This is a genomic window from Polynucleobacter sp. MWH-Jannik1A5 (assembly GCF_018881795.1).
In the GTDB taxonomy this organism is placed as follows: domain Bacteria; phylum Pseudomonadota; class Gammaproteobacteria; order Burkholderiales; family Burkholderiaceae; genus Polynucleobacter.
On record NZ_JACVPQ010000001.1, the window covers coordinates 396,180 to 448,576 of the forward strand.

Annotated in this window: 56 protein-coding genes, 1 other RNA gene and 1 pseudogene (1 of these 58 only partly in view); 22 read left to right on the forward strand and 36 right to left on the reverse strand. The window is 45.8% G+C overall.

The window, feature by feature from the left end; genetic code table 11:
- From cysM to gyrA, 15 genes and pseudogenes are all read right to left on the reverse strand, one after another.
- On the reverse strand, nt 1-109 hold the 5' end (the start) of the coding sequence (cysM, locus tag ICN23_RS01925) for a cysteine synthase CysM (protein ID WP_216186269.1). 803 nt of this gene lie to the left of the window's left edge; the window shows 109 of its 912 coding nt (coding positions 1-109); it begins with the start codon at nt 107-109; its stop codon lies beyond the left edge, outside the window.
- Between the two features lie 41 nt (nt 110-150).
- Nucleotides 151-576, reverse strand: a complete 426-nt coding sequence (locus tag ICN23_RS01930) for a helix-hairpin-helix domain-containing protein (protein WP_255532677.1) — start codon at nt 574-576, stop codon at nt 151-153.
- An 88-nt stretch (nt 577-664) separates the two neighbouring features.
- Nucleotides 665-1,684 (reverse strand): ADP-glyceromanno-heptose 6-epimerase, encoded by a 1,020-nt coding sequence (gene rfaD / locus ICN23_RS01935; RefSeq protein WP_216230675.1) that lies wholly within the window; start codon nt 1,682-1,684, stop codon nt 665-667.
- The gene (gene rfaE1 / locus ICN23_RS01940) at nt 1,681-2,610 is read right to left on the reverse strand and encodes a D-glycero-beta-D-manno-heptose-7-phosphate kinase (protein ID WP_216230676.1); all 930 of its coding nucleotides are present in this window, start codon (nt 2,608-2,610) and stop codon (nt 1,681-1,683) included. The genes rfaD and rfaE1 overlap by 4 nt, the downstream gene beginning before the upstream one ends.
- 40 nt (nt 2,611-2,650) lie before the next feature.
- Nucleotides 2,651-4,015 carry a UDP-glucose/GDP-mannose dehydrogenase family protein gene (locus tag ICN23_RS01945; RefSeq protein ID WP_216230677.1) on the reverse strand — a complete coding sequence of 455 codons (1,365 nt, stop codon included), beginning with the start codon at nt 4,013-4,015 and terminating at the stop codon, nt 2,651-2,653.
- Nucleotides 4,016-4,034: 19 nt separating this feature from the next.
- Nucleotides 4,035-5,246 (reverse strand): lipopolysaccharide assembly protein LapB, encoded by a 1,212-nt coding sequence (gene lapB / locus ICN23_RS01950; RefSeq protein WP_216230678.1) that lies wholly within the window; start codon nt 5,244-5,246, stop codon nt 4,035-4,037.
- Between the two features lie 66 nt (nt 5,247-5,312).
- Nucleotides 5,313-5,651: pseudogene (locus ICN23_RS01955) on the reverse strand (integration host factor subunit beta); the annotation flags it as partial.
- Nucleotides 5,652-5,703: 52 nt separating this feature from the next.
- Nucleotides 5,704-7,377: a 30S ribosomal protein S1 gene (rpsA, locus tag ICN23_RS01960; protein WP_068324328.1), complete on the reverse strand. Its 1,674-nt coding sequence runs from the start codon at nt 7,375-7,377 to the stop codon at nt 5,704-5,706.
- A 145-nt stretch (nt 7,378-7,522) separates the two neighbouring features.
- Nucleotides 7,523-8,185, reverse strand: a complete 663-nt coding sequence (gene cmk / locus ICN23_RS01965) for a (d)CMP kinase (protein WP_216230679.1) — start codon at nt 8,183-8,185, stop codon at nt 7,523-7,525.
- A gap of 4 nt (nt 8,186-8,189) precedes the next feature.
- Nucleotides 8,190-9,509 (reverse strand): 3-phosphoshikimate 1-carboxyvinyltransferase, encoded by a 1,320-nt coding sequence (gene aroA, locus ICN23_RS01970; RefSeq protein ID WP_216231877.1) that lies wholly within the window; start codon nt 9,507-9,509, stop codon nt 8,190-8,192.
- An 8-nt stretch (nt 9,510-9,517) separates the two neighbouring features.
- Complete coding sequence (locus ICN23_RS01975; RefSeq protein ID WP_216230680.1) at nt 9,518-10,399, reverse strand: prephenate dehydrogenase/arogenate dehydrogenase family protein; 882 nt, start codon at nt 10,397-10,399, stop codon at nt 9,518-9,520.
- The gene (gene hisC / locus ICN23_RS01980; protein WP_216230681.1) at nt 10,399-11,517 is read right to left on the reverse strand and encodes a histidinol-phosphate transaminase; all 1,119 of its coding nucleotides are present in this window, start codon (nt 11,515-11,517) and stop codon (nt 10,399-10,401) included. The genes ICN23_RS01975 and hisC overlap by 1 nt, the downstream gene beginning before the upstream one ends.
- Nucleotides 11,518-11,583: 66 nt before the next feature.
- Entirely contained in the window at nt 11,584-12,663 is a 1,080-nt protein-coding gene (gene pheA / locus ICN23_RS01985) for a prephenate dehydratase (protein ID WP_216230682.1), read from the reverse strand.
- Nucleotides 12,663-13,760 (reverse strand): 3-phosphoserine/phosphohydroxythreonine transaminase, encoded by a 1,098-nt coding sequence (serC, locus tag ICN23_RS01990; protein WP_216230683.1) that lies wholly within the window; start codon nt 13,758-13,760, stop codon nt 12,663-12,665. The genes pheA and serC overlap by 1 nt, the downstream gene beginning before the upstream one ends.
- A gap of 26 nt (nt 13,761-13,786) precedes the next feature.
- On the reverse strand, nt 13,787-16,495 hold the full coding sequence (gene gyrA, locus ICN23_RS01995; RefSeq protein ID WP_216230684.1) for a DNA gyrase subunit A: 2,709 nt from the start codon (nt 16,493-16,495) through the stop codon (nt 13,787-13,789).
- A gap of 159 nt (nt 16,496-16,654) precedes the next feature.
- On the opposite strand from gyrA, the gene ompA reads away from it, so the two are divergent.
- From ompA to ssrA, 4 genes are all read left to right on the forward strand, one after another.
- Nucleotides 16,655-17,224, forward strand: a complete 570-nt coding sequence (ompA, locus tag ICN23_RS02000; RefSeq protein ID WP_216230685.1) for an outer membrane protein OmpA — start codon at nt 16,655-16,657, stop codon at nt 17,222-17,224.
- 96 nt (nt 17,225-17,320) lie between these two features.
- A complete protein-coding gene (gene ubiG, locus ICN23_RS02005; protein WP_216230686.1) occupies nt 17,321-18,010 on the forward strand; it encodes a bifunctional 2-polyprenyl-6-hydroxyphenol methylase/3-demethylubiquinol 3-O-methyltransferase UbiG in 690 nt (229 codons plus the stop codon).
- 8 nt (nt 18,011-18,018) lie between these two features.
- Nucleotides 18,019-18,699 carry an HAD-IA family hydrolase gene (locus ICN23_RS02010; protein ID WP_216230687.1) on the forward strand — a complete coding sequence of 227 codons (681 nt, stop codon included), beginning with the start codon at nt 18,019-18,021 and terminating at the stop codon, nt 18,697-18,699.
- 65 nt (nt 18,700-18,764) lie between these two features.
- Nucleotides 18,765-19,123, forward strand: a transfer-messenger RNA (tmRNA) gene (gene ssrA / locus ICN23_RS02015).
- A gap of 67 nt (nt 19,124-19,190) precedes the next feature.
- On the opposite strand, the gene ICN23_RS02020 is transcribed toward ssrA, so the two are convergent.
- From ICN23_RS02020 to ICN23_RS02040, 5 genes are read right to left on the reverse strand one after another with little or no spacing between them, the layout of a single operon-like run.
- Nucleotides 19,191-21,053 carry a tetratricopeptide repeat protein gene (locus ICN23_RS02020; protein ID WP_216230688.1) on the reverse strand — a complete coding sequence of 621 codons (1,863 nt, stop codon included), beginning with the start codon at nt 21,051-21,053 and terminating at the stop codon, nt 19,191-19,193.
- Between the two features lie 31 nt (nt 21,054-21,084).
- Nucleotides 21,085-22,266, reverse strand: coding sequence for a 50S ribosomal protein L11 methyltransferase (locus ICN23_RS02025; RefSeq protein ID WP_370624745.1), 1,182 nt, complete (start codon nt 22,264-22,266; stop codon nt 21,085-21,087).
- A complete protein-coding gene (locus ICN23_RS02030) occupies nt 22,267-23,121 on the reverse strand; it encodes a pirin family protein (protein ID WP_216230689.1) in 855 nt (284 codons plus the stop codon).
- A gap of 20 nt (nt 23,122-23,141) precedes the next feature.
- The gene (locus tag ICN23_RS02035) at nt 23,142-23,693 is read right to left on the reverse strand and encodes a carboxymuconolactone decarboxylase family protein (RefSeq protein ID WP_216230690.1); all 552 of its coding nucleotides are present in this window, start codon (nt 23,691-23,693) and stop codon (nt 23,142-23,144) included.
- A gap of 22 nt (nt 23,694-23,715) precedes the next feature.
- Nucleotides 23,716-24,729, reverse strand: a complete 1,014-nt coding sequence (locus ICN23_RS02040) for a tripartite tricarboxylate transporter substrate binding protein (protein ID WP_216230691.1) — start codon at nt 24,727-24,729, stop codon at nt 23,716-23,718.
- Between the two features lie 89 nt (nt 24,730-24,818).
- On the opposite strand from ICN23_RS02040, the gene ICN23_RS02045 reads away from it, so the two are divergent.
- From ICN23_RS02045 to ICN23_RS02065, 5 genes are read left to right on the forward strand one after another with little or no spacing between them, the layout of a single operon-like run.
- Complete coding sequence (locus ICN23_RS02045) at nt 24,819-25,601, forward strand: sulfurtransferase (protein WP_216230692.1); 783 nt, start codon at nt 24,819-24,821, stop codon at nt 25,599-25,601.
- A gap of 23 nt (nt 25,602-25,624) precedes the next feature.
- The gene (locus tag ICN23_RS02050) at nt 25,625-26,602 is read left to right on the forward strand and encodes a D-2-hydroxyacid dehydrogenase family protein (protein WP_216230693.1); all 978 of its coding nucleotides are present in this window, start codon (nt 25,625-25,627) and stop codon (nt 26,600-26,602) included.
- A gap of 14 nt (nt 26,603-26,616) precedes the next feature.
- Nucleotides 26,617-27,162: a chromate transporter gene (locus tag ICN23_RS02055; protein WP_216230694.1), complete on the forward strand. Its 546-nt coding sequence runs from the start codon at nt 26,617-26,619 to the stop codon at nt 27,160-27,162.
- Nucleotides 27,159-27,680 (forward strand): chromate transporter, encoded by a 522-nt coding sequence (locus ICN23_RS02060; RefSeq protein ID WP_216230695.1) that lies wholly within the window; start codon nt 27,159-27,161, stop codon nt 27,678-27,680. Before ICN23_RS02055 ends, ICN23_RS02060 begins: the two co-directional genes overlap by 4 nt.
- A gap of 15 nt (nt 27,681-27,695) precedes the next feature.
- Nucleotides 27,696-28,673 carry a tripartite tricarboxylate transporter substrate binding protein gene (locus ICN23_RS02065; protein WP_216230696.1) on the forward strand — a complete coding sequence of 326 codons (978 nt, stop codon included), beginning with the start codon at nt 27,696-27,698 and terminating at the stop codon, nt 28,671-28,673.
- Between the two features lie 41 nt (nt 28,674-28,714).
- On the opposite strand, the gene crcB is transcribed toward ICN23_RS02065, so the two are convergent.
- Genes crcB through ICN23_RS02085 form a run of 4 tightly spaced genes read right to left on the reverse strand, consistent with a single transcriptional unit; the run spans nt 28,715 to nt 30,241 of the window.
- Nucleotides 28,715-29,092, reverse strand: a complete 378-nt coding sequence (gene crcB / locus ICN23_RS02070) for a fluoride efflux transporter CrcB (RefSeq protein WP_216230697.1) — start codon at nt 29,090-29,092, stop codon at nt 28,715-28,717.
- A gap of 10 nt (nt 29,093-29,102) precedes the next feature.
- Nucleotides 29,103-29,882: a 4,5-DOPA dioxygenase extradiol gene (gene ygiD, locus ICN23_RS02075; protein WP_216230698.1), complete on the reverse strand. Its 780-nt coding sequence runs from the start codon at nt 29,880-29,882 to the stop codon at nt 29,103-29,105.
- Nucleotides 29,883-29,891: 9 nt separating this feature from the next.
- The gene (locus ICN23_RS02080; protein ID WP_012358215.1) at nt 29,892-30,029 is read right to left on the reverse strand and encodes a hypothetical protein; all 138 of its coding nucleotides are present in this window, start codon (nt 30,027-30,029) and stop codon (nt 29,892-29,894) included.
- A 44-nt stretch (nt 30,030-30,073) separates the two neighbouring features.
- Nucleotides 30,074-30,241: a hypothetical protein gene (locus ICN23_RS02085; RefSeq protein WP_216230699.1), complete on the reverse strand. Its 168-nt coding sequence runs from the start codon at nt 30,239-30,241 to the stop codon at nt 30,074-30,076.
- 28 nt (nt 30,242-30,269) lie between these two features.
- Between ICN23_RS02085 and ICN23_RS02090 the strand changes: the two genes are divergently transcribed.
- Together ICN23_RS02090 and ICN23_RS02095 are read left to right on the forward strand one after the other, a co-directional pair.
- A complete protein-coding gene (locus ICN23_RS02090; RefSeq protein WP_216230700.1) occupies nt 30,270-30,932 on the forward strand; it encodes a site-2 protease family protein in 663 nt (220 codons plus the stop codon).
- A 69-nt stretch (nt 30,933-31,001) separates the two neighbouring features.
- Nucleotides 31,002-31,454 (forward strand): cytochrome c, encoded by a 453-nt coding sequence (locus ICN23_RS02095; RefSeq protein WP_216230701.1) that lies wholly within the window; start codon nt 31,002-31,004, stop codon nt 31,452-31,454.
- Between the two features lie 17 nt (nt 31,455-31,471).
- Here the strand turns inward: ICN23_RS02095 and ICN23_RS02100 are convergent, their stop codons facing one another.
- Nucleotides 31,472-32,152 carry a cytochrome b/b6 domain-containing protein gene (locus ICN23_RS02100; protein WP_216230702.1) on the reverse strand — a complete coding sequence of 227 codons (681 nt, stop codon included), beginning with the start codon at nt 32,150-32,152 and terminating at the stop codon, nt 31,472-31,474.
- A 43-nt stretch (nt 32,153-32,195) separates the two neighbouring features.
- Between ICN23_RS02100 and ICN23_RS02105 the strand changes: the two genes are divergently transcribed.
- A complete protein-coding gene (locus tag ICN23_RS02105) occupies nt 32,196-33,401 on the forward strand; it encodes an MFS transporter (RefSeq protein ID WP_216230703.1) in 1,206 nt (401 codons plus the stop codon).
- Between the two features lie 28 nt (nt 33,402-33,429).
- On the opposite strand, the gene ICN23_RS02110 is transcribed toward ICN23_RS02105, so the two are convergent.
- Nucleotides 33,430-34,371 carry a 3-hydroxyacyl-CoA dehydrogenase family protein gene (locus ICN23_RS02110; RefSeq protein WP_216230704.1) on the reverse strand — a complete coding sequence of 314 codons (942 nt, stop codon included), beginning with the start codon at nt 34,369-34,371 and terminating at the stop codon, nt 33,430-33,432.
- Between the two features lie 84 nt (nt 34,372-34,455).
- On the opposite strand from ICN23_RS02110, the gene ICN23_RS02115 reads away from it, so the two are divergent.
- From ICN23_RS02115 to ICN23_RS02130, 4 genes are all read left to right on the forward strand, one after another.
- A complete protein-coding gene (locus tag ICN23_RS02115) occupies nt 34,456-35,385 on the forward strand; it encodes a 2-hydroxyacid dehydrogenase (RefSeq protein WP_216230705.1) in 930 nt (309 codons plus the stop codon).
- 15 nt (nt 35,386-35,400) lie between these two features.
- On the forward strand, nt 35,401-36,327 hold the full coding sequence (locus tag ICN23_RS02120; protein WP_216230706.1) for a dihydrodipicolinate synthase family protein: 927 nt from the start codon (nt 35,401-35,403) through the stop codon (nt 36,325-36,327).
- Nucleotides 36,328-36,359: 32 nt separating this feature from the next.
- Nucleotides 36,360-37,310 carry a TAXI family TRAP transporter solute-binding subunit gene (locus tag ICN23_RS02125; protein ID WP_216230707.1) on the forward strand — a complete coding sequence of 317 codons (951 nt, stop codon included), beginning with the start codon at nt 36,360-36,362 and terminating at the stop codon, nt 37,308-37,310.
- A gap of 84 nt (nt 37,311-37,394) precedes the next feature.
- Nucleotides 37,395-39,407 (forward strand): TRAP transporter fused permease subunit, encoded by a 2,013-nt coding sequence (locus tag ICN23_RS02130; RefSeq protein ID WP_216230708.1) that lies wholly within the window; start codon nt 37,395-37,397, stop codon nt 39,405-39,407.
- A 90-nt stretch (nt 39,408-39,497) separates the two neighbouring features.
- On the opposite strand, the gene ICN23_RS02135 is transcribed toward ICN23_RS02130, so the two are convergent.
- Nucleotides 39,498-40,631, reverse strand: a complete 1,134-nt coding sequence (locus ICN23_RS02135) for a mandelate racemase/muconate lactonizing enzyme family protein (protein WP_216230709.1) — start codon at nt 40,629-40,631, stop codon at nt 39,498-39,500.
- A gap of 105 nt (nt 40,632-40,736) precedes the next feature.
- Here ICN23_RS02135 and ICN23_RS02140 point away from each other — a divergent pair, with 105 nt between their 5' ends.
- Both ICN23_RS02140 and ICN23_RS02145 read left to right on the forward strand, forming a co-directional pair.
- Complete coding sequence (locus ICN23_RS02140) at nt 40,737-41,663, forward strand: 3-hydroxyacyl-CoA dehydrogenase NAD-binding domain-containing protein (protein ID WP_216230710.1); 927 nt, start codon at nt 40,737-40,739, stop codon at nt 41,661-41,663.
- Nucleotides 41,664-41,727: 64 nt separating this feature from the next.
- On the forward strand, nt 41,728-43,182 hold the full coding sequence (locus tag ICN23_RS02145) for a M23 family metallopeptidase (protein ID WP_370624746.1): 1,455 nt from the start codon (nt 41,728-41,730) through the stop codon (nt 43,180-43,182).
- An 89-nt stretch (nt 43,183-43,271) separates the two neighbouring features.
- On the opposite strand, the gene ICN23_RS02150 is transcribed toward ICN23_RS02145, so the two are convergent.
- The gene (locus ICN23_RS02150) at nt 43,272-43,712 is read right to left on the reverse strand and encodes a universal stress protein (protein WP_216230711.1); all 441 of its coding nucleotides are present in this window, start codon (nt 43,710-43,712) and stop codon (nt 43,272-43,274) included.
- Between the two features lie 86 nt (nt 43,713-43,798).
- Between ICN23_RS02150 and ICN23_RS02155 the strand changes: the two genes are divergently transcribed.
- Nucleotides 43,799-44,200, forward strand: coding sequence for a DUF2177 family protein (locus ICN23_RS02155; RefSeq protein WP_216230712.1), 402 nt, complete (start codon nt 43,799-43,801; stop codon nt 44,198-44,200).
- A gap of 18 nt (nt 44,201-44,218) precedes the next feature.
- Complete coding sequence (locus ICN23_RS02160; RefSeq protein WP_216230713.1) at nt 44,219-45,844, forward strand: SulP family inorganic anion transporter; 1,626 nt, start codon at nt 44,219-44,221, stop codon at nt 45,842-45,844.
- A 7-nt stretch (nt 45,845-45,851) separates the two neighbouring features.
- Here ICN23_RS02160 and ICN23_RS02165 read toward each other — a convergent pair whose 3' ends face one another.
- Nucleotides 45,852-46,502 carry a sulfite exporter TauE/SafE family protein gene (locus ICN23_RS02165; RefSeq protein ID WP_255532763.1) on the reverse strand — a complete coding sequence of 217 codons (651 nt, stop codon included), beginning with the start codon at nt 46,500-46,502 and terminating at the stop codon, nt 45,852-45,854.
- Here ICN23_RS02165 and ICN23_RS09985 point away from each other — a divergent pair.
- Entirely contained in the window at nt 46,459-46,593 is a 135-nt protein-coding gene (locus ICN23_RS09985; protein WP_255532789.1) for a hypothetical protein, read from the forward strand. The two genes, ICN23_RS02165 and ICN23_RS09985, sit on opposite strands and share 44 nt — an antisense overlap.
- 54 nt (nt 46,594-46,647) lie before the next feature.
- Nucleotides 46,648-47,418 (forward strand): fumarate/nitrate reduction transcriptional regulator Fnr, encoded by a 771-nt coding sequence (gene fnr, locus ICN23_RS02170; RefSeq protein WP_216230715.1) that lies wholly within the window; start codon nt 46,648-46,650, stop codon nt 47,416-47,418.
- Here the strand turns inward: fnr and ICN23_RS02175 are convergent.
- The 7 genes from ICN23_RS02175 to ccoN all read right to left on the reverse strand — a co-directional run.
- Entirely contained in the window at nt 47,415-47,675 is a 261-nt protein-coding gene (locus tag ICN23_RS02175) for a hypothetical protein (RefSeq protein WP_216230716.1), read from the reverse strand. The two genes, fnr and ICN23_RS02175, sit on opposite strands and share 4 nt — an antisense overlap.
- On the reverse strand, nt 47,672-47,878 hold the full coding sequence (locus ICN23_RS02180; RefSeq protein WP_216230717.1) for a FixH family protein: 207 nt from the start codon (nt 47,876-47,878) through the stop codon (nt 47,672-47,674). The genes ICN23_RS02175 and ICN23_RS02180 overlap by 4 nt, the downstream gene beginning before the upstream one ends.
- A 25-nt stretch (nt 47,879-47,903) precedes the next feature.
- The gene (gene ccoG, locus ICN23_RS02185; RefSeq protein ID WP_216230718.1) at nt 47,904-49,361 is read right to left on the reverse strand and encodes a cytochrome c oxidase accessory protein CcoG; all 1,458 of its coding nucleotides are present in this window, start codon (nt 49,359-49,361) and stop codon (nt 47,904-47,906) included.
- Between the two features lie 12 nt (nt 49,362-49,373).
- On the reverse strand, nt 49,374-50,300 hold the full coding sequence (gene ccoP / locus ICN23_RS02190; protein WP_216230719.1) for a cytochrome-c oxidase, cbb3-type subunit III: 927 nt from the start codon (nt 50,298-50,300) through the stop codon (nt 49,374-49,376).
- On the reverse strand, nt 50,297-50,464 hold the full coding sequence (locus ICN23_RS02195) for a CcoQ/FixQ family Cbb3-type cytochrome c oxidase assembly chaperone (protein ID WP_068324448.1): 168 nt from the start codon (nt 50,462-50,464) through the stop codon (nt 50,297-50,299). Before ICN23_RS02195 ends, ccoP begins: the two co-directional genes overlap by 4 nt.
- Nucleotides 50,465-50,498: 34 nt before the next feature.
- Nucleotides 50,499-51,149, reverse strand: coding sequence for a cytochrome-c oxidase, cbb3-type subunit II (gene ccoO, locus ICN23_RS02200; RefSeq protein ID WP_216230720.1), 651 nt, complete (start codon nt 51,147-51,149; stop codon nt 50,499-50,501).
- 12 nt (nt 51,150-51,161) lie between these two features.
- The coding region (ccoN, locus tag ICN23_RS02205) for a cytochrome-c oxidase, cbb3-type subunit I (RefSeq protein ID WP_216230721.1) at nt 51,162-52,397 on the reverse strand (1,236 nt) is incomplete at its 5' end.

The window sequence follows — 52,397 nt, forward strand, 5'->3', positions numbered from 1 at the left end:
GAATGACATTGTTACGATTCTCGTTTTCCAGACCAGGAATACGCTGTAAACGAACCAAAGGCGTATTGCCCACTGTCTGTGAAATAGTTAGGTAGGAAGGTTTGCTCATAAGGCCATTTTAGCCATAAGCCGCCTTACACGCGATAGGGCTTAATTTCTGCGACCTGCTCCCGCACGCTCCGGCTGATTGCGATGACCAGCTTGATTACGAGAATGACGTCTGCTAGAGGTGCTACCCTCCTTTTTGGTTCGGCCATTCGGCTCCCGAAAAGAGCTTGGGGCTTCGATCGTCAAACCGTTATCCACCATTTTCTCCACGGATTTCATGCCGATACCACGAACACGCTTTTGCAAATCATTAGCATCTTGAAAGTGTCCGCCATCTAAACGTTCAGCAATGATGGTTTTGGCTTTAGAAGGGCCAATTCCCTTAATACTCTCCAATTCTGATTGAGTAGCGGTGTTGACATTAATCGGTGAGGCATAAGCTGATAGAGAACTCGCAGCCAATACTGTGGACACAGCAAGCGCCTTGAATAATCTGTTAAATCTACCTAAGTTCAAATATTGAGTCATTTTTTCTCCTCTAGAAAATAAAAAATCCACGGACACAAAGTGCGCGTGGATCATTTACAACGAAGAGAATTTATTCTAGTTGACTACCTTACAAAGGGTTAGCCAAGAAACCAGAATTGGCTTCCAACCACTCGATATATCTTCCTACACCCTGCTCAACAGTGAGGAAGGGCTCTGCGTAACCGGCGGCTCTGAGCTTAGTGAGATCTGCTTGGGTAAAGCACTGATATTTACCTTTGAGCGCATCCGGAAATGGAATGTACTCAATAGCCTTTTCTTTTACAAGCTCTTGCAAAGATGCTGGTGCTGCTTTATCGAGCTTGCGCATTGCGTTTGCTACTGCATGAGCAACATCATTAAAGGGTTGCGCACGACCACTGCCCAAATTGAAGATGCCACTGATTTCTGGATGATCCAGGAAGAACAGGTTAACCTTTACTACATCTTCAACAGATACAAAGTCACGGCTTTGCTCACCAGCGCCATAGCCACCATATTCACCAAAAAGCTTCACATGGCCATTAGCCTTGTATTGGTGGTACTGATGAAACGCTACGGAAGCCATGCGGCCTTTGTGTGACTCGCGTGGGCCATATACGTTGAAGTAGCGAAAACCAACTACTTGTGCTGTATTGGCTTTTTCAGCAAAGCGTTTGCGCATCACTTGATCAAATAAGAACTTGGAGTAGCCGTAAATATTGAGAGGCTTCTCATGCTCACGACTTTCAACAAAAACATCCGAACCGCCGTAAGTTGCAGCTGAAGAAGCGTAGAGCAACTGTACTTTTTGCTCGGTGCAGATATCCAACAAATCCATCGTATAGCGATAGTTATTCGCCATCATGAAAATACCGTCAGTCTCCATCGTATCGGAGCAGGCTCCCTCATGAAAAACTGCTTTAACCTTGCCAAAGCGACCGCTCCTAAAGGCTTCCAAAAACTCATCTTTATCGAGGTAGTCAACGATATCTAAATCAGCGAGGTTACGGTATTTGTCAGCAGGACGAAGGTCATCGACTGCGATGATATTTTTCTCACCACGAGCATTGAGTGCCTGAACAATATTGGCACCAATAAATCCAGCAGCACCGGTTACGATAATAGTCACTGTAGCTCCTCTGAAGTAACGGTTGCTGTCCCTAACTTACCAACTACAATGCCGCCAGCACGATTTGCAAGAGCCATTGCTCTCTCTAGGGGCCACTTCGCAGCCAATGCTACTGCTAAGGTAGCAATCACGGTATCGCCAGCGCCTGACACATCAAACACTTCACGAGCTTGCGCCTTGACGTGACTCACGCCGGCATCGGTAAATAAACTCATACCCTCTTCTGAACGAGTCAAAAGTAAAGCCTGCAGGTTGAGAGACTTTCTGAGCTCTTGGGCTTTATTCGTCAAGTCTTCTTCGCTTGTCCATTTGCCTACTACCTGACGCAACTCACTGCGATTCGGCGTTAAGACGGTAGCACCACGATACTTTTCGTAATCCTCACCCTTAGGGTCAACCAAAATCATTTTATTTTGCGCTCTGGCTTGCTCAATCATATGCGCCACTTGACCTAATGCACCTTTGCCGTAATCAGACAAAATCACAACATCTGCATCACCAACCAGCTTTTCAAAACGCTCTAGCTTATGAGCGAGCGCTTTTGCACTGGGAGTTTCTTCAAAATCTAATCGAATCAACTGTTGCTGGCGCGCAATCACGCGTAACTTTACGATCGTAGGTACGTCAGCATCAATTTCGAGCTGACTATTAACACCGCCTGCTTTTAATAATTCCACCACGCGCTTACCTGGCTCATCATTACCAACCACACCTAGAATGGTTGCCTTAGCATCGAGCGCAGCTACGTTGCGCGCTACGTTGGCGGCGCCGCCAAGACGCTCATCGATCTTTCCAACCTGAACTACAGGCACAGGTGCTTCTGGAGAAATGCGATTGGTATCACCAAACCAATAGCGGTCCAGCATGACATCGCCTACAACGAGTAAACGGGCTTTAGAAAATTGGTCGCGATTGGCTTTTTCCATTTGAATACTTTATGTATTTTTTCTTTATTTTCAAATCAACTTAATTATGTCGCCCGATGCCATGGTACTCAATACCTAATTCTTGCATAGAAGCTGGCTCATATAGGTTACGGCCATCAAAAATGATTGGGCGCTTAAGCTTTTGCATCACCTGATCAAAATCTGGGCTTCTAAAGGCTTTCCACTCAGTCACGATGACTAGGGCATCAGCGCCATCTAAGGCGCTCATAGGGTCAGAGGTCATCAACACTTGCGCAAGACCGGTTGGGTTATCTTTAAAGTCAAGCTCTAGAGCATGTTTAGCTTCAGGCATAGCAACAGGGTCATGAGCCACCACCTGGGCACCACGCTTAACCAATTCTTGAATGATCACGCGGCTAGGTGCTTCACGCATATCGTCAGTATTGGGTTTAAAAGCTAAACCCCACAGTGCAAACTTCATCCCCTTAAGATCTTTACCAAAACGCTTTTCGATCTTTTGAACTAAGGTGTACTTTTGTAATTCGTTCACGGCTTCTACAGCATCCAGGATCTTGAGATCTCTGCCATGCTCTTTGGCGGTCTTCGATAACGCAGACACGTCCTTTGGAAAGCATGAGCCGCCATAACCAGTGCCTGGGTATAAAAAGCCAAAGCCAATACGTGAATCTGATCCAATGCCCTGACGAACTGCTTCAATATCTGCGCCCACCAAGTCAGCTAAATTCGCCAATTCATTCATAAAGGAGATACGGGTAGCTAGCATAGCGTTGGCTGCGTATTTAGTTAACTCAGCACTTCTCACATCCATGTAGTAGGTGCGCTCATGATGGCGATTAAAGGGCGCATAGAGTTTACGCATTTGCTCTTTAGCGCGCATTCCTGCTGGCGTATTTTCAGTGCCAATCACAATACGATCGGGGCGCATAAAGTCTTCTACGGCAGCGCCCTCTTTAAGAAATTCTGGGTTAGACACTACCGAGCATAGCTCTGGAGATAAACCTCTTTTTTCCAATTCTTCAGTAATAGCAGTTTGCACCTTATCAGCAGTACCTACTGGTACCGTCGATTTATCAACAATGACTTTAGGGGTGGTCATGTGACGACCAATATTGCGGGCAGCAGCTACGACGTATTGCAAATCTGCTGAACCATCTTCATCTGGAGGTGTGCCTACCGCGATGAATTGAATGTCGCCATGAGCTACTGAAGCAGCAATATCAGTAGAGAACTGCAAACGACCTGCAGCACGATTACGCTCAATCATCTCTTTGAGGCCAGGTTCATAAATAGGAACACCACCAGAATTGAGAATCTCAATCTTTTTGGGATCAACGTCTACGCAAAAAATATTATTGCCTTGTTCCGCAAGGCAGGCTCCCGTAACAAGACCAACGTAACCGCTACCGATGATGGTGACTTTCAATCTTTCTCTCCAAATTTCTTTACATTGAAGGACCGCTTGGAGCGGCACCCTCGCTACGTCTTGGGGAGTATGCCTCCCAATGATTACAACCAGGACACTGCCAATAAAATCTTCTCGCTCTAAATCCGCAATTGCCACAAGTGTAGCGAGCCAAGCTTGTTGTGCGCTGACGCAACAAAGTCAGAATGGATTGCAGCTCCAATAATCTCTCAGGATTAGCGCTGCCCTCTTCCAAGGCAAGACGGGTTTCAGCCAACTTCGATAGAGCAATCAAAGTAGGCGAATGTTGCATCACCTCAGACAACATCATGTTTGCAGCTTGAGGACCTCGAATTTTCATGAGGTGCTTATGTACGATATCTAGCAATTCGCCAGTAGCTTGGGTTTTAAGTAATTCACAAAGATGATCTAAACCTTCGCTCTCTTTATCGATAGCAGCATGCGCTAACATCCAGCGGTCTGCCAATAAATGCATATATGCTGGATGAGAGCTAGCTACTAGACTCCAAGCTTCAATAGCTTGAGTAGGACGATCCATTGCCATTAAATAGTCGCCCTGCAATATTAGTGCTCGTGCATGATTGGGAACTGCTTGCAAAGCCCGTTGTATTGATTGCTCAGCTTCTACTAAGTCTTTGCGACGTAATGCCTCTTGGCCTAATTCACAGTGAAACTGAGCGATTTCAGTATGGTGCGACTTACCTTGCAGAGTCTCAAGTTCAGTTGCAGCAATGATGGCTTTTTTCCAATCATGCTCAATTTGATACATCTCCAACAAACTTTCTTTTGCTGGTTCGGCATACTTTCCAGCACCTACACGATTAAGTGATGCCTCAGCCCGATCCAATAAACCAGCGCGCAAAAAGTCACGGCCTAACTCATAGGCAGCATGATCACGATCACGAGGCTTTAGGTCATCACGATTAGCTAAATGCTGATGCACTTTGATAGCGCGCTCAGTCTCACCACGGCGACGAAATAAATTGCCCAATGAAAAATGCAGTTCAATAGTTTCAGGATCAAGTTGTGCAATTTTGACCAGCGTTTCAATCGCTTGATCGGGCTGCTCATTTAACAAAAGACTTAAACCTTTGAATGTTGAACGCTGCTGACGCATACGTTCGCGCTCATCCATACGATTCTCAAGTCGTAGATCCCAACGCGAAGCCAACCAACCAATACCAAACATGACTGGCAGCAACAATAGCCAAGATGTCGCTATCTGAATCATGGCGTGCAGAATTTAAATAAAAAAATGGCCCGAATGGACCACTGAGGTTTAGCCTGAATCTTAGGCACCAGAACCCTCTTTGGGGCCCGCCTGTTTCAAGGGCTTGTAATCTACTCGCTCACGCAACTCTTTGCCAGGCTTAAAGTGCGGAACGCGTTTTTCTGGAATCAATACTTTCTCACCAGACTTCGGATTGCGACCAGTACGTGCAGGACGATGATGAAGCACAAAACTTCCCACGCCACGCAACTCGATACGCTTACCCTCAGCCAAAGCATGAGTCATTGTGTCCAGCAAAGTTTTTACCGCCAACTCCACATCCCTAGGCAGAAGCTGCGGAAACTGTTCCGCAAGACTCTCCACTAGTTCGGAGCGGGTAATTGCTTGTTGCTCTTGATCTGTCATGATCTATCAATAAAAAATCGCCGCTCCCCCAATGGAAAGCGGCGATATTGATTTAGCCTTGATTGTCCAATTTTGCTTTTAACAAAGCACCCAAATTGGTAGTGCCAGACTGCGCATCACCTTGGAGCTTGCTCATTGCATCTTGTTGATCAGAGCTGTCTTTTGCTTTGATTGAAAGATTGATAACACGTGACTTGCGATCAATGTTGATGATCATTGCGGTTACGCTATCGCCTTCTTTCAATACATTACGTGCATCTTCAACGCGATCTGTTGAGATCTCAGAAGCACGCAAGTAAGCTTCAACTTCATCAGCCAAGTGAATTGTTGCACCCTTAGCATCAACCGCTTTCACAGTACCAGTAACGAGGCTACCCTTGTCGCTGACAGATGTGTAGTTATTGAATGGGTCGCCAGACAATTGCTTGATACCGAGAGAGATACGCTCTTTCTCAACATCAATTGCCAATACAGTGGCTTCAACTTCATCACCTTTTTTGTATTTCTTAACAGCTTCTTCACCTGGCTCATTCCATGAGAGGTCTGAGAGGTGAACTAAACCGTCGATACCACCAGGCAAGCCAATGAACACACCAAAGTCAGTGATTGACTTGATTGCGCCAGTGAGCTTATCGCCTTTTTGTTGGGCACGTGAAAACTCTTCCCATGGATTAGCTTTGCACTGCTTGATGCCCAAGCTAATACGACGCTTGTCTTCATCAATATCCAGAACCATGACTTCAACTTCGGTTCCTAATGCAGTAGCTTTGCTTGGAGCAACGTTCTTGTTAGTCCAGTCCATTTCAGAAACGTGTACCAAACCTTCGATACCAGATTCGATTTCCACGAATGCGCCGTAGTCAGTCAGGTTAGTTACCTTACCGAATAAACGGGTGTTTGGTGGGTAACGACGAGCGATACCAACCCATGGATCATCACCAAGTTGTTTCACGCCGAGTGAAACACGGTTCTTCTCTTGATCGAACTTCAAAATCTTAGCGGTAACTTCTTGACCGACAGTCAACATCTCGCTTGGGTGACGCACACGACGCCATGCCAAGTCAGTGATGTGCAAGAGGCCATCGATACCGCCGAGGTCAACGAACGCGCCGTAATCAGTAATGTTCTTAACGAGGCCAGTAACCACTGCGCCTTCTTTAAGGTTAGACATCAACTTAGCACGCTCTTCACCTTGGCTAGCCTCAACAACTGCACGACGTGACAACACTACGTTGTTACGCTTACGGTCGAGCTTGATAACCTTGAACTCCATCGTCTTACCTTCGTAAGGGCTGGTGTCCTTGATTGGGCGTGTATCAACGAGTGATCCAGGCAAGAATGCGCGGATACCGTTAACCATCACAGTCAAGCCGCCTTTAACCTTACCAGTAACAGTACCGGTAACGATCTCAGCTTGCTCGAGAGCTTTCTCTAAGTTCATCCATGAAGCCAAGCGCTTAGCTTTGTCACGGGAAAGGATGGTGTCGCCATAGCCGTTCTCAAGAGCGTCAATAGCAACAGAAACGAAATCGCCAGGAGCTACTTCAATCTCGCCAGCGTCGTTATGGAATTCTTCAACAGGAATAAACGCTTCAGACTTTAAGCCAGCGTTAACAACGACGAAGTTATGGTCGATGCGAAGAACTTCAGCCGAAATAACTTGGCCGGTCTTCATATTCGATCGGGTTAATGATTCTTCAAATAATTCTGCAAATGATTCAGACATGTGTATTCACTTTTTGCCGCCAGAAGGCCTGACGGGTTAGGTTAAAAAAGTCTCAAAGAAACACGCTAATGAAAAGGTCGCGTTGTGGAGTTTCTTCAGACACCAAAAACTTCTACTTACAGCTAACTACTAAAACAACTACAAACTAGGCAATCGCAGATTGATACCAATCCAAAACTGTCTTAACTGCTTGATCTATCGATAAATCTGAGGTTTCAAGCACTTTTGCACCATCTGCAACCAACAAGGGTGCGGTACCTCGACTACTATCTCTGGCATCGCGATCTTGCAAATCTTGCAGTAAGTCGGAAAGTTTAGCAGAAATTCCCTTAGCTATCAATTGCTTATAGCGACGCTCGGCTCTGGCGGCGGCCGTTGCAGTCAAGAAAACCTTCAAAACTGCATCTGGGAATATCACGCTGGCCATATCCCGGCCATCAGCCACCAGGCCAGGGGATTGGCGAAAACTGCGCTGCAGACCCACTAAAGCAGACCTTACCTCTGGATGGACCGCTAAAGCTGAGGCCCTTAAACCAATGTTTTCAGCCCGAATAGCGTCAGTGACATCGTCGCCATTGAGAAATATTTGACTATTTTTGAATGAAATCAATAACTTAGGAACTAAAAGGCCTAGTTCTGGGCCATTTTTAACGTCAATTCCCTGTTTTTCGCTGGCTAAGGCTACTAAGCGATAGAGTGCCCCACTATCCAAATAATGAAATCCCAACTTTTCAGCAACCAGCGAAGCAACTGTTCCCTTGCCTGAGGCAGTTGGACCATCAATCGCGATGACCGGAAATGCGCTCATGAAATTAATCAACTACCTTCGCAAATTCAGCGAAGTAAGTTGGGAATGTTTTCGCTACACAATTCGGGTCGTTGATCTTGAGTGCATTTGGACCAAAGGCGGCAAGCGAGAAACACATCGCCATACGATGGTCATCATAAGTATCGATACCTTCAGCCGGCGATTTCCAATCAGCTTGTGATGCTGGAGCCTGCACAACAATGTAGTCAGCCCCTTCTTCAACAATGGCGCCAACTTTTTTCAATTCTTTTGCCATTGCCGCAATACGATCCGTCTCTTTAACGCGCCAACTAGCAATGCTGTTTAATCGAGTTGGACCCTCAGCAAATAATGCAGCGACTGCAAGCGTCATGGCTGCATCTGGAATTTCTGTGCAATCAATGGTGATGCCATTGAGTTTGCCGTTGGTATTTTTCACGCCAGATACTTCAATCCAATCTTCACCAGCATTAATGTTCGCACCCATTAAAGCGAGCGCATCGGCAAAAGCCACATCACCCTGAATGCTGTCCTTGCCAACACCAAATACCTTCACAGGGCCGCCACCGATAGCCCCGAGCGCTAAGAAATATGAAGCTGAAGAAGCATCACCCTCTACGGATAGCTGGCCTGGGCTTTTGTATACAGTGTTTGATGTTTTTGCCGGAATAACAAAAGATTGTTTGTCAGGACAGGCGACGTTCACACCAAAGCGTGCCATCAACTTCAAAGTGATATCAATATAAGGACGAGAAATGAGTTCGCCAATCACTTCAATGCGTACTGGTTCATTCGCCACTAATGGCAAAGCCATTAGTAAGGCAGTTAAGAATTGGCTCGATACATCACCACGCACTTTAACGACATCTTTAATCTGAATATCTGCCGCAGATATCTGAATCGGTGGATAACCTTCTTGCAATTCGTATTCGATCTTCGCGCCCACTTGGCGCAAGCCATCTACTAAATCGCGAATCGGTCTCTCATGCATACGTGCAACACCTGATAAACGGTAGTTACCGCCTTGCATTGCTAAAGCAGCAGTCAGTGGACGTATCGCAGTACCTGCATTTCCCATAAAGAGGTCGGCTTCGCGCACGGGGAACTGACCACCACAACCCTCAACTACACAAACTTTATTCTCTTTATCGATCACAGAGAGGCCGAGTTGGCGCAAGGCATTACGCATCACCTGCGTGTCATCAGCATCTAATAAATTCTTAAGAGTGGTGGTTCCGGATGAAAGGGCAGCCAACAAGAGAGCCCGATTTGAGATGCTCTTTGAGCCCGGCAACACAATCGAACCTTGCGCTCGCTTAAATGGCCCAATAGTAATGTCTGGCAAACCGCTCATTAAAGTGCGTCCAAGTCTTGACGTGCTTTGCTCGCCTTGTTGAATAATTTTTCTAAACCAGCGCCATCGTTTTCGGCAACGAGTTTGCGCATGTGATTCACGATGAGCAAATACTGATCTAGCTCTTTCAGGATTGCAGTGCGATTGCCAAGGCAGATATCGCGCCACATCTCTGGACTGGAGGCGGCGATGCGCGTGAAATCCTTAAACCCTGCGCCAACATGGCTTAGCTTCTGATCGGCATCCTCAGAGTTCACAACGCTTGCCATTAATGCATAAGATAGAAGATGTGGGAGATGAGAAACAGCAGCATAGATCGCATCATGCTGCACGACACCAATCTTTTTCACTTCGGAACCAACTGACTCCCAAAAGCCTGTAATTAAAGCTATATCCTCTGGAGAGTTTTCTTGAAGCGGGCAAATAATAGTTTGCTTCCCCTGAAATAAATCAGCCTTAGCTGCAGCAGCTCCATGCTGAGCGCCCCCAGCAATGGGATGCGCCGGTACAAATTGACAGGCCTTCTTGCCTAATACTACTTTGGCAGCCACGATCACATCACCTTTGGTGCTACCCGCATCTGTAATCATGGTGCGAGACTCAAGATGTGGCTCAATCACTTCAAAGGCTGCTCGCATTTGAGCCACTGGCACGCAAAGCACAATCACATCGGATTGCTTCGCTGCTTCAACCAAATCCACTACACCATCAATCGCACCCATCTTTTGCGCTTGATCTAAATTTTCTTTGCTGCGACCTACGCCCAATACCTTGGCAGCAACGCCAGCTTGCTTAAGAGCTAAACCCAAAGAGGCGCCAATCAAACCAACACCAACGATGGTGACGGTACCGTAGTTGCTCGCAGGATTAATGATGGTCATTAGGACAGTATTTCTTTCAAAGCGACAATAAAAGCAGCATTCTCTTCTGGCAAGCCAATGGAAATGCGCAACCATTGCGGTAATCCGTAGTTACCTACAGGACGAACAATGATGCCGCGTTTGAGTAATGCCAAGTTAATACGGGCGCCTGCCTGATCATCATCACCCACCTTCACCAAAATAAAATTTCCAGCGGATGGTAAATACTTCAGACCCAACTCATCAAAGGCTTTAGTTAATTGAGCATAGCCGGCACGATTGAGGTCAAATCCTTGTTGCAAAAATTCTTGATCCTGAAATGCGGCAATTGCTGCTGCTTGGGCAAGGCTATTCACGTTAAATGGTTGACGAATGCGGTTCAGCAAATCAGTCAAATGCGGTTGAGAAACTCCATAACCAATTCGCAAGCCAGCCAAGCCGTAGGCCTTAGAGAAGCTCCGCGACAAAATCATATTGGGGAAACGCTTTACCCAAGCAATCGCATCGTAGCGCTGCTCTGGACTGAGGTACTCGTTATAAGCTTCATCAAGCACGACCACAACATGAGATGGTACGGCTGCTAAAAATTCTTCAATTTCTTTAGCTGGCAAATAACTGCCTGTGGGATTATTTGGATTAGCAACAAAAACAAGTTTCGCTTTTTCACCAGATAACTTAATAGCCGCCAACATCGCCGGCAAGTCATGTCCATAAACAGCGGTGGCCGCAACTTCAACGGCCTTTGCGCCAACAGCTTGAGTGGCGAGAGGGTAAACGGCAAAAGCATGTTTAGAGAAAATCACCTCATCACCAGCCTGTGCAACAGCACGAGCAGCTAATTCTAAAATATCGTTACTACCATTACCTAACGTAATCCAGTCAGCTGGCACGCCCAAACGTGCAGCAAGTACATTCTTGAGTTCAAACCCATTGGAATCCGGATAACGACCTAGATCACTAGCTGCTTTAAGCATGGCATCTTGTGCTGATTTAGGCATGCCCAATGGATTTTCATTGGACGCCAATTTCACAATCTTGTTTTCATCCAAGCCGTATTCACGTGCAACTTCACTGATTGGTCGCCCACCTACATAAGGGGCAATCGCATGAATATGTTTTAAGCCAATCTTGGATGTCATTCGATTTTTACTAAAGTGATTTGGTAGTTTTTATTTGCTAGTGAAGTTAACTTTTTTTAATCTCAATCATGCAGAGTGCGGATAAGAACCGAGATTCTTATAGAAAGCAGCAACACCTTTCAGCTCTTCAAGCGCCTTCACTACCTTATCGTCATCGGCATGACCAGCAATATCAATGTAGAAGTGATACTCCCAAGTACCCTTGCGCGCAGGACGTGATTCAAAGCGATTCATAGAGACGCCATGCTTGGCCAAAGGTGCTAACAAGCGATGTACAGCACCAGGTTGGTTATCTACAGAAAGAACTAAAGAAGTTTGATCTTTGCCAGTTGATTGACAGGCATAGTTACCCACCACCACAAAACGAGTGCGATTATGTGGGTCATCCTGAATTTGCGCAGCCACGGCCTGAAGGCCATAAGCTTCTTGCGCAGGATCACCTGCAATAGCAGCTAACGTTGGATCTGCAGCTGCCATACGAGCAGCCTCGGCATTACTACTCACCGCTTGACGCTTGAGTTGCGGAGCATGGACGCTCAACCATTGCTGGCACTGCGCTAATGCCTGAGCATGTGCGCACACGGTTGTTACACCATCCAAATTGCCGCTCTTGGTCAAAAGATGATGACGAATAGGCAACACCACTTCACCGCTGATGCGCATTGAGGAATCAAGCAGCAAATCTAAAGTACGTGAGATAGCACCCTCGCTAGAGTTTTCCACAGGCACCACGCCAAATTGCGCCGCGCCCTTCTCTACCGCTTTAAATACTTCATCCAAACTTGCGCAAGGCAAACCTGCAATTGAGTGACCAAAATAGGTTTGCGCTGCTTGCTCCGAAAACGTTCCAGCTGGACCAAGGTAAGCAATTGTTTGGCGAGCCTCTAAGGCTCTGCAAGCCGACATCACTTCACGCCAAATTGCGGCAATGCCATCTGGAAGTAAAGGGCCCTTATTAATCTCTTGTAAACGAGCAACCACTTGACGCTCACGCTCAGGACGGAAGACTGGTGAAGCGAATCCACCTTTGACATGACCAACTTCTTGCGCAGCTTTTGCACGCTGAGTCAGTAAATCTAAAATTTGCGCATCCAATGCGTCAATTTTTTCACGCAGGGGAGCTAAGCGCTGTTCTTCAGTACTCATTAAGCCCGCCTTTCAAAATCACGCATGAATTCAACCAAGGCTTTTACGCCCTCTATTGGCATAGCGTTATAGATACTTGCACGCATGCCACCTGCAGCTTTATGACCCCGCAAGGCAACTAAACCAGCTGCATTTGATTGGGCTAAAAACTCTGCGTTTAGGTTCTCATCTTTTAAAAAGAAAGTCACGTTCATGCGTGAGCGATATTCTTTTGTGACGCGATTTTCATACAAACTGCTTTGATCCAAGAAGTTATAGAGCAAATCAGCTTTTTCTTGATTCCGCTTCTCAATCGCTTTAACACCGCCCTGCTTGAGCAACCATTTAAAACCTAAGCCAGCCATATAAATCGAAAATGTAGGTGGCGTATTAATCATGGACTGAGTATTGGCTTGCACCGCCCAATCCCAAATCGTTGGGGTGATGCCCATACTGTGACCGATCAAATCTTTGCGAACAATCACAATCGTTACGCCAGATGGGCCAATATTTTTTTGCGCTCCACCAAACCAAACAGCGCACTTGTTCACATCCATCTCTTTAGAGAGAATGTTGCTAGAGATATCAGCTACTAGCGGAATATCGCCAACATCAGGCACATCCGGAAACTCAACGCCGCCTATGGTTTCATTCGCACAATAATGCACATAAGCTGCATCATTAGATAGCTGCCAAGTGGATCTAGCAGGAATCGTATTAAATTTTTCAGTAGCAGAAGATGCTGCCAAATTTGCTGTGCCGTATTTTTGCGCTTCTTTAAATGATTTTTCTGACCAAACGCCGGTTACCAAGAAATCCGCCTTAGGGCCATTCTTAGCCAAAGGCATGAGGTTCATGGGGATCGCAGCATTCTGACCTAGACCACCGCCTTGCAAAAGCAAGACCTCATAAGAATCCGGAATATTCATGAGCGTACGAAGGTCTTGAATGACCTCTTCATACACTTCCATGAACTCTTTACTGCGATGACTGATTTCCATCACGCTCGTGCCGAGCCCACGCCAGTTGAGCATTTCAGCGGCAGCCTGCTTTAGCACCTCTTCAGGCAAGGTAGCAGGCCCCGCAGCGAAATTAAAAATGCGGCGGTCAAAAGTCATGATCTGCTCTAGTCTAGTGGTGACGCTTAAGCATCACCTGCCGTATCGTCATTAGAGTCGGTTGCTGGATCAGCAGATACATCACTTTCTTCCGCATCATCAGCGTCATCATCAGAGTCGCTTTCAGCAATACGTTGCAAGCCAGACAAACGAGTACCTTCATCCACATTGATCAAAGTAACGCCTTGAGTGGCGCGACCCATCTCACGAATTTCAGAAACACGTGTGCGCACTAGAACGCCACCAGTAGTAATCAACATAATCTGATCTTCTGGGGACACCAGTGCGGCAGCTACAACTTTGCCATTACGCTCTGAAGTCTGAATGGCGATCATGCCCTTAGTGCCGCGACCATGACGGGTGTATTCAGCGATTGGCGTACGCTTGCCATAGCCGTTCTCGGTAGCAGTTAATACGCTACTTGGAATTGATACGCCGTTCGCATCCACCACTGCTGCCTCAACACCTTCTGCAGCTTCTGCTGGAGCAACCAACATGGCAATCACTTGATGACCTTCACCCAAATTCATGCCGCGCACACCGCGTGCAGTACGGCCCATTGGACGAACGTCATTCTCATCAAAGCGCACTGCCTTACCGGCATCAGAGAACAACATGACATCGTGCTGACCATCAGTAATCGCAGCGCCAACTAAGAAGTCGTTTTCGTTCAAATCAACAGCAATAATGCCAGCCTTACGTGGGTTAGAGAAGTCAGACAAACGTGTCTTCTTCACAGTGCCCAAGCTAGTGGCCATAAATACATACTGATCGTCTTGGTAGCCTTTAATCGGCAGAATCACCGTAATCTTCTCGCCTTCAATGAGCGGGAACATATTGACGATTGGCTTGCCGCGCGAAGTGCGACTTCCTTGTGGAACTTCCCAGACCTTGAGCCAGTACATGCGACCACGATCCGAGAAGCAAAGAATTGTGTCATGCGTATTCGCTACGAAGAGTGTTTCAATCCAATCTTCATTCTTAGTAGCAGCAGCCTGCTTACCGCGTCCACCACGCTTTTGCGCACGGTATTCACTCAGCGGCTGACTCTTCATATAACCAGTATTTGAGAGTGTCACCACTAAATCTTGTGGCGTAATCAAATCTTCCGTGAAGAGTTCGGTTGCATTCATTTCGATAAATGAACGACGACCTGTGTCACCACCAGCAATACCAAATTCAGATTGCACTTCTTTCAACTCAGACTCAATCACTTGAGTAACACGCTCTGGCTTCGCTAACAAATCAAGTAAGTCAGAAATCTCTGCCATAACTTCTTTGTATTCGTTAACAATTTTGTCTTGCTCAAGGCCAGTCAAGCGTTGCAAACGCATCTGCAAAATTTCTTGTGCTTGGCTATCAGAGAGACGATATAAGCCTGTCGTTTGCATGCCGTACTCAGGCAACAAACCTTCTGGCCGATAAGCGTTGCGGCCGCCTGGCGTATCCGTCTCAGCACGCGCCAACATCTCACGCACCATTGATGAATCCCATGCTTTGCCCATCAGCTCTTGCTTAGCAATCACAGGGTTCGCAGCAGCTTTAATAATTGCAATGAACTCATCGATGTTTGCCAACGCAACTGCTAAACCTTCTAAGACATGACCACGATCGCGTGCTTTACGTAATTCAAAAATCGTACGACGTGTTACTACTTCACGACGATGTTGTAGGAAGTACTCCAGCATTTGCTTGAGGTTCAACAAGCGTGGTTGGTTATCTACCAGTGCCACCATGTTCATACCGAAGTTATCTTGCAGTTGAGTGCTCTTATACAAATTATTTAGCACTACTTCAGGTACTTCACCACGTTTGAGTTCAATCACAACGCGCATACCGGATTTATCTGATTCATCACGCAAATCAGAAATGCCTTCTACTTTTTTCTCGTTGACCAACTCAGCGATGCGCTCAAGCAAATTCTTTTTGTTAACTTGGTACGGCAACTCATCAACGATGATGGCTTGACGCGCGCCCTTATCCAAATCTTCGAAGTGAGTCTTTGCTCGCATAACCACGCGTCCACGACCCGTGCGATAGCCCTCGCGAACCCCTTGAACGCCATAAATGATGCCGGCGGTAGGGAAATCCGGAGCTGGGATGATCTCAATGAGCTCATCAATCGTGCATTCTGGGTTGTGTAAGACGTGCAAACAGGCTGAAACCACCTCATCCAGGTTGTGGGGAGGGATATTGGTCGCCATACCCACAGCAATGCCAGAACTGCCGTTTATCAGCAAATTAGGCACTTTGGCAGGCAGAATCAGGGGTTCTTTCTCGCTACCATCGTAATTTGGCCCAAAATCGACCGTTTCCTTGTCCAAATCGGCCAAAAGCTCATGGGCGATCTTACGGAGGCGGATCTCGGTATATCGCATCGCAGCAGCGTTATCGCCGTCTACGGAGCCAAAGTTACCCTGCCCGTCAACCAGCATATAGCGCAGAGAGAAGTCCTGGGCCATCCGAACAATCGTGTCATACACCGCAGAATCACCGTGCGGGTGGTATTTACCGATTACATCGCCAACTATACGGGCAGATTTTTTGTAAGCTCGGTTCCAATCGTTGTTTAATTCATACATCGCGAATAAGACCCGGCGGTGAACCGGTTTGAGGCCATCACGCACGTCTGGCAGGGCTCTGCCGACGATGACGCTCATTGCGTAGTCCAAATAGGACCGCCGCATTTCGTCTTCGAGGGATATTGGTAGTGTTTCTTTAGCGGCTTGTTCCATCTGGAAATAATATCATTTTGATGACAGGTAGGCCCTATGCTAAGATTCTGTCAGTTTGTACGAAATTGAGATGTGTCGCTTTGCAGTTTTTGCATCAAGGTAGGGCGAATTACATTTAAGTTTGACTTTAATTAAAAAAGAGATTTTTGAGGACTAAAAATGAACAAAACCCTAAAAGTGTTGCTGGCTTCTGTTATCACTGTTTCTGCTACTGCAGCAATTGCATCTGATAACTGGGAAAACAGCTCTGGCTTGAATTGGAAAAACAACGACGGCACATTGTGCTGGCGCGATAACAACTGGACACCTGCTACTGCAGCTAAAGGTTGTGACGGTGCATTGGCTCCTAAAGCAGCAGCTTCTGGTGTAAGCCAAAGCAAGATCACTTTGCAAGCTGACACACTTTATGACTTCAACAAATCTGACTTGAAACCAGAAGGTAAAGCTACTTTGGACAAGATCGCTAAAGATTTGAGCAAGATCAAGTTAGAAGTAATCATCGCTGTTGGTAACACTGACAGCGTTGGTACAGATGCATACAACATGGCCCTCGGTCAGCGTCGTGCGCAATCTGTTAAGACATACTTGGTAAGCAAGGGTGTTGACGGTAGCCGTATCTACACAGAATCTAAAGGCAAGAGCAATCCAGTTGCATCTAACGCAACTGCTGAAGGCCGCGCTAAGAACCGCCGTACTGACATCGAAGTTGTTGGTACAGCAGCTAAGTAATTCACTTTACTTGTAAAAAAGCCCGCTTCTAGCGGGCTTTTTTATTTCCGCTATATTCATAAACTTCTTCAATAGCCTTACAAACAGCCAATCACCATGAACGTCGACCAGTCAGAAATCGCTAAATTTAGCGCCCTAGCCCATCGCTGGTGGGATCCTAATAGCGAATTCAAGCCGCTGCACGCCATCAACCCTCTGCGCTTAAATTGGATTAAATCCTTTGTAAATTTAGATGGCAAAAAAGTAGTGGATATTGGTTGTGGTGGTGGCATCTTGGCTGAATCGATTTCTCAATCAGGTGCAGACACTACTGGTATCGATTTATCTGAAAAAGCACTTAAAGTTGCTGAGTTACACGCACTTGAAGTAGGTGCCAACCTGACTTATCGATCCATCTCAGCAGAAGCGCTTGCTGATGAACAGCCAGAACAATATGACGTAGTGACTTGCATGGAAATGTTGGAGCACGTACCCGATCCCGCATCAGTAGTACGCGCTTGCGCCAAACTCTGCAAACCAGGTGGCACTTTATTTTTTAGCACCCTCAATCGCAGTCCTAAGTCCTACTTATTTGCGATTATCGGTGCTGAGTACATTCTCAAATTACTCCCTAAGGGTACCCATGAATACGCCAAATTCATCAAACCCTCTGAGCTAGTTGCGTTTACGCGTCAAGCCGGTCTAGAGATGATCGGAATCAAGGGCCTGAGTTACAACCCATTTACGCAGGTGTATAGCCTTGGCGATGATGTGGATGTGAACTACATGATTGCCGTCAGAAAGTGATCTGAAACGTGAGCAATCTTTCCAGCCCTTATGCAGGCATCTTTTTTGATTTAGATGGCACTCTAGCCGATACCGCTCCAGATTTAGTGGCAGCGACCAATAAATTGCTCGTGGCGCGCAATCTTGCACCCAAGCCTTATGAATTTCTGCGTCCTTACGCCTCGGCAGGAGCTCGTGGCTTGCTTGAGGGCGCCTTTGGAATCAATCCTGACCACGCAGACTTCAACCTATTGCGCGATGAATTTTTCAGTAATTACGAAAAAGCCTTGCTAGTAGAGAGCAAGCTGTTTGATGGAATTGATCATTTACTTGATCAAATGGATGCTGCAAAACTCCCTTGGGGAATCATTACCAATAAAAGTGAGCGCTTTACCAATCCCTTAACTGATCTCATGGGCCTGCGCCAGCGAGCCGTTTCCACCGTTTCTGGTGACACCACTCCTTATTCAAAGCCGCATCCAGAACCCATCTTGCATGCAGCCAGAACTACCAACATTAACCCCACCAAATCAATCTATGTTGGAGATGACATTAGAGACGTTCTGGCAGGTAAAGCAGCGGGGATGAAGACCGTAGCCGCCGCCTATGGTTACTGTGGCTGTAAAGAGCCTCCTGAAGCCTGGGGAGCAGACTACATCATCAATACACCGCTCGATTTACTGCAAATCATCTTCCCCAACAGGGAATAAGCCAAAAGATATTCAGCAATTTAGGGTCGACGGCCTTAAAATAGGGCTTCCTATGCATGAACTCCGGGGTCGACATGGTTTCGACGTGGATTACAAAGCATCAAGGGCATACCGAGGACCCGTTATCTCGTAAATCAATGGGAATGTTTTAACTGCAAACGACGAACGTTTCGCACTAGCCGCTTAATTGCGGTTGCCCCTGAACTGATTCTCTCTTGGGTCAGCTAGCGCAAGCTAGATCAGGGTCATTTACAAGAGATAAGATCATTTCATGTCACGGGGAATGATTCGAAAACCTAGTGAATCGTCAGCGAAGAACGTGTCAGTCCGTGCTTAACTGATTAAATCAAATGATATGACTAAGTATGTAGAACTTGTTGTGGAGGATTTGCGGACGCGGGTTCGATTCCCGCCGACTCCACCAATCAAAGCCAGCATTAAATGGCTGCACCAAAACCTTTCTTTCATTTTGAGGAAAGGTTTTGTTGTTTTTAAAGCTCAGAAATATGATCAGGCGCCAACCCAGCTTCATGACGTTCGTACATTTTTTTATAGAGGGCTTCTAAATTCTGAGTAAACCGTGGCGTATCAAATAAAGGCTTCACCAAGCGATTCTCAGCAAGATGCTCCTTGATTACCTGTAGGGCCGACTTGTCGCGCGCCAATTCAATTGCACGTTGCTCATACTCTTCAGGTGTTTTAGCAATTAGCCCCTCTATTCCCAACGCACCCAGAAGGCTTGCTGAGACCCTGCCTGGAAAAGTTTGACCAGAGAGAGTTAGTACCGGCACTCCAGCCCATAACGCATCACTAGCAGTAGTGTGGGCATTGTAGGGAAGCGTATCTAAAAACAGATCTGCCATTTTGTGGCGAGCCAAATGTTCTGGAAGGGGTAATCTTTTCGCAAAAATAATGCGGTCGGAAGAAATACCTCTTTTTAGTGCTTCAGCCTGCAGGTTTTTTTCAGCAGCCTCATTGTCCTGAATCAACCACAAGACACTTCCATCGACGGCCTTCAGAATACGCATCCAACGATCAAAAGTTTCGGGGGTAATCTTGTAATTATTGTTAAAGCAGCAGTAGACGAAAGCATTTTCTGGCAAACCTAACTCTGCTCTGGAAAATTGTCTTTCAGAAATGATGCGCTTTGCATCATTGGCCTGATAGCTATGCGGCATATACGCAATTTTCTCCACATAATGCTGGCGGCTATCCGGTGGAATCACTATAGGATCCGCAATCAAATAATCCATATAGTCAGCGCCCAAGGTTCCTGGGAAACCCAAATAATTAACCTGAATAGGTGCTGGATGAGATGCAAAGATATTTTGACGCCCCTCCCCAAAATAGCCATTGAGGTTTACCAAAATATCGATATTCAATTCCTGAATTAATTGAATCACTTGGTGATCCGTTTTCTGGCTGATGTCGATGATTTCCTTAAATGCGTTTTTCATGCGCGGCCTAAGAACGCCGCCATCATCCCAGCCATTATCTAAAGCATAGATTTCAAAATATTCTGGGTCATGGCATTCATAAACACCAGTCATCAATACGGATGTTGCCTGATCCCTAAACTCCCCACACAAATAGGCAATACGTATTTTTTCGTTTTTTTTCTTAAAGGGAGACGCTGCGGAGATATTTTCTTTTGCAGGAAAGCGTTGTTTAGCAAATATCTTTGCTGTCTCCAAAAGATCCTTCTCAGAATCTGAAATTCCCTGAAAACCAAAAGGCTCAGCCACCAACTGATGGGCACGTAAATCCTCCTGAACCTTTAAATACATGCCTTCCAGGTCTGCCCAATCACAAATGAGCATTTTGTAATGCAAAATAATGCCGAGTAAAAATGGTTCGGTAGGTCGCAGGTGATATGCGGCGATATAAGCATGCAAAGCCTCTTCATAGCGCTTGAGTTCACCAAAAATCTTTCCCTTGTTGAACCATCCCTCAGTCATATTGGGCTGTAAGGCAACTGCTTTTTCGTAACAAACCAAAGCCTCTTCTCGCTGCCGAAGATTATCTAAACTTCTACCGTAATTCAGCCAGATATCAGGATTTTCGGGATCTAAACTGATTGCTCTCCGGTGGTACTCAAGTGCTTCAGCATCTCTTTGTAGAGTAGACAAAGCTTTTGCGGCGTTAAAAAGGAGCGCTGGATTATCAGGGGTGATCTGTAACGCTTGCTCAAAAAATACCAAAGCATCAATTGGACGATGTTGCATTCCACAAACAACGCCCATCAAATGCAAGACATCTGGGTTTCCTGGATTGGCAATAACCATTTTCTCAAGCAAAGATTCAGCCTCAAGAAATTGATTATTTTGCAGAGCCTCAAAAACGTTTTGGAACATACCAAGAATATAAATTAATCAGGATTCAATCTTAAATCTTGGCTTGGGCAGCAAGACGCCATAGGGAGGTAATTTCCTTGGATCGGGCCACATGCAATGCATCAGCCTTATCAAATGCCTTGTTATGGGTTGGCTTGGTATCTATTCGACCCAAAACCCGCAACCCAGCTTGCTCGATCCACTGGAGAAGCTCATCTCTCGTCCTCAAGCCCAGATGCTCTGCCAAGTCAGAGAGAATGAGCCACCCCTCGCCACCATCAAGCAGATGATTCTTTAAATGAAGCAAAAATCCTTTCAGCATCTGACTCTCAGGGTCATATACCGAATACTCAAGCGAGGAACTTGGTCGAGCTGGTAGCCATGGTGGATTGCAAATAATAAGCGCGGCTTTACCTGGTGGAAATAAATGAGTCTTGAGCACCTCTATTTGAGATTGCAAACCCAAGCGATCAATATTTTCTTGCGCGCATGTAATGGCGCGATCATCCAAATCTGTAGAAACAATTTTCTGAACTCCTCTCAAAGCCAAAACTACTGAGAGCACGCCAGTACCAACACCAATATCAAAAGCGGTTGAAGATTTTTGAATAACTTCAGGTAACGGAGTTTTTAAAATTAATTCAATGTACTCGCCACGCACAGGCGAGAACACGCCATAATGCGGATGAATACGAACCTCCTCATCATCCCTGATTAATACTTGAACACCATTCTTGCGCCACTCATGAGCGCTGATGACTCCAAGTAATTCACGCAAAGAGATTACATACGAGTCATTTTTACTTCCATAAACTTCGGAGCAGGCTTGAGCTACATCGGGAGCGCGCCTTAGAGAGATGCTATGGTCTGGATTTACCTGTATCAAAATCATTCCCAGAATACGGGCGCGCTGAGATTGGGCAAGACGATGCAAATTAAATGTGTCTAAGGGAATTTTAGTTTTCTCTTTTGCCACTCTGTCAGCTCGAGTAGACTTTTTAGAGGGTTTATCCACCCTTCTTACCAAGGCCTGTAGAAGTTGTCGGGCATTCTGAAAATCACCCCGATAAAACATCGCCGTGCCCTCACAAGCCAAGCGATAAGCAACATCAGCAGTCATCGTGTCATCAACGATTTGAATCTTTTTATGCGGGGCAATACCATTCTCAGAATGCCAACTAGCGCTATGCGTTTGTCCGCCTTCTTCCCATTGAAGAATTGATAACTGAGCCACCTAAGAAACCACAAAACGATTGTTTTGATAATCATCGATTGCTTGCTCAATCTCGGCACGTGTATTCATGACAAAGGGGCCATATTGAACAATCGGTTCATGCAGAGGTAAAGCAGCAAGGACAATGAATTGAGCGCCAACGGATCCTGTCTTAGCCTTTAGGCGATCGCCATCGCCAAGCACGATCGCCGCCTGCTTTGGAACTGACCTCATAGGGCCGCCAATTTCTAAATCGCCTTCATATACATAAATAAATGCATTGAGCTCTTTAGGGATGCGGTGCTCAAATTCTGAATCAGGCGGTAAGTGCACATCTAAAAATAAAGGGGCTGTAGTAATGCCCTGAATCGGGCCCTTAACTTCTTTGCTCTCGTGACTGTAAGTGCCAGCAATCACTTTCACTGTGCCGCCATTCTCCAAATCAACCTTAGGAATATCCTCCAGCTGAATATCTTTATATCCCGCCGCCTTCATCTTTTCTTTGGCAGGCAAGTTAATCCACAGCTGAAAGCCGCGCATGGCACCACTCACTTGCTGAGGCATCTCCGAATGAATAATGCCTCTGCCGGCAGTCATCCACTGAACGCCGCCCGTTTTGAGATGGCCTTGGTTTCCCAGGTGATCCTCATGCAACATGTGACCTTCAAGCATATAGGTCACCGTCTCAAATCCTCGATGCGGATGGGCAGGAAAACCTGCAACATAATCATTTGGATCATTGGATGAAAACTCATCGAGCATTAAGAAGGGATCTAATCTCACTTGATTTTGCCCACCAAGACTGCGTCGCAACTTCACGCCCGCACCATCAGAGGTGGCAATACCAGGAATCATTGTTTGAATATTACGGATCATATTTGAGGGCTTAATGTCTTTTAAGCGGGAGGATGATCCTCAGGATTCACATCAAGCGCAATTAAGAAGCGGGACACCATGTTGTATGCAGCAATTACTGTCACCAACTCTACAGCATCAGTACTTCCCAAAGCTTTTTGTAAACGCTTCATGAGTTCAGGATCAACCGTAATATTGCGCGTCATCTGAAAGGTTAAATCAACGGCATCATTTTCTACAGGCGAATACAACTCTTTCGGGAAATTCGGCTGTCCGATCAGACGTAAGCCTTGAACCTGCTCCTCAGTGCCGCCTGCTTTCTTAAAGGGCGGCGCATGGTGAAAGAATTCATACTCAGCACCGTTGAGAACTGCTACGCCACACATCGCTAACTCGCGCAACTTGGGATCTAAAGATAAATTATTCCGAATCTCACCAATAAAATGATTCCAGCCTTCAGCAATAGGGATGCTGTGCAGGAGCATACGGTCTAAATTGATAAATTGACCACCACGTCTTTTGCGAATGGCGGCCACCAACTCAGCTGGTTCAGCCAAGTCCATAGGCTGGTACGGAATTAAACGTTCTGACATAGTTGCCTCTTACCAATTCTTTTTACTGAGCAGTTTCTTTAATGTTATTTTCAATGACGAACTTACCCCAAATGCCAATTTGCTTACCAATGAACTCTTGGGCGGCTTCAGGAGTTCCTCCAACAATTTGAATGCCTTGAGCTTTAAATTTTTCAGCAACTGCTGGTGACTTAAGGGCCTTGTTTAATGCCTTATTCATAGCGTCGACAACCGCTGGTGGAGTTTTACCTGGAGCCAATACAGCCCACCATGCTGGCGCGCTAAATCCAGGAAAGCCACTCTCTGAAATAGTTGGCACGTTAGGTAGAGATGGTGATCTCTTAGCGGTAGTAATAACCAGAGGAATAACGCCACCACTATCAACGTGTGGCTTCACCAAAAATTCGGAGCCTACCGCTAACTCTACTTGACCACCTAATGCATCTTGCATCAAGGGACCACCACCACGATAGGGAATGTGATTCCAATCAAAGCCGGCCTGTTTTGCGAGACGAGCCATTGCCAAGTGACCTAAGCTGCCGATGCCGATAGAGCCGTAACTGAATTGCTTGCCGGTCTTAGAAAGATCTACTAACTGTTTAAAGCTTGTGATGCCCGATTTTTTACTGGCAACCAATACCATTGGCGATGTTCCAATTAACACTACAGGAGCAATATCTTTAATCGTATCGTAGGGAAGCTTGTCTTTGAGACTAGGATTCACACCGTGAGTGTCAAATACCACTGCAAAGGTATAACCATCTGGATCGGAACGCGTCATCGCGGAAGTTCCAATGACACCAGAGGCTCCACCAATATTCTCAACAATCACGTTTTGCTTTAGTTCTGACTGTAATGCCGGGGCCAGCACACGGGCAACCTGGTCAACCGAACCGCCCGGAGGAAATACTGCGATTAAACGAATTGGCTTTTGGGTAGGCCAAGCGCCCACAGCAGCAGTTTGGGCCAATGCAAACCCACTGACCCCTAAGGCCATTAATATGCTTAATAAGGTGTTTTTAAAGACTCTTTTGGCCAATTTTGCTAAATCCATCATGGGATTTGTCTCCTATAAATAAGACCTCAAGGTTAACACCCCCGCAGCCTATTTGCTCGATAATGCTGGGGTAGCCAAGTGAGAGAAAAATGAAGTCGATTCTAAATATTGCCGCCTATTTATTTGTCAGCCTAGATGGCTTGCCAGAGCTTCGCGCCAAAATGCTCGATGAATGCAATACACGTCAATTGAAAGGCACCATCCTGTTAACGGGTGAGGGTATCAATATGTTCCTGGCTGGCAAGGCCGATGCACTTCGTGGATTTTTAGATTGGCTACGTCTTGATCCTCGCTTTGAACCACTCCAAGCAAAAGAAAGCTGGTCTGATGATCAGCCTTTCAAAAAGATGCTCATTAAACTCAAAAATGAAATCATTCGCATGAACCATCCGGCCATTCGTCCAGAAGAAGGTCGCGCCAACTTCATTAGCCCTAAAAAATTACAGGAGTGGTTGGATCGCGGCACCGATGATCTAGGTCGACCAGTTGTGATGGTTGATACACGTAATGCCTTTGAAGTCGACTACGGCACTTTTGAGAATGCTTTGCATTTCAATATTGAAAAATTTACAGAATTTCCTGCAGCAATTTCTGCTCATAAGGATGAGCTGGCAGATAAAACTTTAGTGAGCTTTTGTACCGGCGGAATTCGCTGTGAGAAATCAGGCCTCTACATGCGAGAGATTGGGATGCAACTTAGCTACCAATTGGAGGGGGGAATACTCAAGTACTTTGAGGAAGTAGGCTCTGCTCATTATCAAGGTAGCTGCTTTGTCTTTGATGAGCGTGAGGCCCTTGAGCCCAACCTGGACTCTATTCCCGTAGAGCGCTCTATTCGAAAAAAACTCCGCATGGACTCTTCAACAGATTAACTTACTGAAAGTATTCTTTATTCATGGCCTCATTACCTAATATCGTTGTTCTCGGTGACTATGAGCGTGCTCTACGCCGCTTTTCCAATTGGGATAAATTAGATCAACAAGCAAAGCTCACTATCTATCATGAGCCTTTACGTGATGAAGCCTTATACGAAGCCGTTAAGGACGCAGATGCGATCGCCATTGTCAGAGATCGATCCCCTTTTAATGAAGCCATGATTGCACGCTTACCTAAGCTCAAGTTTTTAATGTTTACCGGCGAACGCAATGGCACTCTAGAGGCATCTGCCTTAGTTTCCAGAAACATTCCAATGGCCTGCACTCCTGGCGGCCCTTCTAAAGAAACTACGGCAGAGCTGACTTGGGCATTAATTCTTGGTGCATCTAAGCGTTTGATTGAAGAAAATAAATTGATTGCATCTGGTGGATGGCGTGACGCGATGTCTGTGTTGCCCATGCTTTCGGGTGAGCGCCTAGGCATTATGGGGCTGGGTGCCATCGGCAGCCGCGTGGCTCGTGTGGGTGCTGCATTTGGTATGGAGGTTGTAGCATGGAGTCCACGCATGACCCCGGAACGCGCTGCAGCCGAAAACGCAACGGCAGTAAGTCTTGATGAGCTTCTAAAGACCTCTAAAGTAGTGTCCATGCATTTGGTAGCCGGCCCCGGCACAAAAGGTTTAATTAGCGCTGATCAACTAGCACTCATGCGTCCAGATTCTATTTTGGTGAACACCTCACGATCTGCGCTAATCAATATGTCAGATTTACAAAAAGCATTATCTGTCGGCCGGCCCGGTCAAGCTGCGGTAGATGTTTTTGATATTGAACCTCTTCCAGAAAAAGATGGGTTGCGCAACACTCCAAATTTACTTGTGACACCACATCTTGGGTTTATTGCTGAACCTATTTTTGCCACCTTCTCAAAAGGCATTACTGAGACTCTAGAAGCATGGTTAGAGAATAGGCCAGTACCACACCCCTTTAAGCCTCAATAAGTCATTATTGATAAATGCCGTCCACTCGACTAACCTCTCTTCAATTATTTATTAGCTTTAGCAAGATTGGTCTCTCTGGGTTTGGAGGCGTACTTCCCTGGGCCAGACGAACCTTGGTTGAGCGTGAAAAAATTCTGACTTCGGAAGAATTTAGCGCCATCCTTGGTATATGCCAAATCGTTCCTGGTCCAAATGTCGTAAATCTAGCCGTTTGTGTTGGATCCCGATTTGGCGGAGCAAGAGGTGCGGTTGCCGCTGTACTTGGCCTTACGCTTGGACCCATTGCAATTGTGATGTTATTGGCAACGCTTTATAAGCACTACAGTCATCTTGATACCGTCCAAGGAATCTTGCGTGGCATTTCTGCAGTGGGTGTGGGTCTGATCGCCTCCACCGGATTAAAGATGCTGCGCGATGAGTTTCGTTATCCCGCGATGTTATTGGTTGTCTTGGTCACAGTTCTTTCAGCCACCTATTTTCATTTGGGCTTAGGCTGGGTCGTATTAACTGCATCACCATTAGCCATCTTCTTGGCACGTAAAAAGGCTCTCAGAATATGAGTATGCTGTTGAGCCTATTTTTAAAGCTCTCCGTCTTCTCCATGATTGCATTTGGTGGTGTCAATGCGCTTTTGCCAGAGCTATTAAATTTAGCCGTCAATCAAGAGCGATGGATTGATCTACAAACTTTCTCAGATTACTTTGCAATAGCCCAAGCAGCCCCGGGACCGAATTTTATGACGGTGACCCTATTGGGCTGGCACATTTACGGCATTATTGGTGCGCTCGTTGCCACCTTTGCCATAGTATGGCCATCTTCTATCTTGATTTTTTTCTTACAGCGTTTCATCTTGGGAATTAAAGATCCCATTAAAAAGAAAGCTATTCAATACGCAGCAGCAGCACTAGCGATTGGACTAGTTTTATCTTCTGCCTGGGAAATCGCCCTACAAATTAACCATGGGACTGCCGCATACATCTTGACCATTGCCACCATTGGACTTACTGTGTTTACTCGCTGGCACCCACTCTATTTAATTGCTGTGGGTGGAGTTTTGGGCGTTCTAGGAATTATTTAATTGATCAAAAAAGATATGCGAATCATTCAACAGCTCTTTGCCCACTTACTGTGCCTGCTCGCATTTATATCAACAGTAGCTTTTGCTCAAAGCACTTATCCCACTAAGCCGATTAACTTTATTGTTCCTTATGGAGCGGGCGGAAGTGCAGACTCCAGAAGCCGTCAACTCGCTCAGAAGATGAGTCTCACCCTAAAGCAACCGATTGTGGTGGATAACAAACCAGGTGCAGGCGGAAACATTGGTACAGAGATGATTGCTCGTGCTGCTCCCGATGGATACACCATCGGCATGGGTAACTTTGCACCCATGGCAGTCAATAAAACACTCTTCGGCAATTTACGTTATGACCCTGAGACAGATTTAATCCCAATCATCCTTGTAGAAAAAGGCCCATTAGTATTGGTGGTCAATCCCAACTCACCTTTTAAAACGGTTCAAGATATTGTCGCGGCAGCAAAAGCAAAGCCGGGCGTTCTCACGTTTTCCTCCGGCGGTATTGGAGGCAGCCATCAACTCTCGGCAGAACTTTTTGAACTCAATGCTGGTATTCAGATGATTCATGTGCCATATAAAAGCGGGTCTGCTGCATTAACAGATCTAATGGCCGGTAATGTTGATCTGATGTTTGATCAAATGTATTCAGCAGTGCCAAGTATTAAGGCAGATAAGATTCGTCCGCTTGCCATTACTAGCAAGAAACGCTCCCCCTTACTTCCTAACGTACCCAGCTTTGCTGAATTAGGTTATCCCAAAGTAGAGGTACTTAATTGGCAAGGTCTCATCGCGCCCAAAGGAACATCTAAAGCCATTATTGATAAGCTCAATGCCGCAGCGAATGAAGCTCTTAAGGATCCTCAGTTGCGTGAACTGATGCTCTCTCAAGGGAATGAGATTGGCGGTGGGAATCCTGCGGAATTTGCTGCTCTCGTCAAATCCGAAGCAAGTAAATGGAGCGCAGTAGTGAAAAGCGCAAACATCAAGCCAGAGTAAAAAGGATGTAATGACAATAAAGGGGATCTAGGCCCCTTTATTTATTTCAGTGCTTGGTAGGTCAGAATACCTAAAAAGGTGAGAACCAGTGAACCAACTAAATTCAATAGTGCGGTACCTAAGGCCCAAGTAAATTCACCGCGCTGCATAAAGCCAACAACCTCAGCAGAAAAACTGGAGAAAGTGGTCAGGCCACCCAAAAAGCCGGTAACCACTAAAAGCTTCCATTCTGGCGAGAGGTGCGGGTTATTGCCAAAAAATGCTACCGCAATACCAATTAAATAACCGCCGACTATATTGGAGATAAAGGTTCCTAGAGGTAATGCAGATCCAACGCCAATCGTTAGAAAATTAAAGCCAGCCCTTAATAGAGCGCCTAAACCGGCTCCAAAGAAAATTGCAAAAATAGATAGCCACATAATCTGTTCTTTATTGAATGGAGAAACCCAACATACTGATTGAACTCATCTCGATACCATCAGAGTAGATTGTCACTTGCTCACCCTTCTCTTGTAAAGCCAGGGTATATAGAGCGGGCCAATAGTGTTCAGCGGTTGGTATCGACATATGAGCTGCGTCACCGTAGCGCTCCCAATCAATCAAAGGCTCATGGTGATTAGCACGTATTTCTGAGACAAAAAAGTCGTTGAAATCTTTTGCCCAAGGATAAGGTTCAGCATCTTCTTGCCAGTGAATGGTACGCAAGTTATGCACTACGTTACCACTGGATAGGATGAGAATGTTTTCATCACGTAATGGACGCAATTGCTTAGCCAACTCGTAATGCTCGCGCGCTGACATTGATCCGTCTAAACTCAACTGCACCACTGGTACATCCGCATCTGGGTAGAGATATTTAAGAACTGACCATGCACCATGGTCAATCCCCCATTCGTTTTCTTCAAGTACTACAGGAACATTCAATAACTCTTGCACGCGGTCTGCTAATGCAGGGCTGCCTGGTGCGGGATACTGAATATCGAAAAGGGCTTGCGGGAATCCGCCAAAGTCGTGAATTGTTTTAGGCTTAGGCATTGCAGTAACCCAAACACCTCGGGTTACCCAATGAGCCGAGATCACCAATATAGCGTCTGGGCGTTTGAATGTTTTTCCTAGAGCGGACCATGCCGCAGTAAAGCGGTTGGGCTCTATGGCGTACATCGGACTGCCATGGCCAGCAAATACTGCAGGTTGGCGATGGCTAGTCATTAATGCAGATTAACCGAATACGTAACCTGTGTGAGCTGCAACCAAAGCAAACAAAATAGCCAAGCTAGTAGCGGCGCCCAACATCACGATCAATGTAATGATCTTTTTGTTGATTTCTTCTTTTGATTCGTTATGCCATTCGTTCATGCTAAATCCTCTGTAAAGACATTAATGAGTGGGGTAATTATCCACTATCGACCGCGACCAGCCTTACGCATCATGCCTTTTCCACCGCCAAAGCCTGCCTGAGGCCTTCCAGCAGGTCCAGATGGGCCTTTTGGGACGGGTGGACGTGCTGGCGGCTTAGCAATTACTGTCTTAGCCGGGGTCTTTGAATCGGGTTTCTTTTCGTCAGTCACTTTGAGCTCCTATGGATATCATATTGCCATGATTACCGACTATTCTATCCAAGCTATCGCCATTAATGCGATTCCCCTGATTTTTGCCATCACTATTCACGAGGCAGCCCATGGCTACGCCGCCCGTCGATTTGGGGATAACACGGCATATATGCTGGGACGAGTCAGCCTAAACCCTGCCAAACATATAGACCCCGTCGGAACCATCTTGATCCCGTTAGTCTTGCTTCTGACTGGATCACCCTTTTTAGTCGGCTATGCCAAGCCAGTGCCTGTGAATTTTGGGCGCCTCAGAAACCCCAGAATTGACTCGATCTGGGTTGCCTTGGCAGGACCAGGATCCAATTTCATTCAGGCACTGATTTGGCTCATTCTATTAATTGGCTTGGTAGGTTTCGGGATCAATGAGAAATTTCTGATTTCTATGTCTCAAGCGGGCATTACCTGGAATTTGGGTTTACTCGTATTTAACCTATTCCCACTTCCTCCTCTGGATGGAGGTCGCGTACTGGCAAGCCTACTACCTGCCCGCCAATCAATTGCTCTAGGGAAGCTAGAGCCTTGGGGCTTTTTTATTGTGTTGGGACTGGTATTTACTGGGGTCATTAGTACTTTATGGATGACTCCCCTGATGAGCTTTTTTGAATGGCTCATCCTTTTGCTCACAAGCCCCTTAAGAATGATCTTTTAAAACGAGCGGAAAAGACTGTTCTGCGATATCCTGAATCCACTTAGTGCACCTCACCCCAGGAGAACAATCATGAAACTACAAAAATTCGTCTTAGCAAGTACCGCGGCTGTTTTAGCGATTGGCGCAGGAGTGGCATTTGCGCAATTTCAGAAACCAGAAGATGCTATTAAGTACCGCCAAAGTGCATTTACAGTAATGGCTAATTCCTTCGGGAAAATTGGTGCAGTTGTAAAAGGCGAAGCGCCATACAACAAAGATGAAGTTGCCAAGAATGCTGCAATCGTTGCAATGATGTCGACTTTGCCATGGCAAGCGTTTGGTCCAGGTACTGAGGGTGGTAAAGCACAACCAGGCGTTTGGTCTGATAACGCCAAGTTCAAAGCTGCAGGAGAGAAAATGCAGCTAGCCGTCGCCAACTTAAATGCTGCCGCTCAGTCTGGCGATCTTGAGAGCATTAAGAAAGCCTTTGGCGCAGCAGGTGCAACTTGCAAAGGTTGCCATGACGATTTTAAAAAGAAATAACCTAACTTTATTGGTGGTTACTTCGTAATAAAGTAACCCACTACCACTGCGATTAAGCTTAAGAGCAGTAAAGCAAAACCGCGCTGTAGCCCTCCATCCTTGGAGGCTCGACCCAAGTCAGTAGGCAAGTATTTAGCCTCCTCGCTTGGGTCAATTTCTTTATCGCCACTAATCATTGGCTTAATAAGATTTTCACCTTTAAATTTTTTGTAGAACCAGATCGCCGCAATATGAATAGTAATCAGCGTATAGATCACCACCTGATTGCCCTCATGAATCTGGGATAGAAATGAGCTTACCGAGCTAGATACATATTTTGCTAGCGGCCCCTGAAAGGAAATCTCATCATCCACAAACAAACCCGTTGTCACTTGTACGCACAATACAAAAAGCAATGCAAACACAGACAATGCGCCCACGGGGTTATGGCCAAGGACACGAGGTGATTTACCTTGCAGATAATCTAGGATAGATTTTTTATTCGGAAAGAAAGAGGCAAAACGTGCATGAGTAGAGCCTACAAAACCCCAAACGATTCTGAAGATCAATAAAGTTAAAACACTATAGCCAAAATACGCATGCCATTGAATGGCATTGCCACCTATATTGACACTAATAAAACTCCCCAAAATGCAAAGCACTAACAACCAGTGAAATAAACGGATTGGCAAATCCCATACGCGAATAGTTTTTTTCATATTTAAAGGATAACTCGCTTCTCCCTTAAAATGCAGAGAATTCATGAATCCCGGCAAAGCCTTTAGAACCTTACTGCTGTACCGCATTGGTGCAACACTGAGCTATCAAATTACGATGGTGGCGGTAGGCTGGCATCTTTATGAAATTACCAATAGCGTAGTTTCTCTGGGACTCATTGGTCTTGCGGAGCTTGTTCCCTACTTTGCGCTCGCCTTATATTCAGGCCATGCGGTTGATCATTACTCACGCAAATGGATTGCAGCAATCGCCTGCCTCATTCATATTGCGGTAGGTTTATTTTTAACCGCCATCGCACTGAACTGGCTGTCTCCGCCAGTGCCCTTGATCTATACCGCTGTTGCCTTTATCGGTGTTGGGCGAGCACTGTTAAGGCCGTCCTACCAAGCACTGTTTGGCCAGATCATTCCAAGAGATCAGCTTCCTCGTTACACGGCCTATGCATCTTCTGCGTTTCAGATTTGTGTAGTGACTGGTCCGGGACTGGGCGGCCTGATGATCGGCTTTGTAGGTCTCGAATGGACCTACTTGCTCGCTGCATTATGTGGAGCAATTGGCTTATACGGAATCACTTTTATCACTGCTGCACAAGAGAAGTCGAGCAATTTATCCGGTCACTTCTTAAAGAGTTTTTTAGAAGGCTTTCATTACGTCAGAAAACATGAACTCATCTTGAGCATCATGGCACTCGACATGTTTGCTGTTTTATTTGGTGGAGCTGTTTCCATATTGCCCGCCTTTGTTAAAGAAGTGCTCAATGCAGGACCGGAGACACTGGGAATATTGCGAGCCGCACCTGCAGCTGGCGCTGTGATTACCGGCATCTACTTAGCCCGACGCCCAATCCTGACAGATTCAGGAAAGCACTTGCTAATCTCAGTTGCTGGATTTGGTGCAGCCATCATTGCCTTTGGCATCTCCAGCAATTTATGGTTGTGCGCCCTCTTCTTATTTATTTCTGGATGCTTTGATTCTGTTTCAGTCGTGATCCGGGGTAGCATCATGCAGCTCACGACACCCGATCATATGCGCGGCAGAATTAGTGCCATCAATGGGATATTTATTGGCTCATCCAATGAATTGGGTGCTCTTGAGTCTGGCATTGCAGCTAGCATGATGGGCTTAGTGCCATCCATCGTATTTGGCGGGGTTGCGACGATTGCAATCGTTTTGATTACGCATCGCCTTGCCCCGCACCTTAGTAAACTACATTTAAAAGATATCTCTTAAAGTAATTTGCTAAATTGCTAACTTGCCATTATTTAATTTCTGGCAAGTCTTTCTGAATAATCTTTAGTCCAGCGCGCAAGGCATTTTGATAACGCTCACGCTCTGCTTTAATAGATTCAGCGGTCCATGTGAAAAAGCCTTCGCCAGTTTTCATCCCAAACTTACCGCTAGCAATGCGATCGCTTAGACACTTTGCGATCGTTGGGGAGTTATTGAGCGTAGGGTAAATGGTTGCTCCACCAGCGCCATGCACCTCAAGACCCGCATGATCTCTTTGCATGGCTGGACCAGCCGCGATATAGCGAAATCCAAAACCAAAGCGAACTGCTTTATCGATATCTTCAGGCGTACATATTCCCTCGTCAACCATGGCGAAGGCCTCACGCGATAAGGCATGCTGCAAACGATTAGCCAAAAATCCAGGAAGATCCTTTTTGACAGTCACTGGCACCATGCCACAAGCAGTCATTAATCGTGAGAGGCTTTCACCAACCATTGGAGAAGTTTTTTGACCATAGACCACTTCTACACAAGGCACTAAATGTGCGGGCATAAAAAAATGTAGGCCTATCATTCGAGCAGACGTCCTAAGACCGCTTGCGATTTCGCTTATAGGAAAGCTCGTACTATTACTCGCTAACACTGCTTCGGGCTTCGCATACTGCTCAAGCTTGGCAAATAACTCTCGCTTGATATCTAAACGCTCAGGCACGCACTCAATCACCAAATCAATATCGGACCAATCGACCTCTTCAAGGGTGCCGGCAATAGAGAGTAAATGAGTACGATGCTCATAGCCAAGTTCAGCCATGGTGTTTGCAAAGTAATCGGGAAGAAGGGCTCGTCTCTCGGTTGTTGGCTCAACTACCTGTACGGCACAACCGCCTCGTGCACATACCGCCGCAACGTCTGCACCCATCGTGCCACCACCAACAATCACCACCTTGGTTTCGGCTGGCGTAAATAACATGAATGCTCTCCTAAAGGCTGCCGACTTTTTCTGAAAAATCCTCTTACAATGGGGTCATTATTTCAATAAAAAAGCTAGTGAGACATGATCCCCGTCAATTCGGTGCTGCAGGTCGGCCATTTCCCTGAAATTATGCAAGCAGAGGTTGATCGGCGCTTTACCCCCACTTATCATCCCGATCCACAGGCGCCAGCTCCTGCCGGAAACTTTCAGGCTATTTTGATTCGCTCAAATACCAAGCTTCCAGAAGCATTGGTTCGGCAAATTCCCAGTATTCGTATGGTTGCAACCTGTGGGGTTGGTTATGACAATCTGCCCTTGGACTATCTAAAGGCTAATGGTATCAAGGCAAGCAATACGCCAGGCGTCTTAAATGATGCTGTCTGCGAACTTGCTATTGGCATGATGCTCGCCTTGTTGCGGCAAATTCCAGAAGCACAGGAATACGTAAAAAGCACTGCTTGGTCAAAAGCACCTTTCAGAATCACCACCACCTTGGCTGGAAAACGCGTAGGCATTGCAGGCATGGGTCGAATTGGCCAGGACTTAGCCGAACGCTTGAAGCCTTTTAAGGTGGAAATTGCGTATTCAGGGCCCAATAAAAAGGTGCTCCCTTATACCTACCATCGAGAAATCAAGGATTTAGCTAAAGCCTGTGACATCCTATTTTTAGCATGCCCGGCTACTCCCGAGACTAACAAGATGGTCAGCGCTGAGGTACTCGAGGCTTTGGGGCCTTCTGGCTTTTTAATTAACATTGCCCGAGGTAGCGTGGTTGATGAGGATGCTCTTTTATATGCGCTGCAGCATATAAAGATTGCCGGCGCTGCTTTGGATGTTTTTGAAAATGAACCCACTCCAAACAAAGCTTTTTTAAATCTTGATAATGTATTGTTAACACCACATATTGGTAGTGCTACCTCGGAAACACGGATAGCCATGACCAACTTAGCTGTAGATAATTTAGAAGCCTTCTTTAAACAACAACCACTTCCATCGGAAGTGAATAACTAGAAAAACGGAGCCAGCATGACGATTTCCCTGCACCCATCCACCTTACCCGCGGTGCTATCCCCTGTTCTGACGCCATTTAAGGCAGATGGCAGCCCGGATGCTCCCAAGTTATTAAAGCAATGTAAATGGCTAGAGGCCAATGGCGTTGGCCAAGCCATCTTTGGTACAAACTCTGAAGCCAACTCTATGTCAGCTCCGCAGAAGATGAGTACCCTGACAACACTTATTGAGGGCGGCTTAAGTCCCGACCACCTCATGCCAGGTACTGGTGCTACATCGATTGATGCTACTGTCAACATGACACGCCACGCAGTGAACCACAAATGTGCCGGCGTATTAATGTTGCCACCCTTCTATTACAAAGACGTTTCTGATGACGGCCTATTTGCTTACTTCTCTGAAGTGATTCAAAAGGTCGGCAGTGCAGCGCTGCAGATTTACATCTACAACATCCCACCTGTTACCAAAATTAATTTAAGCCTCTCTTTATTAGAGCGCTTAACAAAAGAGTATCCAAAGACCATTGTTGGTATGAAAGATAGCTCTGGTGATTGGTCTTATACAGAATCCGTCATTAAATTATTAGCGCCGCACGGCTTCCGTGTATATGCTGGTAGCGAAGTATTCTTGATGCGCGCCTTACGTGCTGGTGGTGTTGGCTGTATTTCAGCTACCGCCAATGTGAACCCGAAAGCAATTGCTGATTTAGCGGCGCACTGGAGAGAGTCTAATGCTGATGAGCGTCAAGCCGGTCTAGATCAAGTACGCGGAATTTTTGCTAAATACCAAATGATTGCTGGCATGAAGACTGCAGTTGCACATTACAGCAAAGATCCAGAGTGGCTCAGAGTGCGTCCACCACTCATGCAATTAACCGCTGAGCAACAAGCTCAGTTACTCAGTGAACTTCAACAGATTAACTTTAGTATGCCGGGCCTGTAATTTAAAAATATAAAATTTATTAGGAGACAAAAATGAAACTACTTAAAGTCATTGCTTTATCGCTCAGTTTTCTTTGCGCGAGCGTGAACGCTCAAAATATTTCTATTGCAACCGGTGGTACAGGCGGAGTTTACTACCCTATGGGTGGTGGACTTGCCTCAGTACTCTCTAGCAAAGTTCCTGGAATGTCTGCTACAGCCGAGGTTACAGGTGGCTCAGTAGATAACTTGAAATTGATTGGCACAGGCAAGCCTTATGTTGGCTTCTCTATGGCTGATGCTGCCAAGGATGCAACTAGCGGTGTTGATAAATTCAAAGATAAGCCAATTGAAGTACGCACATTGCTGATTCTTTATCCAAACTTGATGCACGTTGCAACAGTAGAGTCCACTGGTATTAAAACCATGGCTGACCTCAAAGGCAAACGCGTCAGCACTGGATCTCCTGGTAGCGCCACAGAAGTCATGGCATTCCGTCTTCTTGAGGCAGCCGGTCTAGATCCAACCAAGGACATCAAGCGCGAGCGCTTGAGCGTTGCTGAATCTGTAAATGCAGTAAAAGATCGCAAGATTGATGCATTCTTCTGGGTTGGTGGCTTACCTACTGCTGCGGTAACTGATTTAGCGAATAGCCCTGGCATGAAGATTGTCATGGTGGATACATCAGCTGAAGTGCCAGCAATGAATAAGAAATACGGTAACTTGTATTTCCCATCCCTCATTACTAAACAGACCTATAGCGGTATGGCCAAAGACAATAATGTTGCTGCAGTTGCAAACTTATTGGTTGTGAATGCATCCATGTCAGATGATGAGGCTTACAAAATCGTGAAGGCCGTCTTTGACAATCAACTCGAGTTAGTTCGCTCACATGCTGAATACCGCAATGTCAAACTGGATGCTCAAAAAGCAAATGCAACACCAGTTCCATACCATCCAGGCGCCTTAAAGTACTTTAAGGAAAAAGGAATCAAAGTAAATTGAGTAAGCATTTGTAGTCAGGGGTGAGTCAAACTCACCCCTTTTTGCTTTAAAGTAGCGCATAAATATAAATAAATAGGTTGAGACATGAATCAAAACGTTATCGATAACGAGACCCAGGAAAAATTAGACGCCTTTATCAAACAAGAAGAAGGCGACTCTAACGATTACAAAGGTCTACTAGCCAAGTTCATTACTCTAGTTGCAGTGGGCATGTCTTTATTTCATCTTTATGCTGCTTACTCTATCGTTCCAACTCAACAGCTCCGCGTTATTCACGTTGCGCTCGTACTGTTTCTGGTTTTCTTAAGTTTTCCGATAGCGGCACGTTTCAAAAATCGTCTCATGATCTGGGATGTGATATTCGCTTTAGGCTCTGTAGCAATTGCTTATTACATCCTTGGTGGCGGCGATGATTTCATGGACAGAAATACCGCGCCCAACTCTACTGATGTGATGATTGGTATTGGTTTGATTTTGTTGATTCTTGAAAGTGTCCGCAGAACGAATGGCATGGTATTGGTGACCGTTACCGTTCTATTTTTGCTATACGCCTTATTTGGTAACTACTTACCGGCGCCCTGGACCCATAAAGGTTATGGTCTAGATCGCTTAGTGGGTTATATGTACATGACCCTTGAGGGTATTTATGGCACTGCTGTAGATGTCTCCGCAACCCTCATTATTCTCTTCACTATTTTTGGCGCCTTCTTGCAATTCACAGGCGCAGGTAAATTCTTTATTGATTTCTCATTCGCTGCTATGGGCGGAAAATCCTCTGGCGTAGGCAGAACTATTGTGATGTCCTCATTCCTGCTTGGCGGACCATCAGGTTCAGGCGTTGCTACTACAGTGACTGTTGGCTCAGTCGCCGCCCCAATGCTAGATAAAGTAGGTTACGAAAAGAATGCAGCTGGCGGTCTTTTAGCGGCAGGTGGTCTAGGCGCCATTATTTCTCCGCCGGTATTAGGTGCAGCAGCTTTCTTGATTGCGGACTTTTTAAAGATTTCCTATTTAGATGTGTTGCTGATGGCAACCATTCCTACGATTCTTTTTTATCTTGGCTTGTTTGTCATGGTAGAAATTGATGTTCGTAAATACGGCATGAAGAGCATTCAGTTCTCATCAGCTGAAACAGCGTGGCAACTCACTAAAAAATATTGGTTCCACTTTTTCTCATTGATCTCCATCGTTGTCTTTATGTTGATGGGCTTCTCTCCTGTCATGTCGGTATTTTGGGCAACCGTTGTATCCGCCCTCTCCAGCATGTTGCGCGAAGACACTGCCATCATTCCTTGGGCATGGTTTAAAGGTAAAGAGCCCATCGTCAAAGGGCTTTACAACTCGAATCTGACAAAGGCGCTTGCCTCAGGATCAACCGGCGTGTTGGCAATTGCCGCCACCTGCGCAGGCGCTGGCCTGATCGTAGGAACCGTTACCTTGACCGGTCTTGGTCTTAAATTTAGCTCGATTGTGATTCAGTACGCAGGCGGATCACTTTTGTTAACAACCATCTTTACTGCTTTAGTAGTTTGGGTAGTTGGCCTAGCCGTTCCAGTGACAGCTTCATACATTATTTGCGCGGTGATCGCAGCACCCGCACTCATTAATTTAGGCGTGCCTGCTTTTGCCGCTCATATGTTTATTTTCTATTACGCAGTACTTTCTGAAGTATCGCCACCGACTGCACTCTCCCCTTTTGCGGCGGCTGCAATTTGTAAAGGCAATCCCTATAAGACCACCTTACAAACCTGGAAGTATGTTGCGCCAGCAATCCTGGTTCCATTCATGTTTGTATTAGATAAATCTGGTGTGAGCTTGTTGCTGATGGGATCCACTACCGCACTTGAACAGGCAGACTGGTCACAAATTGCCTGGGTCTCATTTACAGCCGTAGTTGGAATCATTTGCTTGGCCGGAGGGTTACAGGGCTGGTTCATCGAGAAAACCAAAATCTTTGAACGCGTCATTATGGTGATCTCTGGGGTTGCCCTTGCCTACCCATCTACCGAAGCAGACTTAATCGGCTTCGTTGGATTTGGCTTGGTTCTAGTCACTCAAACTATTACGCATTTCAAACTCAATCCAAGATCCTCTTAGGCAGTATTTTTATCCTAATGGAAAAAGGTAGTTCCCATAAACAATACAGCCCGCAACTGCGGGCTGTATTGTTTCTATGCAAAAGTGAACTTAAGAGATCTTGCTCCATACAGTCTTACCTGCGTACTTCTTCACAGCCGCCTCATCAAATTCAAAGCCTAAGCCAGGGGTTTTATGCAATATCAAATCGCCATTCTTAAAAGCGAGTTGCTTATTAATCAATCTGCGGAAGTTGAGCACTTGGTCATCCAAGAAAAATTCAACAAAGCGCGCATTAGGAGTAGCGGCTACTAATGGTGCATGCAGGTCATGCATCCAGTGTGGACAAACTATCACCCCTTTTAAATCAGCGTATGCAGAAATGCGCCTCCACTCGGTAATGCCACCGCAGACAGCAGCATCAGATTGCAAAATAGCAGCGCCACCAGCATCAATTAACTCTCTAAAGCGCCAACGTCCCGCTTCCATTTCGCCAGTGGCAACATTAATCTTGGTTTGACGTGCTAATGCGGCATGCAAATCAATCGCATCCGGTGAGAAAGGCTCCTCAATCCAATATGGGTTGTAAGCCTCAAAGCGACGAACATACTCAAGAGCAGTTGGCAGATCGCGCCAGGCATTATTGGCATCCAATGTGAGCAAAACATCCTCACCTACCGCCTTGCGAGCAGCCTTAACTCTGGCCTCCTCTTCGGATGGAGATAGGCGACCCACCTTCATCTTCACAGCTTTAAAGCCCTGCTTAACGTATGACTCCATCTCTTTGCCAAGCTTGGCAGGAGTCTTACCCTCAAGGTAGTAGCCGCCGCTAGCATAGGCCGGCACTCGATCGTCTACAACTGATCCGAGGTATTGATGCAAAGGCAAACCTACGGAACGCGCATTGAGATCCCATAAAGCGGTATCCAAAATAGAGATCCCACGCATGACTGCACCTGTGCGGCCCTGCAAGATAGATTCGTTATACATATCCATCCATAGGCCTTCACTGCGGTGGCTATTTTGACCAATGAGTTTAGGGGCCAATAATTGCTCTACAGCAACCTTAGCGATATCCCCACCGGCACTACCAACATAGCAAAAGCCGATACCTTCGTTGCCATCTTTACCGCGCACTTTGACTAGGCAATAGTGACGCTCAGAAACGGTGCGAGTAGAAAATGAAGTGACTTTATCCAAGGGAACTGCCACAGAAGCAACTTGGATGGATTCAATAATCGGCATCTAAACTCCTTAATCAAAAAATGATTGTATCCAGAATTTAAATTGCCGGCAGGAGCGCAAATAAGGAATAATCAACCCATTCCTTTCAGCGCACGTAGGTTAAAAATGAGCAAAGTAGTTGTCATCGGAACTGGGACCATGGGAGTTGGTATTGCTGCTGGGTTCTTGGCTAGCGGAACCAACATTGTTATGCTTGGTCGCAGCGCAGAAAAGGCTGCAGCCTGCCTCGAATCCATTCAGTTATGTGCAAATTCAATTAATTCTGAATGGCCTAAGCAAAGCCCATCACTACAAAGCGACACTATTACAGCCTGGCAAGACTGGAATGATGTCGATTTTGTAATTGAAACAGTATCCGAACAGTTGCAACTAAAGCAAGACATCTTTACTTCACTAGATCAGAGAGTGCCACCTCATATTCCGATTGGCAGCAATAGCTCGGGCTTCCCAATTAGCGATATTGCTAAAGATCTTCCAACAGCGCATCGCATGTTTAATGCTCACTACTTCATGCCAGCGCATATCGTACCGCTAGTAGAAATTGTTGCTGGGCAACATTCTGATTTAGCCTTAGCAGAAAAACTCTGCCAGTTTTATCGTGATCATGGAAAAAAACCTGTACTCGTTAAAAAAGATATTCCAGGATTTTTAGCAAACCGCATTCAACATGCATTAATGCGTGAAGCACTCTCCCTTGTTGAGGAGGGCATAGCCACGCCTGACGATATTGATACCGCAGTTCGCTATAGCTTTGGGTTTCGCTATGCCGCAGTTGGACCTATGACTCAAAAGGAAATTTCCGGCTGGGAAGGTATGACCTTAGCCGCAGAATTGATATACCCCTCTTTATCCAACATCACCCAGCCCCCAAGTTGTGTAACCAATTTAGTGAAAAGTGGCAAAACTGGCATTGCCAAAGGCGCAGGTTTTAAGGTCTGGCCAGCTGATCAAGCAGCCCTGATGAAACAGAACTACGAGCAAAGACTAAAGGCAGCTTTTGAAGTTCTCAAGATTGCGCCTGACCAGGAATAGATATATTTGCTGCAGCACAACATATTTATTCGTCCAGGCTTTCACATTATTAGATAATTGAGGGGTGAATACAAAAGCATCTTTTAGATCCCTGTTCAGTAGGGCTGTAATTACTTTGTCTGGCTGCGCCTTTCTGAGCACAACCCCAGGCTTGGTTTATGCGCAAAGTAATCAAGCCCAAAATGCCAACCAAGCACGCAACAAGATCACCGTACAAACCACCAAACAAGTTGGCTTGAAAGATAAGTCTGCGGGTGCTAACACCAAAACGAGCAGCATGAGCCTAAACCCGGCGCTCTTTCAGAGAAAAGCGCCAGATGAACTCATGCTCGATAACGACTCGAACCTAGACTATCGAGTCAATCAAGGCTGTCTGCGACGCAGCTTTAGTGAAGATAGCCTACCCGCAAGTATTGGCATCGATAACCCCCAGTTTGCTGAGTTCTTTAAAAATCAGACGAAAACTTTTTTTGATCATATGCGTGGAGATTGCATTCCTTATGCAGTTGCCTTCGGAAGTCGTAATCGATTTGATTCACTGAGCATCATGAATGGCCCAATCCAAGATAGTAAAACTGAAGTTTGGACATTTACACCTTCAGCAGTTGGTGGATTTTTAATTCAACAAGACTTTCTGCGAGATGAATCTAAGCGTCTCACTGAAATTCGAATTCCTTTGAGAGATGTTTTATATGATCCGCGCAAAGTAAATGATCAATTACCAGTAGAGCTTGTTTGGGAATTGAACTCTCTGATTAAGCAAATTTATCCCGAAGAAAATAATTCTCTTGAAAATACCAATAGCGTCGTACGCTTAATAGTGGACTTTGGTGATCGTGAAAAATGGGCGCAAATTTGGGCAGCAGAAATTATTGATCCCACCACTAAAGAGGTATATGCGAATGCTTTTTGGCTAGAGCGCAATGACATTCCGGGCGGTTTCTTTACTGGATCCGGCGAATCCCTCGAGCGCTCTTTCTGGACTAACCCATTAAGCTATCGCCGTATTTCACGGGGCGTTGGCATGGTCAAAGCCTCTTCTGGCAAGCGTGGCAAGGCGCCTGCAGCGACAGCTAAAACCGCGCCCGCAACCCCACCCCCTCAGACCAAACAGCGTTATCGCGCTCATATGGGCATCGATTACTCTGCGCCAACTGGCACGCCCGTGTTTAGTGTTGCCAACGGTAGGGTGGCTCATATCAGCTACAGCGGTGCATTTGGAAACCTCATTATTTTGGAGCATCCAGGCAATTACCATACCTACTATGCACACTTAAGCGGCTACAACGTAGAGCTTGGATTGGGCAATGAAGTGCGACGCGGATTAGAAATTGGTTATGTAGGATCAACCGGTAGATCCACTGGGCCACATCTTCATTATGAATTGAGAAAAAATGGTATCTATATAGATCCTTATGCGCCCAAGACTCAACTCGATTTGTGGTCTATGCGTGATAACGAAAGTGGTCAGCTGACTAAAGAAATACTGTTACTTGGCAGCCCAATCAAAAATAACTAAGGCCCATTGCTAGTCAGTTATTTGAATTTCTTCTTCACTTAGAAATAAAAAAGGGTCCGCTTGGACCCTTTTTGCTGAGCACTAAGAAATTAACCCAAAACTAATACTGGCAGTTTTGAATGCACGATCACTTCGTGCGTCTCACTACCTAACAAGATGCTTTTAATTCCCGTGCGCTTATGGGAGGCCATGACAATCACATCGGCCTTCGCTTTTTTGGCGCCATCCAAAATACCTTCGGATAAATTGCTATTAGCGATATGCAGGCTTTTGACTTTCAGGCCAGTACCAAGCGCAGTCGTTGCTTTCTTAAATACGTCTTTCGCATAAGCCTCACAAACCTTGGAGTGCTCCTTTTGCGTGATTCCATAACCCATAGTGCTATCCGAATAGACCATTGGGGGCAAGGGATCAGAAACATACACTAGCGTTACTGCCGGGCCATCAGCCTTAGCAAGTGCAGCAACCTTCTTCAAGGATTTTTTACTGACATCTGAACCATCTACGGGTACCAATAAATGCTTAAACATGTTTACTCCCTTCAAATTGAACTACTCGACTACTCTTTCCATCATAATGCTAATTATTGGCCTATAAAAGAATAAAGGTAACTTAATTGCTCAAGAATTTTGCTATCTACCTCTCGTTTTTAGTCGCTTTAATCGCAATTGATTTGGTATGGCTTTTGGGTATCGCAAAAAACCTCTACCGTGATCAGATGGGCGACTTGATGGCGAGCGAACCAAAGCTCATAGCAGGACTTGCCTTCTACTTACTCTATGCTCTTGGGGTCTGTATTTTTGTTATTGTTCCAGCGCTCTCAAAACAGTCTTGGCTATATGCGCTGCAATATGGTGCCTTGTTCGGTCTATTCTGCTATATGACATACGACCTTACCAATCTTGCAGTGATCAGAGGTTTCCCAACACAACTTGCTTTGATTGACATCGCATGGGGTAGCTTTGTTACAGCCGTATGTTCAGGAATCGCATACTGGGTTGGTAACCGCATCTCATAGCGTATTAATATTTAACCTATGTTTTTTCGCCCACGATTATTAGATTCATTTAACGGCTACAACCGCACCCTTTTCACAAAGGATGTTTTGGCTGGATTGACGGTTGGCGTTGTTGCACTTCCACTGGCTATGGCTTTTGCGATTGCCAGCGGACTAAAACCTGAAGCGGGCATTTTCACCGCCATCATTGCTGGTGGCCTTATTTCGCTTCTTGGTGGTAGCCGCGTTCAAATTGGCGGTCCAGCTGGCGCCTTCATTGTCATCGTGTACGGCATTGTTGAGCGTTATGGCGTACCCAATTTATTGCTAGCAACTGCCATGTCTGGTGTATTTCTATTTCTGATGGGCATGTTTCGTCTTGGTACCTTAGTACGCTTCATTCCTATCGCCGTCATTATTGGCTTCACGAATGGCATCGCCTTTTTGATTGGCCTGTCTCAAATCAAAGACTTCTTTGGGCTTCAGATTGAAAAAATGCCCGCCCATTTTTTTGAGGCCGTTCATGCGCTGTATTTAGCTGCTGATACTTTTAATCCAATAGCACTTGGGGTGGCTTCTGGCAGTCTCGCTTTATTAATTTTTTGGAAGTTATTTCAGAGTCGCCTAGGATGGCTATCGCATCTTCCAGGCACAGTAGTAACAATGGTTCTGGCAACCATGGTTACAAGCGTTTTTAGCTTACCGGTCGAAACTATCGGCAGTCGCTTTGGCGGCATCCCTTCTGGACTTCCTTCGTTTGAATGGCTTCCTATTAACTGGGATAGCGCCCAATATATGATTGCACCAGCCTTAACACTCGCATTGCTAGGTGCCATTGAATCCTTGCTCTGTGCACGTATTGCTGATGGCCTCATTCATGATCGTCATGAATCCAATCAAGAACTAATGGCCCAAGGTATTGCCAATTTCACGATTCCATTCTTTGGTGGCATGCCAGCTACAGGCACAATTGCGCGCACCGTTACCAATGTAGAAAGTGGCGCATCTACTCCGATTGCTGGCCTTGTACATGCAGTCACTTTGCTCATCATTGTTTTATTTGGGGCGCCTCTTGCCAAAAATATTCCACTGGCTAGTCTTGCTGCCATTTTGATGTATGTTGCCTGGAATATGGGAGAGTGGAGAAAGTTTATAGACCTCAAACAATTTCGCCTTCCATATCGCATTACTATTTTAAGTGTCTTTATTTTGACTGTTGTCCTGGATCTCACCATCGCAGTTCAGGTGGGTTTACTGCTTGCTTTTATCACTTTTATTTACCGGATCTCTAGCTTATCGCGCTGCGAGATTGCTTTAGCGAGTGACTTCCCTGGATTAAGCAACCAGCAAGGCCGTATTGATGCGTACCGCATTCATGGGGCAATCTTTTTTGGCGCAGTGAAGCTGTTAGAAAAGATAGAGGCAAATTTACCTTCACATACCCTGTTACTTGATTTAAAGAATGTAATCTACATTGATACTTCCGGCATGGATACGATCATGGAGCTTGCACATCTCTGTAAGATTCGTAATATCCGCCTGCTAATTTGTGGCTTGGCACATCAGCCACTTGAGATGGCTGAACGCAGCAACTTCATTGCTACGCTTCCGCCAGACTCTTTCTACCCTGACCTAATTTCTGGGATTGAAGCAGCGACAACTTAAAGGCAGCTTAAGAAATACAGAAGCCGCCTTTTAATAATGCTTCTGGCAAAACCCAAGCGCGGTATAAACCAAAGCCGCCTGCAATCAGCAGCAGCGATGCAGCCAAATACCGCACCCAACGATATTGTCCAAACTGGGTGAGTGCTGCAGAAAATTTAGAGATCAACAATAAATTCGGCAAAGTGCCTAAACCAAATGCCAACATGAGTGCGGCACCAGTTATCACATCTCCCGATAAAAATGCGAGCGGCAAGACGCTATAAACCAATCCGCAGGGCACTAAACCCCAGAGCATGCCACTGAACCAACGCGATGGACCACTAGCCATACGTCCTAAGTATTTAGCCCAGTAAGCGGCAATCTTGGAGCTGATCCACTTACCCCCCAATAAGCCTTCTGATGAACCCGCCTTTAAAAGACGAATTCCCATCAAGATCAAAATGAGAGAAGTTAGAGCAAATAAGGGTCGCTGAATTGGAATGAGATTTTGCTGCCAAACCACCACACCCACGGCAGCGGCAAGAGAACCCAGAAGAACATAAGTGGTTACACGTCCCAAATGCATGATCAGTTGCAGGTAAAAAAGCTCTGATTTGGCCCTTAAAGGGGTCTCTATGGCGATTGGTCGTTCGATGGCTGCCGCTATGCCTCCGCACATCAGAGCGCAGTGCCAACCACTTACAAGGGCGCCCAAAAAAACGGCAATGAGAAGGCTAGAAGTTAGCATCCGCTATCGAAATAAAGGTTAAAAAACATGATTCATTGTCCGTATAGAATAAACTGACTGCATAATTAGCTCTAGCATGAATTACAAACCTACCGATACCCCAACCAGCAAATGCTCAGTATGTGTACTGGGTCAGTTTTGCCTGCCGGTTGGTCTAAACAGTAGCGAAGTCTCAAAAATTGACAGCCTGGTTAAAGAACGCGTCCACCTGCAAAAAGGGGAAAGCTTATATCGCCATGGGGATGCACTCAGCTCTGTATACAGCGTCCGCTTTGGCACCCTCAAAACCGAATTCTGCCTGCAAGATGGTCGCCAACAAGTCATTGGCTTTCACCTTCCCGGTGAAATCTTGGGATTGGATGGGATTGGCGAGGGTCATTATCAGTCGGATGCGATTGCATTAGAAGAGAGTGAAGTTTGTATCATTCGCTACGAAGCCTTTGAAGATTTAGCACGCCAAATTCCAATGCTGCAAAATCAGTTTCACAAAATCATGAGTCGTGAACTGACTCAAGACCAACGTCACCTACTATCACTCGGCACAATGCGTGCAGAAGAAAGATTGGCTGCATTTTTATTGAGTCTTTCCCAACGCTTAGCAGCACGCGGTTATCTGAATAACGAATTTGATTTACGCATGAGCCGCAATGACATCGGCAGCTATCTTGGCATTCAAATCGAAACTGTTAGCCGCATGCTCTCGCGCTTTGCCGAATCAGGCCTGATTCAAATTAAGCAACGTCATATCAAACTGATCGATATGAACGGCCTATATGAACTGGCGGGCATTCCAAACCCTGATCGCCAGGGCTGCTCAACCCCAGAAATCCCAATCAAACAGGCTTAAATTAAGCCGCGATCTACTTCTTTGCTATCTGGTGACTCTATACCAGGCAGGATATAAGCTGTAAGCGCACTCGATGCAGCGCAAAACACCCAAATTGCAAAAAATCCAATGGTGTAAATACCCTCATCCGAGATATCTGGGTGATGGCCAAAAAATAGCAAATCCTGTGGATGCACTATGGTGAATAACAAGCCTTCTGCCATGCCAGCCACCAAAAAGGAAGGCCACAAAATCCAGATCAGCAAGCGGTACTTCATTTTTGAACCTGCACATCTTTAATCTGCTGCTCAACCTTTAAACCACGTTTAACTACACCATCACGCAATGGTTTATCAGCCTGATAATTAATCGCCAAATAAATGGTGATGATGCAACCGATCATTGCAACTGCAGGGCCGCTAATTAATAACCACGGCCATAATTGCTTAAACCAAGGTTTACTAGTTTTCTGTTCTGTCATATACATCCTCTCCATTGCTTTTAGCTTAACGGGGAATAATAAAAGTTGATTTTTCATCACGCGTTCTGGTAATCATCTCATTTCCAGACATTTCGTGAGCAATCACATCAAAATGAATTGGGTAATTGCCTGGCTGATTTACGCCCGTATCAGCACTTACCTTGATCGGCATCAGCAAATTACTTGCCGGCGCCACCTCAATCTCAGTGACGACCTGACCTTGAGAATTCAGCACCTTTAGACCATCTAAACCAAGAGCCTTCACTTGCACGTTCATATTATTTTCAGAAGCATTCATGATCTGAATACGATAAATATTTTCAATCCTCACACCCTCTACCTCGCGTGCCAATGCACCGCGATCGCGCATCACGTCTACCCTCAATGGATTACGTGTAGCTAGAGAGACTAGGAATGCAGCCGTAAGAACGGTAATGAAAGCTGTGTAGATTAATACACGTGGGCGCAAGATATGACGAATGGCGCTTTGATTCGACTCACGATCCTCGATTGCTCGCTCAGTTGTGTATCGAATCAATCCTTTTGGATAATCCACTTTTTCCATTACCTGATCGCATGCATCAATACAGGCACCACAACCAATGCACATGTATTGCAAGCCATCACGAATATCAATACCAGTAGGACAAACTTGCACGCAAATACTGCAGTCAACGCAGTCGCCCAAACCTAGAGACTCATGATCAGCCGACTTGCTACGACTACCTCTAGGCTCTCCGCGTACTTTGTCATAAGTCACCAAGAAAGTATCTTTATCGACCATCACACTTTGGAAGCGTGCATATGGACACATGTACTTACAAACTTGTTCACGCATAAAACCCGCGTTACCCCAAGTAGCAAAGGCATAAAAACATAACCAGAAAGTCTGCCAAGGACCCAAAGACAGATGAATTAGTGCGGAGCCTAAAGTGGTAATTGGTGTGAAATAACCAATGAAAGTAAAACCAGTCCAGAATGCGATCAATAACCAAAGGAAATGCTTGGTGATCTTAAGGCGCCACTTTCTAAAGCCCCAAGGCCACTCCTCGCCGTCTAAACGAATGCGTGCAAAGCGATCCCCTTCCACCTTGCGCTCGATCCACATAAAGATCTCGGTATATACCGTTTGCGGACAGGCGTATCCACAAAATAGTCGGCCAGCAATTGCAGTGAAGAGGAAGAGCGCTAAAGCAGAAAGAATTAATAGGAGCGTGAGATAGATCACATCCTGCGGCCATAAAACAATGCCGAAGATATAAAACTTACGCTGAATTAAATCAAAGAGTACGGCCTGACGACCATTCCAGCTAACCCATGGCAAACCATAAAACAGTAGCTGGGTTGCAAAAACGAGGATAAAACGCCAACGGGCAAAGAGGCCCGATACTGAACGTGGGTAAATCTTTCGCCGGACCTCGTAAAGAGACTCCTCAATAACCTCTATGGGGATAGGTTTTCCACCCGGCGGAAGATCTGCCACTAAATACTTTTCTTATTTAGCTGCTGCTGGCTGTTTATTGTTAGATAAACCCCAAACATATGCAGTTAATAAATGAATTTTTTCAGGACTTAAGACTTTATCTTGAGCAGGCATCATTGCCATACGGCCTTTAGTTACAGTCTCAACAATCGTTGCCTCTGAGCCGCCATATAACCATACTTTGTCAGTTAAGTTAGGTGCGCCTAATGCAATATTGCCTTTACCTTCGGGACCATGGCATGCAGCGCAATTCGATTTATAGACATCGGCACCGCGAGCTGCTTTGAGATCATCGGCTGGCAAACCAGAAAGGCTGCGAACATAGTTAGCAACATCAACAATTTGTTTGCTATCCAATTGCGGGAATGGAGGCATTACACCTGCACGGCCATTAATAAGAGTCGTCTTGATATTTTCTGGTGAGCCACCATAGAGCCAGTCACCATCAGTCAAATTCGGGAAGCCTTTAGCACCGCCAGCATCTGAACCATGGCACTGCGCACAAGAATTTAAGAACAAGCGCTGACCCATTTCACGAGCTTTTGGATCAGCAGCAACTTGCTCAATATCCATAGTGACGTATTTAGCATAAACAGGCTTTAACTCTTCATTGGCAGTTGTCATGGACTTCATGAGAGAACCGTCAGTGCTGTAACCCAACACACCAGGGAAAGATCCGAGGCCGGGGAATAGAACTAAATAAACCAATCCAAACACACAAGATAGCAAGAACATCCACATCCACCAGCGTGGAAGCGGATTGTTTAGTTCGCGTAAGTCACCATCCCAGACGTGACCTGTATCAGCAACTGCGCCATCAGCCGTATGCACTACTTTAGCTTTACGCTGTGAAAACAATAGCCATACACACCAAACAATGCCTACCAATGAAACTAGGGCGATGTAGCTACTCCAACCGCTGCTAAAAAAGTCACTCATGATTTATCCTTACTGAATTCATCCGGAAGATCAAATGGAAGTTCTGCTGATTCCTGGTTTGCTTCTTTTCTACCAGGAGACCAAGCCCACCAAACAATTCCTACAAAGAAAATAAGTCCAATTACTGTAGAAAAAGCCGAGAGGTAGGGTGTGATCTGTTCCATTTGATTTATGTCGTTCTAATTAAAATCCCAGCCTTTACTTGGCCACCACTTCATCAACAACGATGTATCTACGATTTACGCCAAGACCCTGAAGATAGGCAATCAATGCATCCTCTTCGGTTTTGCCTTCTAACTCTTTAGGCGCATTAGCAATCATTTCCTCGGTGTAAGGAACGCCTAAACGGGTCATCGCAATCATATGAGCTTGAATTGTGGATGCGTTAGCAGCATTCTTCTGCAACCAAGGATATCCAGGCATATTTGACTCGGGAACTACATCACGAGGATTGCGCAAGTGAATACGATGCCAATCATCAGAGTAACGAGCACCAACGCGAGCTAAATCTGGACCAGTACGTTTGCTACCCCATAAGAATGGATGGTCATATACAGACTCGCCAGCCAAAGAGTAAGGACCATAACGTTCTACTTCTGAACGTAAAGTACGAATCTGTTGTGAATGACAACCAACGCACCCTTCGCGCTGATAGATATCACGTCCAGCCAAGCGCAAAGCTGTATATGGCTCTACACCAGGACTTGGCTCAGTTGTAGTGTGCTGGAAAAAGAGAGGTACGATTTGGACTAGGCCTGCAATCGATACCACAATGATCGTGGCAATAATTAACCAGCCAACGTTTTTCTCAAGCGTTCCGTGGGAAAAGAATTTATTTTCGCTAGACATTTTCTTCTCCTTTTAGTGTTCAGCAACGGCCGTTGGAATAGGCGCGTTTACAAAAGTTTTACCCTGCACAGTCTTGAAGACGTTGAATGCCATCAAGAACATGCCGCTGAGGTAGCACAAGCCGCCCAACAAGCGAATCATGTAGAAAGGATAAGTTGCTTTAACGGACTCAACGAAGCTATATGTCAATGTTCCATCTGGCTCAAATGCTCTCCACATCAAACCTTGCATTACGCCAGCAATCCACATAGCAGCGATGTATAGAACAACACCGATAGTGGCAATCCAGAAATGCAACTCAATCCACTTAGTGCTGTACATCTCTTTTTGCCCTACCAAGCGTGGGATCAAGTAGTAGAGAGAGCCGATCGTAATCATGGCAACCCAACCCAAAGCACCTGAGTGAACGTGGCCAATAGTCCAGTCTGTGTAATGAGACAAGCTATTCACAGTCTTGATTGACATCATCGAGCCTTCGAAGGTAGACATACCGTAGAAGGACAGAGCTACAACTAAGAATTTGAGAATAGGGTCACGACGGAGTTTGTACCAAGCGCCAGATAAAGTCATGATGCCGTTGATCATTCCACCCCAAGATGGCGCCAACAAGATTAAGGAGAACACAGTACCAAGAGACTGCGTCCAGTCAGGCAAAGAGGTATGTTGCAAATGGTGAGGACCTGCCCACATATAGGTAAAGTTCAAAGCCCAGAAGTGAACAATGGACAAACGGTATGAATAAATTGGGCGCTCTGCTTGCTTAGGGATGAAGTAGTACATCATGCCCAAGAAGCTAGTAGTCAAGAAGAAGCCTACCGCGTTGTGACCATACCACCACTGCACCATCGCATCTTGTACGCCAGCATATGCAGAATAAGACTTCCACAATGTCGCAGGCATTTCCAAGTTATTGAAAATATGCAGAATAGCAATCGTCAGAATGTATGCACCAAAGAACCAATTAGAAACATAGATATGTTTCGTCTTACGCTTCATGATCGTGCCGAAGAACACAACTGCATAGGCCACCCAAACTAAGGTGATCAAGATATCGATTGGCCACTCTAGCTCAGCGTATTCTTTTGAAGTTGAAATACCCAATGGCAATGTCACGGCAGCTAAAACAATCACTGCCTGCCAACCCCAAAAAGTAAATGCTGCTAATTTGTCACAAAACAAGCGCGCCTGACTTGTACGCTGCACGATGTAATAGGACGTTGCGAACAACGCTGAGCCACCAAAGGCAAA

What these genes read in the sequence shown, in the direction of transcription:
- ICN23_RS01930 (WP_255532677.1), bottom strand. Translation starts at nt 576, where the DNA reads ATGACTCAATATTTGAACTTAGGTAGATTTAACAGATTATTCAAGGCG.
- rfaE1 (WP_216230676.1), bottom strand. Translation starts at nt 2,610, where the DNA reads ATGGAAAAAGCCAATCGCGACCAATTTTCTAAAGCCCGTTTACTCGTT.
- lapB (WP_216230678.1), bottom strand. Translation starts at nt 5,246, where the DNA reads ATGATTCAGATAGCGACATCTTGGCTATTGTTGCTGCCAGTCATGTTT.
- rpsA (WP_068324328.1), bottom strand. Translation starts at nt 7,377, where the DNA reads ATGTCTGAATCATTTGCAGAATTATTTGAAGAATCATTAACCCGATCG.
- cmk (WP_216230679.1), bottom strand. Translation starts at nt 8,185, where the DNA reads ATGAGCGCATTTCCGGTCATCGCGATTGATGGTCCAACTGCCTCAGGC.
- ICN23_RS01975 (WP_216230680.1), bottom strand. Translation starts at nt 10,399, where the DNA reads ATGACCATCATTAATCCTGCGAGCAACTACGGTACCGTCACCATCGTT.
- hisC (WP_216230681.1), bottom strand. Translation starts at nt 11,517, where the DNA reads ATGACATCCAAGATTGGCTTAAAACATATTCATGCGATTGCCCCTTAT.
- pheA (WP_216230682.1), bottom strand. Translation starts at nt 12,663, where the DNA reads ATGAGTACTGAAGAACAGCGCTTAGCTCCCCTGCGTGAAAAAATTGAC.
- serC (WP_216230683.1), bottom strand. Translation starts at nt 13,760, where the DNA reads ATGACTTTTGACCGCCGCATTTTTAATTTCGCTGCGGGGCCTGCTACC.
- gyrA (WP_216230684.1), bottom strand. Translation starts at nt 16,495, where the DNA reads ATGGAACAAGCCGCTAAAGAAACACTACCAATATCCCTCGAAGACGAA.
- ompA (WP_216230685.1), top strand. Translation starts at nt 16,655, where the DNA reads ATGAACAAAACCCTAAAAGTGTTGCTGGCTTCTGTTATCACTGTTTCT.
- ubiG (WP_216230686.1), top strand. Translation starts at nt 17,321, where the DNA reads ATGAACGTCGACCAGTCAGAAATCGCTAAATTTAGCGCCCTAGCCCAT.
- ICN23_RS02020 (WP_216230688.1), bottom strand. Translation starts at nt 21,053, where the DNA reads ATGTTCCAAAACGTTTTTGAGGCTCTGCAAAATAATCAATTTCTTGAG.
- ICN23_RS02030 (WP_216230689.1), bottom strand. Translation starts at nt 23,121, where the DNA reads ATGATCCGTAATATTCAAACAATGATTCCTGGTATTGCCACCTCTGAT.
- ICN23_RS02035 (WP_216230690.1), bottom strand. Translation starts at nt 23,693, where the DNA reads ATGTCAGAACGTTTAATTCCGTACCAGCCTATGGACTTGGCTGAACCA.
- ICN23_RS02040 (WP_216230691.1), bottom strand. Translation starts at nt 24,729, where the DNA reads ATGATGGATTTAGCAAAATTGGCCAAAAGAGTCTTTAAAAACACCTTA.
- ICN23_RS02045 (WP_216230692.1), top strand. Translation starts at nt 24,819, where the DNA reads ATGAAGTCGATTCTAAATATTGCCGCCTATTTATTTGTCAGCCTAGAT.
- ICN23_RS02050 (WP_216230693.1), top strand. Translation starts at nt 25,625, where the DNA reads ATGGCCTCATTACCTAATATCGTTGTTCTCGGTGACTATGAGCGTGCT.
- ICN23_RS02055 (WP_216230694.1), top strand. Translation starts at nt 26,617, where the DNA reads ATGCCGTCCACTCGACTAACCTCTCTTCAATTATTTATTAGCTTTAGC.
- ICN23_RS02060 (WP_216230695.1), top strand. Translation starts at nt 27,159, where the DNA reads ATGAGTATGCTGTTGAGCCTATTTTTAAAGCTCTCCGTCTTCTCCATG.
- ICN23_RS02065 (WP_216230696.1), top strand. Translation starts at nt 27,696, where the DNA reads ATGCGAATCATTCAACAGCTCTTTGCCCACTTACTGTGCCTGCTCGCA.
- crcB (WP_216230697.1), bottom strand. Translation starts at nt 29,092, where the DNA reads ATGTGGCTATCTATTTTTGCAATTTTCTTTGGAGCCGGTTTAGGCGCT.
- ygiD (WP_216230698.1), bottom strand. Translation starts at nt 29,882, where the DNA reads ATGACTAGCCATCGCCAACCTGCAGTATTTGCTGGCCATGGCAGTCCG.
- ICN23_RS02080 (WP_012358215.1), bottom strand. Translation starts at nt 30,029, where the DNA reads ATGAACGAATGGCATAACGAATCAAAAGAAGAAATCAACAAAAAGATC.
- ICN23_RS02090 (WP_216230700.1), top strand. Translation starts at nt 30,270, where the DNA reads ATGATTACCGACTATTCTATCCAAGCTATCGCCATTAATGCGATTCCC.
- ICN23_RS02095 (WP_216230701.1), top strand. Translation starts at nt 31,002, where the DNA reads ATGAAACTACAAAAATTCGTCTTAGCAAGTACCGCGGCTGTTTTAGCG.
- ICN23_RS02100 (WP_216230702.1), bottom strand. Translation starts at nt 32,152, where the DNA reads ATGAAAAAAACTATTCGCGTATGGGATTTGCCAATCCGTTTATTTCAC.
- ICN23_RS02105 (WP_216230703.1), top strand. Translation starts at nt 32,196, where the DNA reads ATGAATCCCGGCAAAGCCTTTAGAACCTTACTGCTGTACCGCATTGGT.
- ICN23_RS02110 (WP_216230704.1), bottom strand. Translation starts at nt 34,371, where the DNA reads ATGTTATTTACGCCAGCCGAAACCAAGGTGGTGATTGTTGGTGGTGGC.
- ICN23_RS02115 (WP_216230705.1), top strand. Translation starts at nt 34,456, where the DNA reads ATGATCCCCGTCAATTCGGTGCTGCAGGTCGGCCATTTCCCTGAAATT.
- ICN23_RS02120 (WP_216230706.1), top strand. Translation starts at nt 35,401, where the DNA reads ATGACGATTTCCCTGCACCCATCCACCTTACCCGCGGTGCTATCCCCT.
- ICN23_RS02125 (WP_216230707.1), top strand. Translation starts at nt 36,360, where the DNA reads ATGAAACTACTTAAAGTCATTGCTTTATCGCTCAGTTTTCTTTGCGCG.
- ICN23_RS02130 (WP_216230708.1), top strand. Translation starts at nt 37,395, where the DNA reads ATGAATCAAAACGTTATCGATAACGAGACCCAGGAAAAATTAGACGCC.
- ICN23_RS02135 (WP_216230709.1), bottom strand. Translation starts at nt 40,631, where the DNA reads ATGCCGATTATTGAATCCATCCAAGTTGCTTCTGTGGCAGTTCCCTTG.
- ICN23_RS02140 (WP_216230710.1), top strand. Translation starts at nt 40,737, where the DNA reads ATGAGCAAAGTAGTTGTCATCGGAACTGGGACCATGGGAGTTGGTATT.
- ICN23_RS02150 (WP_216230711.1), bottom strand. Translation starts at nt 43,712, where the DNA reads ATGTTTAAGCATTTATTGGTACCCGTAGATGGTTCAGATGTCAGTAAA.
- ICN23_RS02160 (WP_216230713.1), top strand. Translation starts at nt 44,219, where the DNA reads ATGTTTTTTCGCCCACGATTATTAGATTCATTTAACGGCTACAACCGC.
- ICN23_RS09985 (WP_255532789.1), top strand. Translation starts at nt 46,459, where the DNA reads ATGGCGATTGGTCGTTCGATGGCTGCCGCTATGCCTCCGCACATCAGA.
- ICN23_RS02165 (WP_255532763.1), bottom strand. Translation starts at nt 46,502, where the DNA reads ATGTGCGGAGGCATAGCGGCAGCCATCGAACGACCAATCGCCATAGAG.
- fnr (WP_216230715.1), top strand. Translation starts at nt 46,648, where the DNA reads ATGAATTACAAACCTACCGATACCCCAACCAGCAAATGCTCAGTATGT.
- ICN23_RS02175 (WP_216230716.1), bottom strand. Translation starts at nt 47,675, where the DNA reads ATGAAGTACCGCTTGCTGATCTGGATTTTGTGGCCTTCCTTTTTGGTG.
- ICN23_RS02180 (WP_216230717.1), bottom strand. Translation starts at nt 47,878, where the DNA reads ATGACAGAACAGAAAACTAGTAAACCTTGGTTTAAGCAATTATGGCCG.
- ccoP (WP_216230719.1), bottom strand. Translation starts at nt 50,300, where the DNA reads ATGAGTGACTTTTTTAGCAGCGGTTGGAGTAGCTACATCGCCCTAGTT.
- ICN23_RS02195 (WP_068324448.1), bottom strand. Translation starts at nt 50,464, where the DNA reads ATGGAACAGATCACACCCTACCTCTCGGCTTTTTCTACAGTAATTGGA.
- ccoO (WP_216230720.1), bottom strand. Translation starts at nt 51,149, where the DNA reads ATGTCTAGCGAAAATAAATTCTTTTCCCACGGAACGCTTGAGAAAAAC.